The organism is Streptomyces varsoviensis (genome assembly GCF_000718635.1).
Classification (GTDB): Bacteria; Actinomycetota; Actinomycetes; order Streptomycetales; family Streptomycetaceae; genus Streptomyces; species Streptomyces varsoviensis.
On the sequence record NZ_JOBF01000006.1, the window covers coordinates 1 to 56489 of the forward strand.

Consider the following 56489-nt stretch of genomic DNA (forward strand, 5'->3'; position numbering starts at 1 on the left):
CTTCCGGCGTGGTCACTACGTTAGCGGATTTCCCTGGCGACTCATAATCGAGCCGGTGGTCCGAATTCCGGCATGCCGAAATTCATCCCGTTCAGGGGCGGTGCTTGTAGTGATGTGCCGCCGGTGCGGCCGAGGTGGTTGTCCCGCTGTCCTGGCGGACCGCGCGGCAACTCGGAGCACACTACACGAGGGGTCGCCGGGCATCAAAACCGGTGGCGGGCGGCCGCAAGGGCAGGTATGGGGCGGTGTCGTCAGCCCTGGCCGGAGGCGAGTTCGCGGCTGCGGTCGCGGGCGGCTTCGAGGGCGGCGATGAGGGCGGCGCGTACGCCGTGGTTCTCCAGTTCGCGGATGGCGCTGATCGTGGTGCCGGCCGGGGACATGACGGCCTCGCGGAGCTTGACCGGGTGTTCGCCGCTGTCGCGGAGCATGACGGCGGCGCCGATGGCGGCCTGGACGATCAGGTCGTGCGCCTTGTCGCGGGGCAGGCCGAGCAGGATGCCGGCGTCTGTCATCGCCTCGACGAGGTAGTAGAAGTACGCGGGGCCCGAGCCGGAGAGGGCGGTGGCCGCGTCCTGCTGGCTCTCGGCGACGCGGAGCGTCTTGCCGACCGGGTTGAAGAGCGCCTCGGTGCGCTGGAGGTGGGCCTCCGTGGCGTGGGTGCCGGGAGAGATGACGGACATGCCCTCGTCGACGAGGACGGGGGTGTTCGGCATGACGCGGACGACGGGCGTGCCGGCCGGGAGCCGTTCCTCGAAGAAGGTGGTGGGGAGGCCGGCCGCCGCGCTGATGACCAGGCGGTCCTCGGCGAGGTGCGGGGCGAGGTCGTCGAGGAGGGCGCCCATGTCCTGCGGTTTGACCGCGAGGACGAGGATGTCGGCGGTCTTGGCGGCTTCGGCGTTGGTCGCGGACTCGACGCCGTACTTGTCGCGCAGCTCCGCGGCGCGTTCCGGGCGGCGGGTGGTGACCAGGAGGTCCGCGGGGGACCAGCCGGCGCGGATCATGCCGGAGAGCAGGGCCTCGCCGATCTTCCCGGTGCCGAGTACTGCGACCTTCTGGGACATGGGTCTGTTCACCTCACCGATGCTCTGGACGTATCGCGGGCCATCCTCGCATTTCACTTCCGCGGCGAACCGTGGGTTTCGTCTGCTGGGATGGGCCCGACGGGAGGGCCGCCACGCCTCGTGGAAGGCCCGCGGGACAGCTCGCTGGACGGCTCGCTGGGCGGCTCGCGGGGCGGGAGAGGGGGCGTGGGGCGCGCGGGGAGGGCGCTTCCTGGGGGGCGTCCGCCGGCGTGAACGGAGCGGTCAATTCCGGTTCAGTGACCCTGAGTTCATTTTGCTGTTACATGACTAATCTCAACTCAACGCTGTTCTTTGGACACAATGAAGGTGAGTGTCCAACCACGCCGTAGGGGGGTCGATGGCCGTGGCATCCCAGCCGGCCGGCCGTTCGCTGCTGACCGTTCTGTCGATGCTGCTCGCCCTCCTCTTGGCCGTCGACGGCCTGACCACACAGGTCGCTCCGGTCTCCGCCGCCACTTCGCTGCCCACCGCCTCCTCCACCGCGCTCACCGAGCGGGCCGAGGAGGAGGCCGAGCGCCGCGAGACGCGTCGGGCCACCGGGTCCTCGGTCGCCGTGCCCGTACCGCCGCCGCTTGCCGGGCGCGGCCGCGTGACCGACCCCGGCCGTGCCGGGAGGGACACCCATGCCCGTACGCGGGAGTGCGGGCGCGACATCGGGCGGGCGGGCTCGCCGTTCGTGAGAGCCGGCGAGTTGCCCATCGCTCTTCAGGTCTTCCGCTGCTGACAGTTCTGTCAGCTTCCGGCTTGTCCCCCTCCTCGCCGGCCCCTTTCCCGCCGAGCATCCCCATTTCTCGGCGGCATTTCCGGCAGCTTCCTCGGCGGCTCTCTCGGCTGCCGCGGGCAGGTCGTACGCGCCCTTGACCGGCTCGGCCGACTCGGCCGACTCGGCCGGCTCGACTGGTTCCACCGGCTTGGCCCGGTTGGTCCGGTTGGCCGTTGGTCGGCTCGTACGGTCCGCGCTGCCCGCACGGGGGCCCGATCCGCTCAGTCATCACCCGCCAGGTAACGCAACTCATCGACGCGCGCCGCCGTGGCGCGCTGGAGGCGCTCCGCATGCAGAATTCTCCGCTCAACCGTGTCCGAAAAGTCCGTGCTCGACGGGGCCGACCGCACGGCCCCTCCCCCTGGGCGGCCGCTCAGTCGGCGAAGTCCGTGGGCTCTGACAGTTCCGCCGGTTCCGCCAGTTCCGCCGGTCCCGCCGGGGCCGCCGGGGCCGCCGGGCCGTCGGCGCGGTCCTTGGTCGCCCGGGTCGTGGGGTCGCCCTGGTTTCGGGCCGATGCCCGCGCCGATCTCACCGCCTCGCTCGTCGTCTTCCTCGTCGCCCTCCCCCTCTGCGTCGGCGTCGCCGTCGCCTCCGGGGTCCCGGCCGAGCTGGGGCTCGTCACCGGCATCGTCGGCGGTCTGCTGACGGGGCTGCTGCCCGGCAGCAGCCTCCAGGTCAGCGGCCCGGCGGCCGGGCTGACCGTGCTGGTCTACGAGGCCGTGCGGGAGTACGGGCTCGGGGCGCTCGGCGTCCTGGTGCTCATCGCCGGCCTGTTGCAGATGACGATGGGGGCGCTGGGCATAGGCCGGTGGTTCCGGGCCATATCCGTCGCCGTGGTGCACGGGATGCTCGCGGGCATCGGGCTCGTACTCATCGCGGGCCAGCTCTACGCGCTCGCCGACGCCAAGGCTCCGGCCGGGGGGCTGGAGAAGATCGGCTCGCTGCCGGGGCTCGTCGTGGACACGGCCGGGTCCTCCGCCGCGCTGACCGCTGTCGCGGTCGGGGCCGGGACGATCGCCGTACTCGTCCTGTGGCCGCGCTGGCCGCGCGGCGCGCGTGCGCTGCCCGCGCCCCTCGCGGCGGTGGCGCTGGCGACGGTCGTCGTGGCGGTCCTCGGGCTGCCGGTGGCGCGGGTCGAGGTCCAGGGCCTGCTCGCCTCGGTGCAGCCGCCGGGCGCGGCCGACTTCGCGCTCCTGGCGGACGTGGGGGTGCTGGGCACTGTCCTCGCGTTCACGCTGATCGCGTCCGCCGAGTCGCTGTTCAGCGCGGCGGCCGTGGACCGGCTGCACGACGGGCCGCGTACCGAGTACAACAAGGAACTCATCGCGCAGGGCGCGGGCAACGCGGTGTGCGGGGTGCTCGGCGCGCTGCCGATGACGGCCGTGATCGTACGGAGCTCGGCCAATGTACGGGCCGGGGCGCGGACGAAGATGTCGCGCGTGCTGCACGGGGCCTGGCTGCTGATCTTCGCGGTGCTCTTCCCCGCCGCCCTGGGCGTCATTCCGCTGGCCGCCCTCGCGGGCGTCCTGGTGCACGCCGGCTGGAAGCTCATTCCGCTGCGCGAGCTGGGACCGCTGTGGCGTCAGCATCGGGGGGAGGCCGTGGTGCTGATGGTGACTGCTGTGGCCATCGTGGCGACCAATATGTTCGAGGGCGTGATCATCGGGCTCCTCATGGCGGTCGCCAAGGCCGCGTGGGAGACGTCGCACGTACACGTACGAGTCGAGAACGCGCCAGTGAGCGGCGGGGGCGCCGCTTCGGCCGGTACGGCGGCGTCCGGTGAGCCGGCTGCGGCCGGGCCGGCTGCCGATGGGACGGCTGCCGCCGGGACGGTACGGGTCCGAGTGCTCGGCAGCGCGAACTTCCTGCGGTTGCCGAAGCTGCTCGACGAACTGGAGAAACTGACGCACTCGCTACCGCGCGAGCGGGGCGTGGAGCTGGACCTCAGCGGCCTGCGCCACGCCGACCACGCGTGCCGCGTGGCCCTGGAAACCTGGGCAGAACGCCACGCTCCGGCCGCGTCCGGGCCGGCAGCCACCCTGAAGGCGCTGCCTTCGGAGGCGTGACCGCCGCCACATGACCGCACGGGCCCGCCGTCGCCGGAGGGACGACGGCGGGCCCGCTCAGCCGGGCGGAGGCCCGGCGGCACGACCTGGGGTACCTCGCCAGGGGCGAGGCCCTGGTGCCTACGCGGACGGGTGACGTCAGGGCGCGCCTGAATCCGGCGCCGGCTCGGCCGGAACGCGTCGCATGCTCGGCGCGGACTCGCGGAGGGACGGCCACGGGCTGCTCGGCCGGGTGGGGGCCTCCGGCGGTGCGGCCTCGGGTACCTCACCGGGGGCGAGGCCTGGTGCCTACGCGGCCGAAGAACGCCCGGGGCAGCCCGGCGTTGGCTTGGCCGGAGCACGCGGCGTGCTCGGTGCGGACGCGCGGGGGTGCGGCCTGAGGGCACCTCGCCGGGGGCGAGGCTGCGTACGTACGCGACCGAAGGACGTCGGGGACGCTTCTGGACCCGGCGTCGGCTGGGCCGGAGCACGCCGGACGCTCGGCGCGGGCCCGCGGAGGGACGGCCACAGGCCTGCTCAGCCGGGTAGGCCCCGGCGGGGCGGCCTGGGGGCGAGGCCGAGGACGGCCGAAGGACGTGGGGGCGCGCCTGCGTCCGGCGCCGGCTCGGCCGGAGCGCGTCGCATGTTCGGCGCGGGCCCGCGGCGGCGGGGTGCGTCGTGGGCTTCGGGTGGGTGTATGGGCCGGGTGCTTCGGTCGGGGGGCGGAGGGCGACCCGGATGTGGGAGGGCGGGGAACTCCGGAGGCGGTCAGGGTCTTCCCCCATGGTGTTCGCGGCGGGGCGGCGGGACCGTGGCGGTATGAGTCGTTCATACCGTTCAGGTGAGGTATCCCGTGCCGAGGAGCGGCAGTTGGCCGTGGCCTCGGCCACTCTCGGTCCGTGGCGGACCGCGGCGGCGGTCGGCGCGCTCGGCGGCGGAGTGTCGCTCGGGTTCGACGCGGTCGTCGGGGACTTCGGCCTCGGCGCCGTGGCCGGTTCGCTGTCCCTCGCGCTGATGCTGTTCTTCTTGGTCGGCGGCGCGGGCGCGGCGCTCGGCAGCCGCGGCGGCAGCGCCGCCGACCACCGCATTCGCCGTTGGGCCCGCGCCCACCCCTGGCGGGTCGCCCTGGTGCCCGCCGCCGCGCTGCTGGTCAGCGACTTCCTGATGCGCCAGATCCTGACGAGCGAGGGCTTCTTCAGCAGCTTCTGGGACGGCCTCGGCCGCGCGGCCCTGGTCGCCGGCGCGGTCGGCCTGATCGGAGCGATGAGCGGCGCCCGCCGACGGGCTTGAGCCCGGAAAAGTCGGGGGGAGCCGGGTCCTGCCCGCCCCGGCCTCAGGGGGCGGCGGCCGCCCCCTGTCGCCCGAGCGGGGCTGATGGGCCTGTGGTTCCGCCTGAGCCGACGGCCAAGAGACTTGCCGCCCGGCTTGAGTCGATGGCTGGTGCCCACCCCGCCTCAGAGACGGGCCGGGGACGGCCAGCCGGCCCGGGCGCGTGGCCCGTGGTCTCAGCGCCTCGCCTGACCGAATAGCGAGGGGCGCCAGACCGCGTCAGCCGAGGCAACGGATGGGCGCGCGGCCGCCCTGGCCAAGGAGGCGGCCCAGCAGTCTCGCCTCGCCTACGCGGGGCGGGGTGTACGACCGTCGCGTCTCCGCGGGCAGATCGGGAGTACGGGAGTAACCGCCTGACCCGCACGGGGCCGGTGATCCTACGGCCCCACCCGCACCTGCGACCGGTAGGTCTACCGCCCGGCTTGAGACGAAGGCTGGTGCCCACCCCGCCTCAGAGACGGGCCGGGACGGCCAGCCGGCCCGGGCGCGTGGCTCGTGGTCTCGGCGCCTCGCCTGACCGGGTGGCTAGGGGCGCCAGAGGGCGTCGGACGGCCAGGGGCTCGTCCCTACTGTGCGGGGCGGGGCGCGTGACCGGTTCGGTTCAGTGGGGGCTCGGCGTACGAGCCGGGCTGGCGGTCGTTCTGGGTGTGTTGCCGGTGGGGCGGGGCTGGCGGCTCCTGCTAGGCACAGCGGGCGGAGCGTTTGGGCGTTCGGGTTACCGGGTTTTGCGTTTTTTGGGTTTGTTGGCCGGGTTGCCCGTGCGGGCGGTGCGGCGGCGCTCGTAGCGTTGGCGTTCTTGCTCGTACTCGGCGCGGCGGAGTTTTTCGCCGGGGGCTTCGATGAGGGTGCGGCAGAAGTAGGCGAGGAGGATGCCGACGAAGCCGATGACGCGGATGCTGCGCATCGACTTCTCGGCGGCGGCGTCGAGGGGGGCGTCCGGGCGGCGTACGAAGCCGGTCCAGGTGTGCCGGAAGGCGAGCGCGCTGCAGATGGCGAAGGCCACCACGAGCAGGACGTTGACCAGGCTGCCCGCCTTGGCGTCCGTTACGCCCTGGAAGGCGAAGCGGAGGACGAGGCAGCCGGCCGCGGCGGCGGCCAGGGCGCCGATCGCGGTCGCGGCGCGGCGCAGCGCGTAACCGCCGTCGTGGTTCAGCCAGGTCGTGCCGTAGAACCGGATCTCCGTGGGCTGAGGGCCCGCGTCCGGGGCCTGCCGCTCGTCGCTCATGCCCTCGATTATCGCCCGGCCGTGTCCCGTCGAAGTGGACGGGCCGCTCGTACCGTGCCGAACCGCACCCCCGCCCCGCCGCCCGGCCAGGGCGCCGTCAGCCCGAGCAGCGCACCGTGATGAAGCCGTCGCTGCCCGTCTTCACGTAGGCGTCGGAGACGTACTGGCCCGGGGCGATGCTGTCCCAGATGTCGGTTGTGCCGTAGGGGCCGGTCACGCGCTGGCCGCGGGTCTGGCAGCGGATCGGTACGCGCGAGCCGATGGCCAGTGTCTTGACGAGCTGGCTGGCGGCGCTGGGGCCGCGGCGGACGTTGAGCTGCACGCCGGGCGCCACCGGGTAGTAGACGGCGCTCGCGGCTCGCACCTCGCTCCGCACCTCGGCGCTCTCGTTCGTTTCTTCGGTCTCTTCCACCGCCATGTGGCCCTCCCCCATGGGTTTCTCGCGCCCCGCGCGGACGGCGGGGCCCCAACCGGTCGCGGCGGCCGGTGACATGCGCAGGCTAGCAACGCTTCCCGGGAACCGTACGCACCATCGACTAGGCTCCGGGCGTCGCGTGGACGCGGCCGAGATCACGGGGGTGGGGTATGCCGCCGCTGCGCAGTACCGGGACGGGCCCGGAAGCGGAGGATCCGGAGTACGCCGGGCAGTACCGGCTCGGAGCGCGGCTCGGCGCGGGCGGAATGGGCGTCGTGCACCTGGCCCGGTCGGCCTCCGGGCGGCGGCTCGCGGTGAAGGTCGTGCACGCGCGGTACGCGGCGGACCCCGAGTTCAGGGCGCGGTTCCGGCAGGAGGTGGCGGCGGCCCGGCGGGTCAGCGGCGCGTTCACGGCGCCGGTCGTGGACGCGGACCCGGACGGCGTACGGCCCTGGATGGCCACCCTCTACATCCCCGGCCCCACCCTCTCCGAACGCGTGAAGCGGAACGGGCCGCTGAACCCCGCCGAGGTGCGGCGGCTGGCCGCCGGGCTGGCCGAGGCGCTGCGCGACATCAACCGCGCGGGCGTCGTGCACCGGGACCTCAAGCCGAGCAACGTACTGCTGGCCGACGACGGGCCGAAGGTCATCGACTTCGGCATCTCCCGCCCGTACGACCGCCCCCACGACAGTGAACTGCGCACCGAGACCGGCCAGTTGATCGGCACCCCGCCGTTCATGGCGCCGGAGCAGTTCCAGCGCCCGCGCCACGTCGGTCCCGAGGCCGATGTCTTCGCGCTGGGGTCGCTGCTGGTGCACGCGGCGACCGGGCGCGGGCCGTTCGAGTCGGAGAGCCCGTACATCGTGGCCTACCAAGTCGTGCACGACGAACCGGACTTGACGGGCGTACCGGAAGAGCTGGTGCCGCTGGTGCGCGCCTGCCTGGCCAAGGAGCCGGCGGACCGGCCCACTCCGGACGCGCTGATGGCGGAGTTGCGTTCCGCCCCTGTAGGACCCGTAGGGCCGCCCGCCTCGCCCGTACGGCCGTCGGACGTGCCCGTACGGACCCCCGACGTGCCCGTACGGTCGTCTACCGCGTTCGCCTCGCCCCCCGACGCGCGGCCGTTCCCGCGTGTGCCGGTGCAGCGGAGCGCGGCGGAAGCGGGGGCCGGGGGCGGCGCCCCGGAGGAGCCGTCCACCCCTCGCCGCGTGATGCTCGCGCGGTCCTCCGGCTCCTTTCCTCCCGCCCACGCCAGCCCCGTTTCCCCCTCCCCCGCGCGGCGCGGCAGGCCGCGGGCGCGGCTGCTGGCGGCCGGGGCCGTGGCGCTGCTCCTCGTGGGGGCGGGCGCGGCGTGGGCGGTGCGGTCGGCGCGGCAGGCGGCGGATGGCGCGGAGCGCCCCGAGGCGCGTCCGACGCCGGTGGCGGCCGGCTGGCGGCCGTGGGAGTCGGGGGTCTACGAGGGCGAGGGGGCCTCTGCCGAGGGCGGCGAGGTGCGGGCGACGTTCTGCTCGTACGGGTACGGGGCGCTGTTCTGCTCCGGGCGCGGCGTACGGGCCGCCCGCATCGACCCCGCCGACGGCAGGGTGGTGTGGAAGAGCCCGGCGGAGAAGCCGGGGGCCGGACGGGCCGGGGACGCCGGGAACGCCGGGAACGCCGGGGACGCCGGGGACACAGCGAACGCGCCCGTCGCGCCCGTCCTCTCCGGCTCCCTCGTGCAGGTGGTCTCGCGGGACGGCGCGCGGCTCACGGCCCTCGATCCCCGTACGCGGCAGGTGCGGTGGACCCGGGACGTGTCCGCGTACGGCGGGCGGGTCTACCACGCTGGCGACACGGTGCTGCTGGTCGCGGCGGACGGCACGGTCACGGCCGTGGACAGCGCGACGAACGAGCGGCGCTGGAGCCACCGGGTGCCGGGCCAGACCCGGCCGCAGTTCTCGTCGTACGGCGACGGGCGCGTGGCCTACGCCGTCACCCCCTCCCCGGACGGCCGGCGGACCCGGATCGCCGCCGTCGACCCGGTGCGCGGCACGACGCTGTGGCAGCGGGAGAGCGAAGGGGCGCTGACGGCGGCCGGTACGGGGCCGGGCGGCGCGCTCTTCCTCACCGCGACCGCGCCGGACACCCGCACCTCGGCCGTCGTCCGCTACGACCCGGCGACGCGCGCCGAGCACCGGGTGCGGCTGTCCGCGCCGGTCGCCGCGGTGAGCGTCGCGACCCGCGGCTCCATGGTCTACCTGCTGGGCGCGGAGGGCGGGCTGGTGGCCGTGGACACCGCGCGCGGCGGTCACGGCTGGCGGCTGGAGACGTCCGTGGCCAACGCCTCGCAACTGGTCGCCGCCGAGGGCCGGCTCTACTTCTCCGCCGCCGACGGCCGCCTCCTGGCCGTGGACACGGCCCGCCACACCCTCATGGGCCAGACCCCGCCCCGCCTGGGCCGGGCCGGGCACGGCTACCTGGAACTGGTCCCCGCCCCGGTCGTGGCCGACGGCCGCGTCTACGCGGCGGCCCCGGACGGCAGCGTCTTCGCCGTGGACGGGCGGGAACCGGCCCGCTGGTAGGAGGGGCCGCAGGCAGGCAGAGGACGTGCGGGCGTGAGGGCGTACGGTACGGGCCGGGCACGCCGCGGCCGTACGCGCCGAGCGCTCCCCCCCGGCGCGGCCGGCACCCACCGGGGCGCAGGGGCGGGCCTCGGAGCGCGGAACCTTCCGTACGCCCGTACGCGCTCCAGCGCCCCCCTTGAACGGAGCTTAAAGGGAGTGCCCCTCCCGCACGGCCCGCCCCTTCTCTGAAGACGGGGCCGCCGCCGGGCCACTGGTCCCGGACGTGGCCTGGGCGAGGAGCGCCAGGGCCTCCTCGGAGGGCGAGCCGGGCTCGGGGGTGGCGAGGGTGAGGGTCTGGTCCTCGGCCTGGGGGAGGTGGAGGCTCTGGTGGGTGACGGTGAGGGTGCCCACGAGGGGGTGGTGCATTTCGTGGCGGGCGACGGTGCAGGGTTGCACCCGGTGGCCGGCCCACATGGCGGCGAACTCCTCGCTCCTGACGGTGAGTTCCCCGATGAGGGAGGTCAGGAGCGTGTCGTCGGGGTAGCGCCCGGCGAGCAGCCGCAGGTTCTCGACCGTCCCCTTGGCCTTCCCCTCCCAGTCCGCGTACAGCTCGCGGGTGTGGGCGTCGAGGAAGAGCATCCTGGCGAGGTTGGGCCGGTCGGCCGCCCGCCGCGGGCCGTCGAAGTCCATGTGCGCGGCGAACAGGGCGTGGCCGAGCCGGTTCCACGCGAGGATGTCCGCGCGGCGGCCGGTCACCATCGCCGGGACGGCCGCCAGGCTGTGCAGCATGTCGAGCGTCTCGGCCCCCACGTGTTCGGGCCGGGGCCGGCGGGCCGGGACGCGTCGGCGGCCGGCGTCGGCGAGGTCGTGCAGGTGCCGACGCTCCGCCTCATCGAGGCAGAGCGCGCGGGCGACGGCGTCCAGGATCTCGGGGGACGCGCCGGCGGCCTGCCCCTGTTCCAGCCGCGTGTAGTACGACGCGCTGACGCCCGCCAGCAGCGCGAGCTCCTCCCTGCGCAGGCCCGCCACGCGCCGCCGGTCGCCGTAGTCCTTCAGGCCGACGTCGGCGGGGCGCAACTGGGAGCGCCGGGCGTGCAGGAAGTCCCCCAGGCGGCCGCGTTCTCTCATGCCGGCCCCCTCATGCCGTCCCTCTCACCCTCGCGCCGTCACTGCTCGCGCCCTCGCTGCTCACGCCGTCGCTACTCACGCCGTCACTGCTCATGCCATCCAGTCTGCATCGGCCCGCGCGCTCCAGCCTGACCCTGCCAGGGGTAGGCACCGGCGGGGCTGGTCCGGTCCGCCCGGCCCGGTGACGGTGGTGCTCACGACCCCGTGTCTCGACGTCATGGAGCACCCGATGGAACACACCGACACCACTGTCACCACTGTCACCGCCGCCCCCGACCAGCCCACCGACCGCATCGAACTCGGCGGCGTCACCGTCACCCGCGTCAAGGAGTTCTACGGCCCCACCGGCATCACGCCCGAAACCTTCGTCCCCACCGTCCCCGAGGACGCCTGGCGCGCCAACGCCGACTGGCTCACGCCCCACTTCCTCGACCCGGCCGAGGGCGTCGTCAACTCGGCCGTACAGACCTGGGTGCTGCGCAGCGAGGGGAAGACCATCCTCGTCGACACGGGCGCGGGCGACGACAAGGAGCGCCCGTACTCGCCCCTCTGGAACCGGCTGCGGACCGGCTTCCTGGACCGCCTCGCCCGGGCCGGCGTCGCGCCCGAAGACGTCGACATCGTGATCAACACGCATCTGCACGTCGACCACGTGGGCTGGAACACCCGGCTGGACGGCAGGGAGTGGGTGCCGACCTTCCCCAACGCCACCTACCTGATCCACAAGGACGACTACGACTTCTGGAACCCCGAGAACGGGTACGAGCCGCTGCTCGGGCGCGGCAACCAGAACGTGTTCGAGGACAGCGTCACCCCCGTGCACCGGGCCGGACAGGTGCGGCTGTGGGAAGACAGCCACCGCGTCGACGGCAACCTGACCCTCGAACCGGCCCCCGGCCACACCCCGGGCTCCAGCGCCGTCCGTCTCTCCAGCGGCACGGATCACGCGCTGTTCGTCGGCGACCTCCTGCACAGCCCCATACAGATCATCGACCCCGACCACAACAGTTGCTTCTGCGAGGACCCCGCCGGGGCGCGCGCCACGCGCCGCCGGGTCCTGGGCTGGGCGGCGGACCACAACGCGCTGGTCTTCCCCGCGCACCTGGGGGGCCATGGCGCCGCCGAGGTCGAGCACGCGGGCTCCGGGTTCGCCATCAAGGAGTGGGCGCCCTTCACCCCGTACGAGCCTGTCGAGGACGCTGGGGACGCTGGGGACGCTGCGGGCGCCGAGGGCGCTGAAAACGTCGAGAACCGGAAGGCGTCCGCGTGAACACCCGGACCACCACCCGCACCGTACGCACCGCCCAAGGCGCGGTCCGCGGCGCCCGCCGCGACGGCTTCACGGTCTTCCACGGCATCCCGTACGCCGCGCCCCCGTCCCTCGCCGGGCGCTTCACCGCGCCGTCCCCGCACGCCCCGTGGCCCGGCGTCCGGGACGCGACCGAACCCGGCCCGACCGCCCCACAGGCGGAGCGGAACCTCGGCGCCATCGACATGTCGCCCTACTTCGGGCCGGGCTGGCTCCCCGGGGACGACTACCTCACCGTCGACGTGTGGGCGCCCGACGACGACGTACGGCCGTCCGACGACGGCGTACGAGCGTCCGACGACGTACGAGCGGCTGACGAGGGCGTACGAGCGTCCGATGGCGAAGTACCAGCGGGCGGCCCCCGGCCAGACCGCGCGCCCCGCCCCGTCATGGTCTTCGTGCACGGCGGCGGCTTCGTCGCCGGGTCGACGCGGGCGAGCCTGTACGACGGGACGGCCTTCGCCCGCGACGGCGTCGTCCTGGTGACGGTGAACTACCGCCTCGGCATCGCCGGTTTCCTCGACCTCCCCGGCGCGCCCCGCAACCGCGGCCTGCTGGACGTGCTCGCCGCGCTGCGCTGGGTGCGGGAGAACATCGCCGCGTTCGGCGGCGACCCGGACCGCGTCACGCTCTTCGGCCAGTCTGCCGGGGCCACCCTCACCGGGGCCGCGATCGCCGCGCCGCAGGCCACCGGCCTCGTGCGGCGCGCCATCGTGCAGAGCGGCAGCGGGCTGGGGGCCTTCACGCCCGAGCAGGCGGCGCGGGTGCGGGAGGCGGCGGCAGCGGCGCTGGGCATCGCCCCGGAGGCCGCGGACGCCGAGGCGTTCGACGCGCTTCCCGACGCGGCCCTCGTCGAGGCTGCGGGCCGGCTCGGCGGGATCGACCTGCGGACCGCGACCGCCTTCGACCCGCTGATCGGGCTCAGCCCCTTCAGCCTGGTCATGGAGGAGCAGCCCGCCGACGCCGTCGCCGCCGGGCGCGGGGCCGCCGCCGGCATCGATCTCCTCATCGGCGTCAACTCCGAGGAGGGCAATCTCTACCTCGTGCCCTCCGGCGCGCACGCCGCCTCGACCGCGGCGGACGTGCGTACGGCCGCGGAGGTCTCCCATCCCGATCCGGACCGGCTCCTCGCCGCGTACCGCGCGGAGCACCCCGAGGCCGCGTACGGGCAGGTGCGCTCCGCCGTGATGGGCGACGCCCTGTTCGGGGCGGGGAGCTGGGCGCTGGCCGGGGCGCACGCCGAGCGGTCGGCGGGCGCCACGTACGGCTATCTCTTCGACTGGCGCTCGCCCGCCCTCGGCGGGGAACTGGGGGCTACCCACACGGTGGAGCTGCCGTTCGTCTTCGGATTCGGCTCCGGGGGCGGCTCCGGGCTCGACGCGTCGCCGCTGCGCGGGGAACGCGCCCTGCTCGGCCCCGACGCCCCGCCGGCCGACCTGACCGACCTGACCGACCTGTCCGACCTGGCCGACCTGTCCGACCTGTCCGAGCGCATGCACGCCGCCTGGGTCCGCTTCGCCCGCACCGGGGACCCGGGCTGGGCCCCGTACGACACCGAACGCCGGGCCACCATGGTCATCGGCCGCGACTGGGAGGTGCGCGACGATCCGCGCGCGGCCGTCCGCCGGGCGTGGCAGCGGCGGTGAGCTGACAGACGTCCGCCCGGCCACGGAATCGACCGTGGCCGGGCGGAATGGCCCTAGAGGGTCCTGGTCAGCCGAGCAGGCTCACGTCCCGCACCGCGCCCTTGTCCGCGCTCGTCGCCATGGCCGCGTACGCGCGCAGCGCCGTGGAGACCTTCCGCTCGCGGTTCTTCGGCGCGTACGTGCCGCCGAGCGCCGCCCGGCGGGCCGCCAGCTCGTCGTCGCCGACGAGGAGTTCCATCGAGCGGTTCGGGATGTCGATGCGGATGCGGTCGCCGTCCTCGACGAGCGCGATGGTGCCGCCGGAGGCCGCCTCGGGCGAGGCGTGGCCGATGGAGAGGCCCGAGGTGCCGCCGGAGAAGCGGCCGTCGGTGACCAGCGCGCACGCCTTGCCGAGACCGCGGCCCTTGAGGAAGGAGGTCGGGTAGAGCATTTCCTGCATGCCGGGTCCGCCCTTGGGGCCCTCGTAGCGGATGACGACGACGTCGCCCTCCTTGATCCGCTTGGTGAGGATCGCGTCGACGGCGTCCTCCTGCGACTCGCAGACCACGGCCGGGCCCTCGAACGTCCAGATCGACTCGTCGACGCCCGCGGTCTTCACGACGCAGCCGTCCTCGGCGAGGTTGCCGTAGAGGATCGCGAGACCGCCCTCGGTGGAGTAGGCGTGCGCGATGTCGCGGATGCAGCCGCCCTCGGCGTCCGTGTCGAGGGTGTCCCAGCGCTCGGACTGGGAGAAGGCGGTGGCGGAGCGGACGCAGCCGGGGGCCGCGTGGAACAGCTCGACGGCCTCCTCGGACGGCGAGCCGCCGCGGATGTCCCACTGCTTGAGCCAGTCGGCCAGCGACGGCGAGTGGACGGTGTGGACGTCCTCGTTCAGCAGGCCCGCGCGGTACAGCTCGCCGAGGATGGCGGGGATGCCGCCGGCCCGGTGCACGTCCTCCATGTAGTAGACGCCGCCGGGCGCGACGTTCGGGGCGACCTTCGACAGGCAGGGCATACGGCGGGAGAGCCCGTCGATGACCTTCATGTCGAAGTCCAGGCCGGCCTCCTGGGCGGCGGCCAGCAGGTGCAGGATCGTGTTGGTGGAGCCGCCCATGGCGATGTCGAGCGCCATGGCGTTCTCGAAGGCGGCGCGGGTGCCGATGCTGCGCGGCAGGACGGTCGCGTCGTCCTGCTCGTAGTGGCGCTTGGTGATCTCGACGACCGTACGGCCGGCGTTCTCGTACAGCGCCCTGCGCGCGGTGTGCGTGGCGAGCACCGAGCCGTTGCCCGGCAGGGACAGGCCGATCGCCTCGGTCAGGCAGTTCATCGAGTTGGCGGTGAACATGCCGGAGCAGGAGCCGCAGGTCGGACAGGCGTTGTCCTCGATACGGGCGATGTCCTCGTCGGACACGCTGTCGTTGACGGCCTCGGAGATCGCGGTGATCAGGTCCAGCTTGCGGACCGTGCCGTCGACGAGGGTGGCGCGGCCGGACTCCATCGGGCCGCCGGAGACGAAGACGGTCGGGATGTTGAGGCGCATCGCGGCCATCAGCATGCCGGGGGTGATCTTGTCGCAGTTGGAGATGCAGATCAGCGCGTCCGCGCAGTGCGCCTCGACCATGTACTCGACGGAGTCGGCGATCAGGTCGCGGGACGGCAGGGAGTACAGCATCCCGCCGTGGCCCATGGCGATGCCGTCGTCGACCGCGATGGTGTTGAACTCGCGCGCGATGCCGCCCGCCGCGTGGATCGCCTCGCTGACGATGCGGCCGACCGGCGCCAGGTGGGTGTGGCCGGGCACGAACTCGGTGAAGCTGTTGGCCACCGCGATGATCGGCTTGCCGAAGTCCTCGCGCGCTACGCCCGAGGCCTGCATAAGGGCTCGGGCGCCCGCCATGTTGCGGCCGTGGGTGACAGTGCGGGACCTCAGATCGGGCACGGTGGACACTCCCTCGGGGTTGTTCGACGCCGTCGGTGCGGCTGTGGCCGAGCGTACGCCCTCCGCTCCATGATCTGGACAGCCCCTCCGGTATGTGAGATGAGCGACCGGAGTGCGGACGGGGTGCGGGGGCGGGGTACGGGCGCGGGGGCGAGGGCTTGGGGCCCGCGTACGGGCGTGGGGACGGGCGAGTGCTCGCGGGGTTCGAGGTCCGGGGGGCCGCGGGCTCAGCCGGCTAACCCTCGCCGGTCAGGTGGCGCTGCACCGCCGGGGCGATCACGCCGATGACCTTCTCGATGTCGGCCGAGGCCAGCGGCTCGGCCTTGATCACATACCGGAGCAGCACCGTCCCCACGATCTGCGCGGTCGCCAGCTCGGAGCGCAGCTCGGGGTCCGGCACGTCCAGCTCGCTCGCGATACGGACCATGAGCTTGCTGGTGACGAGGGTGCGCAGGACGGTCGCCGCGGTCTCGTTGGTGACGGCGGAGCGGACGATGGCGAGCAGCGGGTCGCGCGTGGCCGGGTTCTCGTACATGCCGAGGATGAAGCGGGCCAGCCGCTCCCCCACCCCGTCCCGGCCGCCGGCCAGCACGGTGTCGGACGCGGACACGGCGGGCGCGAAGGCGACCTCGACGGCGGCCGCGAAGACCTGTTCCTTCGTCCCGAAGTAGTGGTGCACGAGCGCCGGGTCCACGGAGGCGCCCTTGGCGATGGCCCGGATGGAGGCCCGGTCGTACCCGCGCTCCGCGAACTCGGCGCGGGCCGCCGTCAGGATGCGCTCCCGGGCCCCGGGACCCTGCCCCGCACTCGTACGAGCGGGCCGCCCGCGCTTCTTCGGGGCGGGGACGGCGGGGGCGGTCCCGGGGGAGCCGTTCTCGGCGGAGCCGTGGCCGTTCTCGGGGGACCGGTCCTCGGCGGAGCCGTGGCCGTTCTCGGCGGTGCCGTGCACGTTCTTCTCCGCTCGCCGGGCCGCAGGCCCTTCCGCCTCGTTCATGATCCCGGCACCCCGGTGGAGGAGGAGGCGAGGTAGAGCCTGGTGAAGGCGAGCGCCTCCGCCAGGTCGGCTTCGCGTTCGGCGGCCGACATCGACCGGCGGGTATTGACCTCGACGACGACGTGCCCGCCGAAGCCGGAGGTCGCGAGCCGTTCCAGCAGTTCGGCGCAGGGCTGCTTGCCGCGGCCGGGGACCAGGTGCTCGTCCTTGTTGGAGCCGTTGCCGTCGGCGAGGTGGACGTGGGCGAGCCGGTCGCCCATGCGGTCGACCATGCGCAGCGCGTCCGTACGGGCGGTGGCGGTGTGCGAGAGGTCCACCGTGAAGTGCCGGTAGTCGTCGTTGGTGACATCCCAGTCCGGCGCGTACGCGAGGACCTCGCGGTCCCGGTAGCGCCACGGGTACATGTTCTCCACGGCGAACCGTACGTCCGTCTCGTCCGCCATCCGCCAGATCCCGTTCACGAAATCCCGCGAGTAACCGCGCTGCCAGCGGAACGGCGGGTGCACCACGACCGTGGTCGCGCCCAGCTTCTCGGCCGCCGCGCGGGCCCGCTGGAGCTTGACCCACGGGTCCGTGGACCAGACGCGCTGGGTGATCAGCAGGCAGGGCGCGTGCACGGCGAGCACCGGCACCTGGTGGTAGTCGGAGAGCCGGCGCAGCGCCTCTATGTCCTGGCTGACGGGGTCGGTCCACACCATGACCTCGACGCCGTCGTAGCCCAGGCGCGCGGCGATCTCGAAGGCCGTCGCCGTCGACTCCGGATACACCGAGGCCGTGGACAGGGCGACCTTCGCATCCGGGATGCGCACCACTGGCTCCGTCACGAAGGACAGCGTACGACCGCCCGTCACCCGGCGGGCAGCCGGTCCAGCCGCCGCAGGATGACGCCCTCGCGCAGCGCCCACGGGCAGATCTCCAGCTCCGCCACCCCGAATAGATCCATCGCACCCTCCGCGACCAGCGCGCCGGCCAGCAGTTGGGGCGCCCGGTCGGCGGAGACTCCGGGCAGTTGGGCGCGGTCCGCGTGGGTCATCGCGGCGAGCCGGGGCACCCATTCCTCCAGCGCCGCGCGGGAGAGCGAGCGCTGCGCGTACACGCCCTCCGCGGACCGCGCCGCGCCCGCGATCCGCGCGAGCTGCTTGAAGGTCTTGGAGGTCCCGACGATGTGGTCGGGCGCGCTGTGCCGGGCGAAGTCGCCGACGATGCGGGCTATCTCGGCCCGTACGTGCCGGCGCAGCGCCCGTACGGCCGCGGGGTCCGGCGGGTCGCCGGGCAGCCAGCCGGCCGTGAGGCGGCCCGCGCCGAGCGGCAGGGAGGCGGCCACGTCCGGGGTCTCGTCCATGCCGTAGGCAATTTCGAGGGAGCCGCCGCCGATGTCGAGGAGCAGCAGCTTCCCGGCCGACCAGCCGAACCAGCGGCGGGCGGCGAGGAAGGTGAGCCGCGCCTCCTCGGGGCCGGACAGGACGGACAGGGCGACGCCGGTGGCCTGGTGGACGCGGGCCAGGACGGCGTCCGCGTTGGCGGCCTCGCGGACGGCGGAGGTGGCGAACGGGAGGACGTCCTCGCACCCCTTGTCCTCGGCGGCCTGGAGCGCGTCGCGGATGACGTCGATGAGGCGGTCGATGCCGGCTTCGCTGATCGCGCCGCCGGTGCCGACGCCGGTGCTGCCGCCGTTCTTGTCGGAGGCGAGGCCGGGGCCGTCGCCGTTCCCCCGCTCCCCGGCGTCCTTCTCCAGCAGCTCGGCGAGGCGAAGGTCCGCCTTGTGGGAGTGGGCGGGCAGCGGGCGCGCGCCGGGGTGCGCGTCCACCACCAGCAGATGGACGGTATTCGAACCCACATCGAGGACACCGAGTCTCATGGACGGAACGCTACTGCGGGCCCGCACGGCGCATAGGCTTGCGGGGTGGCAAAGACGAAAAAGGCGAAGCGGGACAAAGAAGTGAAGAAGACGGCGAAGGCAACGAAGACGGCTCAGCCGCAGCCGTCCGACGAGGTCGGCGGCCTGGACTTCGCCCGCGCCTGGGTCGAGTTCCCCGACCCGGCCGACGACGAACAGGTCTTCCGCTGCGACCTGACGTGGCTGACGTCACGCTGGACCTGCATCTTCGGGCAGGGCTGCCAGGGCATCCAGGCGGGCCGCGCGGACGACGGCTGCTGCACGCTGGGCGCGCACTTCTCCGACGAGGACGACGAGCAGCGCGTCGCGCTCCACGTGGACCGGCTGTCGCCGGACATCTGGCAGTTCCACGACGAGGGCAAGTCCTCGGGCTGGGTCCAGGTCGACGAGGACGGCGAACGGCAGACCCGCCGGTACGAGGGGTCGTGCATCTTCCAGAACCGTCCGGGCTTCCCGGGCGGCGCGGGCTGCTCGCTGCACATCCTCGCGCTGCGCGAGGGCCGCGAGCCGCTGGAGACCAAGCCGGACGTCTGCTGGCAGCTCCCGGTGCGGCGCACGTACGACTGGATCGACCGCCCGGACGAGACGCGGGTGCTCCAGGTCACGATCGGCGAGTACGACCGCCGCGGCTGGGGCCCCGGCGGCCACGACCTGCACTGGTGGTGCACCTCGGCGACGTCCGCGCACGGCGCGGGCAAGCCGGTGTACGTCTCGTACGCGCCCGAGCTGACGGAGCTGATGGGCGAGGCGGCATACGAGCGGCTGGTCGAACTGTGCGAGGCCCGGCTCGCGTCCCAGTTGCCGATGGTGGCCCCCCACCCGGCCGACTGACGAAGCCCGGCGGGCGACGCTTCAGCAGAACAGCCGCGGGAGGCGCGACGCGGCCAGGCCGCCGCGAACGAGCGCGCCGTGAGAGCGCCACCGCTGGGCACGCTCCGACCGGATCCCGTCCGGGCGTACGGACCGCGCCGCCGGACACACGCTGACGGAGGCGGAGAGATCACCGGCCGCATTCGACGGCCGTACGGGCGCCGCCGCCGGACGCATTCCGATGGACGCATTCCGATGGACGTACGGGCGCCACCGCCGGGCCAGCCCTGCCGGGCGTACGGCGTACCAGCGGGGCCTCGCGGCGCGCGACGGCCGTACGGACGTATGGACGTGCTGCCGGGCCCACTCCGAGGACTCACGGATGCCGCCGTCCGGCGAGCCCCGCCGGACGTACGGGCGTACCGCCGGCCTTCGCGGCAAGCAGCGCTCGACGGCCGTACGCACGCGTGAACGCGCCCCCGGGCCCACTCCGAGGACTCACGGGCACCGCCGTCCGGCAAGCCCCGCCGGGCCTACGGGCGTATCGCCGGCCTTCGCGGCAAGCAGCGCTCGACGGCCGTACGCACGCGTGAACGCGCCCCCGGGCCCACTCCGAGAACTCACGGGCGCCGCCGCCCGACAAGCCCCGCCGGGCCTGTGGGCGTATCGCCGGCCTGCGCGACATACGGGCTTCCCGTCGGCACCAGCCCTCCCGCCCCCAGCCCCCTCAGCCGCCCTGCGAAGGCGTCGCCGTCGGGGCCGTGGGCGAGGGGGTCGGGGTCGGTGGGGTGGGGGTCGGGGAGGGCGGGGTGGGCGTCGGGGACGGGGAGCGGCCCTGGCCTTCGAGGTTGATCACCGCGCCCGCCGGCGCCACCGCGATCTTGGCCCGCCAGGGCCGGTCGGGCTCCCGCTCGTGGTCCACGGAGACCGTGACCGTGACGGACTGCCCCGGCTCCAGCGAGCCGGACGACGCGCTGAGGCGCAGCCAGGGAGCGTCGGCCGAGGCCGACCACCGCACGGCGCGCCCGCCGCTGGCCGTGAGCGTCACGGCCGTAGCGTCCCCGCTCGGCTGCGCGTCGACCGTGAGCCGCCCGGGACCCGGTACGGGGCCGGGGCGGCCCGGTGCCGGGCCGTCGCCCGGGCGGCGGGCGCCGCTCTCGCCGTCCGCCGGCTCGCCCGTGCGCTCCCCGCCGCCGGCCCGGCTGCCCGGCACATGGCTCGCGTCGCCTGGCAGCGGCCTCCCGTCCGTGCCGGTCACCTCCACCGTCACGCTCGGCGACGGCCTGCCCGCCGGGTAGCGCGGCACGACGCGGTCGTTGCGTACGTTGCCCGTCTGCTCGTACGGGTGCCCGTCGAGCCCGTCCGACGAACGGGCCGTCACGGACGCCCCGCCGTCCTGCCCCTCCCCCGTCTCCGGCGCGCCGCGGTAGGCGGCCCACAGGGCGAGCACGGGCGCGGCCACCACCGTCGCGACGACCGTCGTCGTGACGGCGCGGTTGCGCAGTCGGCGGCGGCGGGCGGCGCGGTCCTTCGGCGCCATGGGGAAGCCGCTCCGGTCGAAGCGGGGCCCGGCCGACGTGGTGCCGCGCGCCGGGCGCGCCCGCAGCGCGAGCTGCATGGCGGCGTGCGCCGCCGGACGCGGCGCCTCCAGTACGGGCAGGGCGGCGGCGGGGGCGACCGTGCCGGGCCAGGGGCCGCCCGCGGTGGCCCGCTCGGCGGTGCGGCGGCAGTCCGCGCACTCGTCGACATGGCGCACCAGTTCGCCGCGGAGCGCCGTACCGAGGAGCATCTGGGTGTCCTCGGCGAGGCGGGCGACGACGCGGCAGTCGCCCAGCTCGACGACGGCGAGGGCGGTACGGGTCCGCTCCACCTCGCACGCGGCGGCGGAGAGCAGGGCCCGCGCCGCGCCCTGTTCCAAGCGCAGTACGGTCGCGACCTCGGCCGGGGAGAGCCGGTGGCGCACGGCGAGCTCCAGCGCCTCGCGCTGCTCGGAGGTGGTGCCGGCGGCCTCGGGCCAGGCGAGCCGGGCGAGTTCGCGCTGCCACTGTTCGGGGGCGGGGGCGGGGGCCGCGGGGCTCGTGGCGTTCGTGGCGCCCGCCGCACTCGGCTTGTGGCCGTCGTGGCCGGAGAGGTCGGAGGGGCCGGAGGCGCCGGGGTGTTCGCCGCCTCCGGCGTTGAGTTCGGCGAGCTTGCGCAGGCAGGTCCAGCGGACGAGCGCGTACAGCCAGGAGCGGCGCAGCCCTTCGCCGTCGGGGCAGCGGTCGGCGCGGCGCTCGGCGAGGGCGAGCACCTCGCCGAGCACGGCGGTCGCCGCGTCGTGCTCGCACAGTACGGACAGGCAGTAGGTGAACAGCCCGTCCAGGTAGGGCTCGTACCGCTCGGGCGGCGCCTTCACCGGCTGGGGCTGCTGTGACCGCTGGATCTCTTGCGACTGCCGGCCCTCTTGCGATTGCTGGATCTCTTGCGACTGCTGGATCTCTTGCGACTGCTGCGACTGTTGCGAGGACCGGGCCGGCCGGGACGACTCGGACGGCCGGGACGACTCGGACGGCCGGGGCGACTCGGACGGCTGGGGCGGCACCGACACCGACTGCGACGCCCACCGCGGCTGCGACAGCGTCGGCCACACCGACCGCGGCTGCGACAGTGGCCGCGATGGCGATGGCGACGGCGACTGCGACAGCGACGGCGGAAGCTCATGGGGCAGAGGGGCCTCAGTGGGCCGAGGGGGCTGCGACGGCTGGGGCTCTTGAGGCAATTGGGGTGCACGACGCCGCGCCCGGTGTGCGCCGGTGGAGTGCGTGGGGTGGTCGGGCCTGCTGCTCATCACCCGGAGACGGTAGAAGGATGATGCAGATCACCTCGCGCCTCTTGCGCCCTTTTAACCCTTACGGGTGACCATCTCCCTCAAAAGGGGACACGAGCCTGACGTTCCGTGATCGCCGGTCCGCCGCCGTTGTCAGTGGCTCGCGCTAGCGTTACCGGCATGGCAACCCGTAAAGCGTCCGCCAAGGACCGCCCCTCCTACCGCTGCACCGAGTGCGGCTGGACCACCGCCAAGTGGCTCGGCCGCTGCCCGGAGTGCCAGGCGTGGGGCACGGTCGACGAGTTCGGCGGCGCCCCCGCGGTCCGTACGACGGCGCCCGGCAGGGTCACCACCGCCGCCCTGCCGATCGGCCAAGTGGACGGGCGCACGGCCACCGCGCGCTCCACCGGCGTCGATGAGCTGGACCGGGTGCTGGGCGGCGGCCTCGTACCGGGCGCGGTCGTGCTGCTCGCGGGCGAGCCGGGCGTCGGCAAGTCGACGCTCCTGCTGGACGTGGCGGCGAAGGCGTCCTCCGACGACCACCGCACGCTCTATGTGACGGGCGAGGAGTCGGCCAGCCAGGTCCGGCTGCGCGCCGACCGCATCAACGCCCTCTCCGACCACCTCTATCTCGCGGCCGAGACCGATCTGTCGGCGGTCCTCGGCCACCTCGACACGGTCAAGCCCTCCCTCCTGGTCCTGGACTCCGTGCAGACCGTGGCGTCCTCCGAGATCGACGGGGCACCGGGCGGCATGGCGCAGGTCCGCGAGGTGGCGGGGGCCCTGATCCGCGCCTCCAAGGAGCGCGGCATGGCCACGCTCCTGGTCGGCCATGTCACCAAGGACGGCGCGATCGCCGGCCCCCGGCTGCTCGAACACCTCGTGGACGTCGTCCTCAGCTTCGAGGGCGACCGCCACGCCCGGCTGCGCCTGGTGCGCGGCGTCAAGAACCGCTACGGCGCGACGGACGAGGTCGGCTGCTTCGAGCTGCACGACGAGGGCATCACGGGGCTCGCCGACCCCTCCGGCCTCTTCCTGACCCGCCGCGCCGAGCCCGTGCCCGGCACCTGTCTGACCGTCACCCTGGAGGGCCGCCGCCCCCTGGTCGCCGAGGTTCAGGCGCTCACGGTCGACTCGCAGATCCCGTCCCCCCGCCGCACCACCTCCGGTCTGGAGACCTCCCGCGTCTCGATGATGCTCGCCGTGCTCGAACAGCGCGGCCGGATCAGCGCGCTCGGCAAGCGGGACATCTACAGCGCCACGGTCGGCGGCGTGAAGCTCTCCGAGCCGGCCGCCGACCTCGCCGTCGCGCTGGCCCTGGCCAGCGCGGCGAGCGACACCCCGCTGCCGCAGAACCTCGTGGCGGTCGGCGAGGTGGGGCTCGCGGGCGAGGTCAGGAGGGTCACGGGCGTGCAGCGGCGGCTCGCCGAGGCGGCGCGGCTCGGCTTCACCCACGCCCTGGTGCCGGGCGATCCGGGGAAGATTCCCAGCGGGATGCGGGTCCTGGAGGTCGCGGACATAGGGGACGCGCTCCGGGTGCTGCCGAGGCGCGTACGCCGGGAGGCCCCACAGGAGGCGGACGAGCGCCGGTAGACTTTGCCCTGGTCTCGCCCGTACGCCCGCGTGCACGCGCCGGAGGGGCGGCCTGCGGCACCGTTGACCTTGCGACCGGAGGAGTGCAGTGGCAGCCAACGACCGGGCATCGGGCCCCGGCAGGGCCGGGGGAAGCTCCGGTGCCGACGGTCTGATGCGCGCCTCGCTGAGCGCGGTCGCCCCCGGCACCGCCTTGCGCGACGGCCTGGAGCGCATCCTCCGCGGCAACACGGGCGGGCTCATCGTGCTGGGCATGGACAAGACCGTCGAGTCGATGTGCACGGGCGGCTTCGTCCTGGACGTCGAGTTCTCGGCGACCCGGCTGCGCGAGCTGTGCAAGCTCGACGGCGGGCTGGTCCTCGACAAGGACATCACCAAGATCGTGCGGGCCGGCGTGCAGCTCGTGCCGGACGCCTCCATCCCCACCGAGGAGACCGGCACCCGGCACCGCACCGCGCAGCGCGTCTCCATCCAGGCGGGCTTCCCGGTCGTCTCCGTCAGCCAGTCGATGCGGCTCATCGCGCTGTACGTGGACGGGGAGCGGCGCGTCCTGGAGGAGTCGGCGGCGATCCTCTCCCGCGCCAACCAGGCGCTCGCGACCCTGGAGCGCTACAAGCTCCGTCTCGACGAGGTCGCGGGCACGCTCTCGGCCCTGGAGATCGAGGACCTGGTGACGGTCCGCGATGTCACGGCCGTCGCCCAGCGACTGGAGATGGTGCGCCGCATCGCCACCGAAATCGCCGAGTACGTGGTGGAGTTGGGCACCGACGGGCGGCTCCTCTCGCTCCAGCTCGACGAGTTGATCGCGGGCGTCGAGCCGGAGCGCGAGCTGGTCGTGCGGGACTACGTTCCGCAGCCCACCGCCAAGCGGACCCGTACGGTCCCGGAGGCGCTGGCCGAACTCGACTCGCTCACCCACGCCGAGCTCCTCGAACTGCCCATCGTGGCCCGCGCGCTGGGCTACAGCGGCTCGCCCGAGACCCTCGACTCTGCTGTCTCCCCGCGCGGCTACCGCCTCCTCGCGAAGGTGCCCCGGCTGCCGAACGCCATCATCGAGCGGCTCGTGGACCACTTCGGCGGCCTCCAGAAGCTGCTCGCCGCGAGCGTCGACGATCTCCAGACCGTCGACGGCGTCGGCGAGGCGCGGGCCCGCTCGGTCCGGGAGGGCCTCTCGCGGCTGGCGGAGTCCTCGATCCTGGAGCGCTACGTGTAGCCGCGGACCGGCTGCGAAACGGCGGCGAAACGGCGGCGAAACGGAAAGGCGCCCGGGGAATCGAGGATTCCCCGGGCGCCTTGTGCATGCCGGTCCGGAACGCCAGCCGGTCAGCGGGGCGGCCTGCCGGCGAGCATGCCTGTCAACGGGCGCCCCTGCCGGCGGGCGTGTCTGCCAGCGGGTAGCCCGTCAACGGGTCAGCCCGTCAGCGGGTCAGAACAGCTCGGTGTCGTAGTGGTGTTGCACGATCGTGCCGAGGGACCCGAGCCCCTCGCCGAGGTTCGCGGCCATCTTCTCCGCCATCTGGGCGGTGACATGGGCGTAGAAATCCCTGTTCAGGGTGAGCGAGCCGGACAGGCCGCGGGGGTCGTCCTCCCACAGCCTGGCGCGGATCACGGCCTTTCCGCACTGGAAGAACGCCTCGCGCACCTTCACGATCGTCGCGAGGACGGCGGGCTTGCCCTCCGCCCCGAGCCGCTGGAGCAGGTCGGGGTCGTCGGTGACGAACGCGTCGCCGTTCACCCGGACCGTCTCCCGTACGCCGGGGACGAAGAAGACCATGCCCACGCCCGGGCTGCGGGTGATGTTCTCGAAGGTGTCGGCGGTGCGGTTGCCCGGCCGGTCGGGAACGGCGAGGGTCCACGGGTCCAGGATGCGCACCGAGCCGGGCGGGTCGCCCTTGGGGCTGGCGTCCACGGCCCCGGTCTCGTCGACGGTGGCCAGGCAGAAGAAGGTGCTGTGGGCGATGAAGCGGCGCATGAAGTCGCCGATGAACGGCTCCTTCTTCTCCGCGATGAAGGGCTGCGGTTCGCCGAGGATCTCCCGGACGCGTTCCATGCTGATGGGGGTGTAGTCGTCGGCGGCGGTGCGCTCGGGCGCGGGCCGGCGGTAGTCCCACATGGCCGGGGCGGTCTCGGTGGCGACGGTGGAGAACGGGTCGTACGTGTCTGTGTCGTCGAAGGCGTCCGGGGTGTCCGGGGTGCCGGGCGCGGCCGGGGGGTCGACGGTGGCGACGGGGTGCCGGGGGTCGGTGGCCAGGTCCATGGGGCGCTCCTTGGCGAATGGGCGGACTAGGCGGTTGAAGGGAGTTACGGGCCCGGGGCTACGGCCAGTGGCCGAGGCCGAGGCCGAAATCCGGCGACCTGTGGCCGGGCCTGGCCGGGTCAGATGTCCAGGACCAACTGCGGGGTACGGGCGCGGGAGACGCAGATGAACATCCGGTCGCCCTTCTCCCGCTCCTCCTCGGAGAGGATGTCGTCGCGGTGCTCGGGCTCGCCTTCGAGCACCCGCGTCTCGCAGGTGCCGCACACGCCCTCGCGGCACGAGCTGCGCACCGGGAGTCCGGCGTCGCCGAGCGCGTCGAGGACGCTGCGCTCCGCCGGCACCTCCACGGTCCGGCCGGACCGCTTGCAGACCACCTCCACCGGGGCGTTGGGCATGGGCGCCTTGGTGCGCGGCCGGAACCGCTCCATGCGCACGGTCCCGCGGGGCAGGTGCGCCCCGTTGTCCGTCACGGCGTCGAGCATCGGCTCGGGGCCGCAGGCGTAGACGACGGTGCCGGGCGCGGTCTCGTTCAGCAGGTCGGCCAGCGGAATGTGCCCGGCCCGGTCCGCGGGGTAGAGGCGGACGGAGTCCCGGTGGGGCGCCAGTTCGTCGCGGAAGGCCATGGAGACGGCGTTCTGCCCGCCGTAGTGGAGCTCCCACTTGGCCCCCGAGTCGATGGCGTGACGCACCATCGGCAGGATCGGGGTGATGCCGATGCCGCCCGCGAGGAACAGGTAGGACTCGGCCGGCTCGAAGCCGAAGTTGTCGCGGGGGCCGCGAATCCGCAGCGGCTGGCCGGGCCGGAGGAAGGAGTGCACGTACTCCGAGCCGCCGCGGCTCGCGGGCAGGTGACGCACCGCCACGCGATACGCCGAGAGGTCGTCGGGCGAGCCGCACAGCGAGTACTGCCGGACGATGCCCGTGGGCATCAGCAGCTCCACGTGGGCGCCGGGCCGCCAGGGCGGCAACGGGCTGCCGTCCGGCCGCGCCAGCAGCACGGAGACGACTCCGGCGGCCTCCCAGCGGAGCTGCCGCACCATCACCATGAGTTCCTGGGGTTCGGCCTCCGGAGCCTGTGGTTCAGCGGCGGCGGGCACGGTCTGGGTCGCCATTCCTCCTCCTTCCGACGGGCTCCTCGTGGACTGCTTGAGAGAACCAGTAGCGAGTAGCCAGTAACGTCGTTAACAACGACGAAATGACGGTAGTGATAACATCGTTAACATGTCAATTCGGGGAAGAAGAGACAGCGAACACACCGGCACGCGCAAGGGCCCGGTCCGGCCGGAGACGGTGGTCGACACCGCGCTGGCCCTGGTCAGCCGCGGCGGCCTGGAGTCCCTGACGATGCGTCGGCTCTCCGACGCGCTGGACACCCAGCCGCCCGCCCTGTACCGGCTGTTCCAGGACAAGGACGCCCTGGTCGACGCGATGGCCGAGGCGATACTGGCCACGGCGCTCGGCCCGCTCCCCGCGGCGAGCTGGGAGGACCGCGTCAGCGTGCTGGCCGGCCGGCTACGGGCGGCCATGCTCGGACAGCGCGACGGAGCCCGCATCGTGGGGGGCTCCTACTCCACCCGGCGCCCCAACCTCACGGTGGCCGACTCCCTGCTGGCCGCCATGGGAGACGCCGGCTTCACCGACGAGGAGGCGATCTGGGCTGTCACCACCGTCTTCTCGTACGTACTCGGCGAGGTCCTGGAGCAGCAGCAGGGCCACCTCAAGGTGGACCTCGACGAGGTCCGCGCCTCCCTCTCCCCCGAGGACTACCCCCACCTGGCCAACAGCGCCCTGCCCGCCATCCTCGACTTCGACGCCCGCTTCGCCTTCGGCCTCCGCCTGATCATCACAGGCCTCCGCGAAAGAACCCCGTTACCCCGATAACCCCCGCGAGCCCCCTCCGAGGGCGCGAGGAACCGCGCGCCCAACCACAACACACCCGCAGCAAGACGCCGACCGCCCCACCCACCCCCGGGGGCGCGAGGAACCGCGCGCCCAGCCACAACACACCTGCGGCCAAACCCCGACCGCCCCACCCTCAAGGGGCGCGGGGAACGGCGCGACAAGCCGAAACGCACCCGCAGCCAACTCCCGACCGCCACCACCCACCCCCAGGGGCGCGGGGAACTGCGCGACAAGCCACGACGCACGCGCGCCCAACAACCAACACCACGAGGCACCCCCCAAGGGGCGCGGGGAACTGCGCGATCAGCCGAAACGCACCCGCAGCCAACATCCGGCGCCGCAAGGCACCTCAGGGGCGCGAGGAACGGCGCGCCAAGCCGAGACGCACCCGCAGCCAACTCCCGACCGCCACCACCCACCCCCAGGGGCGCGGGGAACGGCGCGCCAAGCCACGACGAACCGGCAGCCGCCAGCCAACCTCACCCCACCCGCCCGGAGGGGGGCGCAGCGCCGTCCCCACCGAACCCCAGTGGAACGCCCTAGTCCTCGGAGAGGACGAAGGACCCCTCCGTCTTCCCCAGCCCCGAAACCTCCGCCTCGACCAGGTACGTACCGGCCTTGACGGAATCCGCCGCCGGCGTAGCGCAATTGGCGGCGCTCGGCTTGCGGTCCCATTCCACGGTGCGCTTGGTCTCGCTGTCGGCCGCGACCTCGATCGGGGCCGGGCTGTCGCCCTTGGGGCAGTCGCCGGAGGACCACACCGGCTTGTCGGGCTCCTTGGTCGGGGCGATCTTCAGGACGGCGGACTTCGAGCCGAAGTCGACCTTGCAGGCGTCGCTGCCCGTGTTCTTGGCGATGACCTCGAACTTCGGCTTCTCGTCCGGGGCGTAGGTGTTCTTCACGCTGCGCACCGTCAGGTGTACCGCCGAGGTGCTGCACTCCGGGAGGCTCGACCCGGCCGGTACGGCCTTCCCGTCACCGGCTCCGAGCACCCCGGCGCCCGCGGCGCCGCCCGAGCCCGTACCGCCGCCGCCACCGCCGCCGTTGCCGCCAGAACCGGAACCAGAACCACCGCTTCCGCCACCGTCACCGGACTCGTCGCGACCGCCCGGCCGTTGGCCGTAGTGCGTGCCGGACGGGGTCGGCCCCGGCGTGATGGTGTTGGTGGGCCCGGAGTCCTTGCCGCTCGACCCCTTGCCCTGGTCGTTCTTGCCGGCGCTGCCGCTGCCGCCGCCGCCCAGATTGACGGCCCACACCACCAGAAGCACCAGCAGCGCGATCAGGGCCAGCGCAACTGACCTCCGCCGCCAGTAGATGGAGGAGGGAAGCGGCCCGATCGGATTGCGCAGAGATCCCACGCGAAAGACTCTACGAGAGATCCGCCACGGCACCAGCCAATACCCGCCGTGGGGCCCCGTACTTTTCTCATCATCTGCCTGGAAGCCGCCTGGAAGGCGTGCATACAGACGACAGATGGGCCGTCCGGTCCGCGACACGCCGACCCCGTGGGTGGGCCGCCAGCCGTTACGCGCGGTGGGGGCGTACGGGTCCGGGCCGCCGTCAACGTGACGCGGACCACTCCAGCTTGTGCCCGAACCCCTGCGCGTTGTCGATCAACCTGAGCCAGTCGGGCCGCAGTTCCCACAGGTCCGTGGCGTCCATGGCCGCCCGCAGCCGGTCGGAGGCGACGGTGAAGGGGAAGCGTTCGGTGTACGTACGCCAGGCGTCCGCCCGTTCCGCACCCGCCAGCCGGCGGCAGCCGCCCCGGCCCTGCACGCCTGTCAGCTCCGTCCACTCCTGACCGTCGCGCTGCGCGGTGAAGGCGGCGCGGGCGCCGGGCGCGTCGAGGGCCCGGCCGTGCCGGGTGGCGGTCGAGGTGACGAAGTAGAGGACGGGCGCCTCGGCGTCGCCGCCGCGCGCGTACAGAACGGCGCAGGCCTGCGGCCCGTCCTCGTCCGCGTACGCGAGCGTCATCGTGGTGAGCCCGTCGAGCGTCCGCAGAATGGCATCGATGTCGGTCATCGTGACATTTGACCACCCGCCCACCCGCCCCCGCCGAAGCCCCAGGAGACGCCGTCGGCGGGGACGGGAACGGGGACGGAAACGGGACGACGTAGCGCTACGACCGGCGCGGAGCGCGCATGGCGTCACGCACCCTTCCGCCCGACCGTGCCAGGATCGATGGGCCATGACTACGACTCCCGCCACCCCCGCCACGCCCCGGACGCCGGCCGCCGCCCCCGCGTCCCCGCCCCCCGCGGCCCTGCACGCCGCCGTCATCGACTGGTTCGACAAGAACGCGCGCGACCTGCCCTGGCGCCGCCCCGACGCGGGCCCGTGGGCCGTGATGGTCAGCGAGTTCATGCTCCAGCAGACGCCCGTCAGCCGGGTGCTGCCGGTGTACGAGCAGTGGCTGGCGCGCTGGCCGCGCCCCGCCGACCTGGCCGCCGAGCCGCCCGGCGAGGCCGTACGCGCCTGGGGCCGGCTCGGCTACCCGCGCCGCGCGCTGCGGCTGCACGGCGCGGCGGCGGCGATAGCGGAACGGCACGGCGGGGACGTACCGGACGATCACGCCAAGCTGCTCGCGCTGCCCGGCGTCGGCGAGTACACGGCCTCCGCCGTGGCCTCCTTCGCGTACGGGCAGCGGCACCCGGTCCTCGACACCAATGTGCGCCGGGTCTTCGCGCGCGCCGTGACCGGGGTGCAGTACCCGCCGAACGCCACCACCGCCGCCGAGCGCAAGCTCGCCCGCGCCCTGCTGCCCGAGGACGAGGCGACCGCCGCCGGCTGGGCCGCCGCGACCATGGAGCTGGGCGCGCTGGTCTGCACGGCCCGCAGCCCCGCCTGCGGCCGCTGCCCGATCGCCGCGCGGTGCGCGTGGCTGGCGGCGGGGTCGCCGGCGCACGACGGCCCGGCGCGGCGCGGTCAGACGTACGCCGGTACGGACCGCCAGGTGCGGGGCAAGCTGCTGGCCGTCCTGCGCGAGGCGGTCGGGCCGGTGGAGCAGGCGGTGCTGGACGGGGTGTGGGACGAGCCCGTGCAGCGGGCGCGCGCGCTCGACGGGCTCGTCGCGGACGGGCTCGTGGAACCGCTCGCCGACGGCGCGTACCGGCTGCCGCTGACGTGACGGCGACCGGCAGACGTAACGGTCATGACGGCTGCCGTAACAACAAACGCCGCAACCGCCGCACAGCCTCCAACTGCCCCTGTTACAGGGGCCTTTCGCCCGCATAACCGCACCGGAAAGCCGTCACCGAGCCGTCACCGTCCGCCATCCGGACGGGCATAATGTCCGGTTCGTTCCCCCTGTTACACAACCTATGGACATCTGTGCACGCGTCGAAGGGCTATCGCACATCGCGTCGCAACAGCACCTCCGTAGCGTCCTCTACGTGCTGGACGACCACCAGCGTGACGCGGGGAACGCAAGCGGAATGGAGGCTGCTCGGATGGCTGGCAGCGGCAAGGTTCTGGATTTCGAGGAGTACGTCCGCAACCGGCAGGACGCGCTGTTGCGCAGCGCCCGCCGACTGGTTCCGGACCCGATCGACGCTCAGGACCTCCTCCAGACCGCGCTGGTGCGCACGTACGGCCGCTGGGACGGCATAGCCGACAAGTCGCTGGCCGACGCATATCTCCGCCGTGTCATGATCAACACTCGCACGGAGTGGTGGCGCGCCCGTAAGCTCGACGAGGTGCCGACCGAGCAGCTCCCCGACGCCCGCGTCGAGGACGGCACCGAGCAACACGCCGACCGCGCACTGCTGATGGACATCCTCGGGGTCCTCGCCCCCAAGCAGCGCAGCGTCGTCGTGCTGCGACACTGGGAGCAGATGAGCACTGAGGAGACGGCGGAGGCGCTCGGCATGTCGACCGGCACGGTCAAGAGCACGCTGCACCGGGCCCTGGCCCGTCTGCGTCAGGAACTGGAGAGCCGCGACCTGGACTTCCACGCTCTGGAACGAGGCGAGCGGGGGCAGGAACGGTGCGCGGCCTGAGAAAGCCGGCTCCTCCCAAGCCAGCACTGATGACGGGCGGCACGGTGGCCTCGATGGCCGCCGCCGCCTGCCTCGTGCTGTCCGGATGCAACGCGAGCGGCGAGGGCGTACGGAAAGAAGGACCCGCGCGGAGCGAGAGCGCGGCCAAAGCGAAGCGGACACCTTCGGCGTCGGCCTCTCCTTCCCAGGAGAAGGTCGACGCCGTCGCGTTGATCAAGGACGACCCGAAGGTCAGCCCGCAGGTCAAGTGGAACCTGAAGCCGTGCGCGAAGAACCAGTACCCGGTCGACGTCTCGTACGCGCAGCTCACCGACTCCGCCCGGACCGACATCGTGGTGAACGTCCTGACCTGCGGCGACTCCTTCGGCGTGGGTGCTTACGTGTACCAGCCCAAGGAGGACACCGCGAGTGCCGGCTCGGGTAAGGATTCCGGCTCGGAAACCGCCTCGGCCTCGGCCTCGCCCCTGGACTCGTACGAGAACGTGTTCTCGGCCGAGCAGTCGCCCGTCTACGCCGACGTGGACCGCCGTGACCTGCGGGTGACCCGGCAGATCTACGCTTCAGGGGACGCCATGTGCTGTCCGTCGGGCGAGGACGTGATCACGTACCACTGGAAGAAGGACAAGTTCCAGGAGACGGGGCGCACGCACACCGACTACAGCAAGGCCGTCAACGGCGATGACAAGGACGACCTCCCCAGCGCGGGAACGGAGGGCTAGAGCAGCGGTGGCCGATACACATGTGCTTTTCGTCGAGGATGACGACGTCATCCGCGAGGCCACCCAGCTCGCCCTGGAGCGCGACGGCTTCGAGGTGACCGCCGTGCCGGACGGGCTGACCGGGCTGGAGAAGTTCCGCGCCGACCAGCCGGACATCGCACTGCTCGACGTGATGGTGCCGGGGCTGGACGGCGTCAGCCTGTGCCGCCGCATCCGCGACGAGTCGACCGTCCCCGTGATCATGCTGTCGGCGCGCGCCGACTCCATCGACGTGGTGCTCGGCCTGGAGGCCGGCGCCGACGACTACGTCACCAAGCCCTTCGACGGCGCCGTGCTCGTCGCCCGCATCCGCGCCGTGCTGCGCCGCTTCGGCCACGCCAGCGGGCCGGGCGGCGGCGCGTCCGCCGCCGACGACGAGCCGCTGGAGGGCAGCGTGCTGACCTTCGGCGACCTGGAGGTCGACACCGAGGGGATGGAGGTGCGCAAAGGAGGCCGGTCCGTCGCGCTGACCCCGACCGAGATGCGGCTGCTGCTCGAATTCTCGGCCGCGCCCGGCACCGTGCTCTCCCGCGACCGGCTGCTGGAGCGGGTCTGGGACTACGGCTGGGGCGGCGACACCCGCGTCGTCGACGTCCATGTGCAGCGGCTGCGCGGCAAGATCGGCCAGGACCGCATCGAAACCGTCCGCGGCTTCGGCTACAAACTTCGGGGCTAGCCTCTCCTCATGGTGCCGCAGACCCCAGGGGAGCGCCCCCCAGCACCCTTCACCGCCCCCGCGCCCGCCCTCTCCCTCGGGCCCGTCATCTCCCCCGCGCCCGCCGTCTCCCTCGGGCCCGGCATCGACCTCGGGCCCGGCGCGACCGTCGCCTCCCCCGCGCGCCGGGGCCGCACGCGGGCCACGACACCGGCCCGGGGCACGACACCAGCCCGGGCCACGACCCCGGCCCGGGGCACGACACCGAGCAGGGCGGCACGGTGAAACTCTCCCTGCGCACCGGGCTGCGCTGGAAGGTCAGCCTCGCCATCGCCGGGGTGGGCGCGCTCGTCGCCGTCGCGCTGAGCCTCGTCGTGCACAACGCCGCGCGCGTCGCGATGCTCGACAACAGCCGCGACGTGATGGACCAGCGGGTCCAGGACGCCCAGCGCATCTACGACTCCACGCACCGGCTGCTGTTCCGCACCAAGATCGACGACCCGGCGCTGCCGCAGCAGCTCCGGGAGGCCGCCGCCCTCGGGCTGCGCGCCACCTACCTCCAGGACTCGGGCGGCGCACCGGAGGTCTGGGCCTCCGTGCCGCTGCGGGACGGCAAGATCCTCTCCGTCCACACCCGGTTCCAGGACCGTTTCGCGATCCTCGACGAGCTGGACAAGGCGCTGGTCATCGGGTCGATCTCGGTGGTGCTCGGCGGTTCCGCGCTCGGCATCCTCATCGGCGGCCAGCTCTCCCGGCGGCTGCGCAAGGCGGCCGTCGCCGCCCGCAACCTCGCCGAGGGCGAGTCGGACGTACGCGTCGGCGACTCCATCGGCGGCCGGGTGCGCGACGAGACGGACGACCTCGCCCGCGCCGTGGACGGCATGGCCGAGGCGCTCCAGGACCGGCTGGAGGCCGAGCGGCGCGTCACCGCCGACATCGCGCACGAGCTGCGCACCCCCGTCACCGGCCTGCTCACCGCCGCCGAACTGCTGCCGCCCGGCCGCCCCACCGAACTCGTACGGAACCGGGCGCAGGCGATGCGCACGCTCGTCGAGGACGTGCTGGAGGTGGCGCGGCTGGACGGCTTCGCGGAGCGGGCCGAGATGCAGGACGTCGAGCTCGGCGAGTTCGTGATGCGCCGGGTCCGGGTGGTCGCCCCGGACGCCCACTGCCGGGTCATCCGGGACGCCTACGTCTCCACCGACCCGCGCCGCCTCGAACGCATCCTCGGCAACCTCCTCGCCAACGCCGCCAAGCACGGCAAGGGGCCGTTCGAGGTCACGGTCGAGGGCCGGGTGCTGCGGGTCCGCGATCACGGACCGGGGTTCCCGGAGGAACTGCTCCGGGAGGGCCCGAGCCGCTTCCGTACGGGCAGCAAGGACCGCGCGGGCAAGGGCCACGGCCTGGGCCTGACCATCGCGGCCGGCCAGGCCAGGGTGCTCGGCGCACGGCTGACCTTCCGCAACGCGGACCCGGTCGCCGAGGGCGGCACCGGCGCCGTGGCCGTGCTGTGGCTGCCGGAGTCCGCCCCCACCAGCACGGGCAGCTTCCCGGTCATCCAGGTCCCGGACTGAGCCGGACCCCGGACCGAAGCGGGACCCGGGCCGGGACTTGGACCGAACCCTTGTCCGCCTACTCGGCGCACTCACCCCAGCCCTTGCTCATGTCCATCTTGTCGCTCTGCTGCGTGAGCGCGAACCAGTTGCCCGAGTCGTCGCGGAACAGCGCCTCGGTGCCGTACGGCCGCTCCTGCGGCTCCTGGATGAACTCGACGCCCCGCGCCTTGAGCGCTTCATAGTCACCCTGGACGTCGTCGGTGGTCAGCACGCCGGGGCCCAGGACGCCCTTGGCCACCAGCTTCTTGACCATCTCGGCGGATTCCTCGTCCAGCCCGGACTTGCCGGGCAGCGACAGCGACAGTTCGAGGTCCGGCTGGTTCTTGGAGCCGACCGTCAGCCAGCGCATGCCGTCGTCGCCGCCGATGGTCATGTCCATACGAACCTCGAAGCCGAGCTTCTCGGTGTAGAACTCCTTGGCCCGTTCCTGATCGAGCACCCAGACGGTGCCGATGGCGAGACCCTTGATCATGACGCGCTCCTAAGGATGAGGTCCGTCCCCCCACCGTAGGCAGGGACGGGTACAGCACGCTTCCTGAGAACCGCGTGGACGGTCGGCCGCCCGTCCACAGTCGGCTGTCGCTGCCTTGCCTGTCTTGCTGCCGTGCTGCCTTGCCTGTCTTGCTGCCCCAGATACTGGCAGGGGGGTCTGACAATCTGCTGTGAGCTGCGGAAACGCCCCTGAGAGGGTCCCGTTTCCCAGCTCGCTACGAGGGCCGGCGGCGGGAGCGGCCGGCGGCGCGAGGGGAAGGAACGGCGGCAGCCGCGCCCGCCCGGCGAACGGCGCCGACCGCGGCGAAGACCAGCGCGGCCAGCACCTCGAACCCGGCGGCCGTCACGAGCGCGCCCGGCAGGGACCGGGCGGCGAGCGGCCCGGCGAGCCCGGCGCCGACCGCGAACGCGGTGATCTTCAGGCTGGCGCCCGTGGTGAAGATCTGGCCGCGAAGCCCCTCGGGCGCCTCCCGGTGCCGTACCGCGAAGAGGGCGGTGAGCTGCGGCCCCTCGCCGATGCCCGCGAGCACCATGGCGGCGACGACGAACGGCGCGGTCCGGACCGTCGCCGCCAGCGACAGCGCGCCGGCGAGGACGAGCGGGCTGCACCACAGGACGGTGTCCGGGCTCAGCAGCCGGGGAAAACGGGAGAGCGTCGCGTTCGCCGCGAGGGCGGAGGCGGCGACGACGGAGAGCAGCAGCGCGCCCCGCCCGGCGCCGCCGAGCGCCTGCGCCCCGAGCAGCGGACAGCACGCCACGAGCATGCCCTCACCGACACAGGAGACCACGGAGGCCGAGGTCGCCCGGGCCAGGGGCCGCGTCCGTACGACGGCCCGGAAGCCCGCCGCGAGGCCCGCGAGCACCGAGGCCGCCGACGTGGCGGGCGCGGGACGGCGCACCGGCGGCAGGGTCCACGCCGAGGGCAGGGCGAGGACGATGAACGCGATGGCGGCCGCCGCCCCGGCGGGGGCCCCGGCCACCCCGGCGAGGAGGCCGGCCAGGGCAGGCCCGGCCAGGCTCGCGACGTTGAACGTCATCGCGTCGAAGGCCGTCACCCGCGGCAGCGCCTCGGGCGCCGCGACGCGCGGCAACTGCGAGGTCCAGCCGCCGGCCAGGGCCGGCCCCAGCAGCCCCGTGAGCACCGCCAGCGCCACGGAGCAGGCGAAGGGGGCGCGGCCGAGGCTGACGAGGACGGCGGCCAGCCCGGCGGCGTAGCCCGCGAGCGCTCCGGCCAGCAGCCGGCCGGGGCGCGCGGACCGGTCGAGGAGCACCCCGAAGAGCGGGCCGCCGACCGCGGCCGAGACCGTCAGGGCCGCCAGCAGAGCGGACCCGGAAGCCGCCGATCCGGTCACCGCGAGCCCGGCCAGCAGCAGGGCGGGCCCCGACATCTCGTCGCCGGTACGGGCGGTCGCCGCGCCGAGCACGTACGAGACGGTCGCGTAACGCTTTCTCATGCGCGGAACGTTACGTACGTAACGCAAATGTTGACCAGGAGCGTTACAACGAGCGTTTCAGCGATCGTCGCAGCGGTACATTCGCCTGATGCTGACGTCGAACAGCGCGTGGTCCGCCCGGCTCTCGGTCCAGAACACCGCCCGGCGGACCGCGGCCCTCATCAACGCCCTGTCCGCCCCCGAAGCCCAGGCCGGAGCCCGGACCGCCGAAGCCCCTGCCGCCACGGAAGCCACAGAGGCCGCGGAGGCCACGAGCAGCCCGTACGCCACGAGCACCACGGCAGGCGCCACAGCCGACGCACTCGCCGTGGCCGACGTACTGCGCGCGTACGGCGAGCCCGACCCCCTGGCGATCTCCGCCGAGGACATCGCGGAGATGCGGGAGGCGGCCGACGCGCTGCGGGAGGTGTTCGCCGCCGGGAGCGCGGGGGCCGCCGCGGCCGTACTGAACGCCCTCCTCCAGCGCACCACCGGCACCCTCCGCCTCACTTCGCACAGCGACGGCTCGCCCTGGCACCCCCACCTGGACAGCCACGACGACGCGCCCTGGGGCGAATGGCTCCTCGCCTCGTCCTGTCTGGCCCTGACCGTTCTCGTCTGGGACCGCCAGTGCCCGCCGGGCGGCGTCTGCGCGTCGCCGAGCTGCCGCGCCGTCTTCGTCACGCTCAACAGCGGCCCCGCCCGTCGCTACTGTTCGCGGCGGTGCGCGACCCGCGAACGCGTGGCGGCCCACCGCCGGGCGCGAGGCTGAGCCCCTCGGCACACACATAGCCGCACCCGTCCCCCGACCCAGGGGGCGGGCGGGGAACGGGTGCGGCGGTTTATGGGGGCGACCCGCGGCGCGGGTAGGGCCCGGCGGCGTCAGGCGCCGCTGACCGCGGCCTTCTCGGCCGAGGTGGCCTCGGCGGCCGAGCCGGTGTCCGGCGTCGAGCCCTCCGACTTCGGCTCCGAGCCGCGGAGCGGGATCTCCTTTATGAACCAGGCGCAGATGAAGCCGATGATGCTGATCCCCGCGCCCCACAGGAACACGTGGTGCGTGCCGCTGGAGACGGCGTGCATGTACGCGTCCTTGACCATGGCCGGCAGCTTGGCGAGGCTCTTCGGGTCCATCTGCGCCCCGCCGGAGACCACCGAGCCGCCCTTGTCGCCGAGGCGGGCGGTCATCGTGTCCGTCACCTGGTTGGTGAAGATCGCGCCGAAGATCGCGACGCCGAAGGAGCCGCCGATCGTACGGAAGAGGGTGGCCGAGGACGAGCCGACGCCCATGTCCTTCATCTCGACGCTGTTCTGCGCGATGAGCATGGTCATCTGCATCAGGAAGCCCATGCCGGCGCCGAGCACCGCCATGTAGACGCCCGAGGTGAAGCGCGAGGTGCCGGTGTCCATCTGGGCCAGCAGGAACAGGCCGACGGTGATGAGCGCGCCGCCCATGACGGGGAACATCTTGTACTTGCCGGTGTTCGTGGTGACGCGGCCCGCGATCAGCGAGACGGCCATCATCGCCAGCAGCATCGGCAGCAGCAGCAGGCCGGAGTTGGTGGCCGAGGCGCCCTGGACGGTCTGCTGGTAGAGCGGCAGGAAGGTGGTGGATCCGAACATCACGAAGCCGACCAGGAAGCCGATCACGGTGACGAGCGAGAAGTTGCGGTTGCGGAAGATGTGCAGCGGCAGTATCGGCGCGCTGACCTTGCGCTCCACGAAGACGAACGCGACGAGGGAGACGACGCCGAGCGCGCCCAGCCCGATGATGCGGCCGGAGCCCCACGCGTACTCCGTGCCGCCCCAGGTGGTGATCAGCACGAGTGAGACGATGCCGATGGTCAGCAGCGCCGCGCCCACGTAGTCGATACGGCCCTCGGCCCGCTTCTTCGGCAGGTGCAGTACGGCCGTGACCATGGCCAGGGCGATCGCGCCGAGCGGCAGGTTGATGTAGAAGGACCAGCGCCAGCCGAGGTGGTCGGTGAGGGTGCCGCCGACCAGCGGACCGCCGATCATGGCGACGGCCATCACGCCGGCCATCATGCCCTGGTACTTGCCGCGCTCACGGGGCGGGATCAGGTCGCCGATGATCGCCATCACGCCGACCATCAGACCGCCGGCGCCCAGGCCCTGGACGGCGCGGAAGGCGATGAGCTGGTCCATCGACTGCGACATGCCCGACAGCGCCGAGCCGATGAGGAATACCACGATCGAGGTGAGGAAGATGCCCTTGCGCCCGTACATGTCGCCGAGCTTTCCCCAGATCGGGGTGGACGCGGCGGTGGCGAGCGTATAGGCGGTGACCACCCAGGAGAGGTGGCTGAGGCCGCCGAGCTCTCCCACGATCGTGGGCATCGCGGTGCCCACGATCATGTTGTCCAGCATGGCCAGCAGCATGGCGATCATGAGGGCCATGAGGACGACGCGCACACTGCGCGGTTGCCGATTCTTTGCCTGACCGTCCGGCTGGTCCGCTGGTGGGGCCTCGTGTCGGGAACGGGCGCTTGACATACTTTTTGCTCCCCCTGGGGCGGCAAGAGAGCCGACCAGCAACTTACTTGCCGACCGGCTAGATGGGTACACTCAGTAAGGTAGACGTCCACTAGCCGGTCGTCAAGTAAGTTTCAATGGGCCCCACACCCAGACGAACGCAGGAGAGCACCCATGGGCACACCGCACACGCGCCGGGGCGACACGCGCCAGCGCATCCAGGACGTCGCTCTCGGACTCTTCGTCGAGCAGGGCTACGAGAAGACGTCACTCCGCGAGATCGCCGAAGCGCTGGACGTGACGAAGGCGGCGCTCTATTACCACTTCAAGACGAAGGAAGACATCCTCGTCTCCATCTTCGAAGACCTCGGACGGCCGCTGGACGAGCTGATCTCCTGGGCCGAGAGCCAACCCCACACCCTGGAGACCGCGACGGAGCTGCTGCGCCGCTACAGCACGTCCCTCACCGACGCCGCCCCCCTCTTCCGCTTCATGCAGGAGAACCAGGCGACGGTGCGCGAGCTGAGCATCGGCGAGCACTTCAAGAAGCGCATGCACTCCATGATCGAACTGCTCCAGGACCCCACGGCCCCACTCGTGGACCAGGCCCGCTGCGTGGTCGCGCTGTTCAGCGTGCACGCCGGAATGTTCGCCCTCAACAACATCGAAGGCGACCCCGAGGAAAAGCGCAAGGCTGTCCTGGAAGTCGCCATCGATCTCGTGACCCAAGCCCACGGATCTCACACGTGAAATCCGGGCCGGTGAGCGGACTCGGCTACGGAGCCCACTCGACCGGGGTCACGCGAAATACCCTGGGGTCATTCACTGTATGAACTTGGCGTATAAGCCTGAGCCTATAAGCCTGAGCGGCCGACCGTGATCGCCGTGTCGGCTGAATCCGCTCAGGGCCGGCTGAATCCGCTCAGAGCTTGTCGCCGTGGGCGCTCATGAAGTGGAGCGGCTCCACCGCGGTGCCGTAGTTCGGCGTGGTGCGGATCTCGAAGTGCAGGTGCGGGCCGGTCGAATTACCGGTGGAACCGGAGAGGCCGATCTCCTGGCCGGTCTTCACGGACTGGCCGACGTGCACGCCGATCTTCGAAAGGTGCGCGTACTGCGAGTACGTGTTGTCGTCGTGCTTGACGACAATGGCATTGCCGTACGCGGGACCGTCGCCGCCGCCGTTCGGGCCGGCCTTCACGACCGTACCGCCGTGCACGGACTTCACCGGCGTGCCGGTGTTGACCACGAGGTCCTGCCCGCTGTGGTTGTGCGACCAGTGGCTGCCGGCGATGCCGAACGGCTCGCCCATCTTGTAGGAGCCCACCGGCTTCACCCAGGAGGAAGCCTTCTTCGCGGCGTCCTTCTTGTGCTGCGCGGCGTCCTTCTTCTCCTGGTCGGCGGCCTTCTTCTGGTTGCTGGCCTGGGCCTTGATCGCGTGGTCGAGCGACGCCACCGAACCGAGCTCCAGCAGGCTGCCCTGCCCGGAGTCCGCGGCCAGCGCGACACCGGAACCGAGCGCGGCCGAGGCGCCGAGGCCGGCGGCCAGAACAGCGGCGCGGGTACGGAGGACGGACTTGTCGGTCTTCTTCGGACTACGGAACGGGGTGTGCTTCGGCATACGGAACAACCTCCAGGGGTGCCAGGAATGAATAAGCCCCGGCTGCGGACCGGAGCGCCATACCTTGGTAACCCGGCAAAGGCGTGCCGCCAAGGGGGGTATCTACTATCCTCGGCCGTACCGAACCAAAAGGAATTCCGCCTCTTCACGCCCCCGCGGCCAACCCCCCGAAAACCCCGCCCCGAACACCCCCGAAACCCCCGTGGGCCACGCGCCCGGCCTCCGCTGACCTGCCCGTAAGAACGCTCGCCCAAAAGCCCCCCGAACCTCCCCGGTAAAAGCCCCGCCCGCCCCGGGCCGAAAGTCCCGAACCCAGTCAAGGCACTCCCCCTAAACTGTTTAGTACCCGGGTGAAGCCCTGTGCCGCATGTCACCGGCACATAAGATCAAACCAATTCCCCCCGGGACTTCCGCCCGTCCGTTTCGGGACCTGTGGCCCGGGGGCAGCGGTACGCTGCCGGGCAGCAGACAGCGCCACACGGCCACCCGGGGGTACGGGCGAGTGGATCCCGCAAGCATCGGCGCACGGCTCGCGTCCAGCGCCGTCGCGCCGCTCATCAGGAAGCTGTTCGTGTGCGACGGCCCGGGCGCCGGCCTGGTCGCCAGGCCCGTCCGCGTCTCAGCGCTGGTCTCCTTCCGGGGCGAGAAACGGACGCTGGACCGCGATGACGTGCTCAAACTCGCGTCGCACCTGGTAGACCGGGCCGTACGAGCCGCCGGACCGCACGACGCGCTGCCGCCGGATGAGCACCAGGCAGTCGTCAGCGCTCTCGGCAGCGCCCTCTACTCACTGGGCTCCCTGGACATGGACGACGTCCAGGCCGTCCGCCTCGGCCACGCGGAACTGGCCCGGCGGCTCCGCGACCGGGCGGGCTCCCCGGCCCGGTACCTCTCCACAGACGCGCGCTACCTCTACGACGGCCTCCTGGAGGCCGCCTGCCTGCACATCCTGCACTTCTTCACCCAGCGCTCCACCTTCGTGGCCCGGACCCTGGTGGAGCAGAGCGGCCTGATAGCCGGGCTGATCGCCAAGACGGACGCCCTCATCGCCCGGACCCCGCGCCCGGGGGACGAGGACGCCGGCTTCGAGCGCCGGTACCTCGCCCATATCGCGCGGAAGCACGGCAAGCTCACGATCTACGGCATCGACCTCACCAATTCGCCGGACCGGTGGCCGCTGGACACGGCGTATCTGAGTTTGGAGGCGAGGGAGCCGGAGCGGGTGGCGCCCCTCAGCGCAGACGAGGACTGGCGGCCGGAAGAGACGGCCCGTCCGCTCACGCCACCCGCCACCCCGCTCCCGGCCGACCAGGCGCTGACCCACCACGACCGCGTATTGCTGCGCGGCGTGGCCGGTTCCGGCAAGACCACCCTGGTCCAGTGGCTGGCCGTCTCCGCCGCCGGCGGCGAGGACCTGGCCGAACGCATGGCGTACCTACAGGACCGCATCCCGTTCGTCCTTCCACTACGCACCCTCCCCACCCACGGCGAGCGCGCCCCCGCACCCGACCGCTTCCTCGCCGCGACCGGCTCCCCGCTCGCCGGGGCGCAGCCCCACGGCTGGGCCGACCGCGTGCTGCGCGCCGGGCGCGGGCTGCTGCTGATCGACGGCGTCGACGAGGTCCCGGACGCCGACCGGCGGCACACCCGCACCTGGCTCCGCGACCTCGTCGAGCTCTACCCCGGCAACCGCTGGCTGATCACCTCGCGCCCCTCCGCCGTACGGGACGACTGGCTGGCCTCCGACGGCTTCACCGAACTGACGCTCGCGCCCATGGGACGGGCCGAGGTCGCCGCCTTCGTCCGGCGCTGGCACACGGCGGCCCGCGTCGGGGTGAGCGCCGAGGAGAGCACGCGGCTCGATACGTACGAGACCCAGCTCCTCAACGCCATCGCGGCCAAACCGGACCTGGGCCGACTCGCCACCAACCCCCTCATGTGCGGCCTGATCAGCGCCCTGCACCGCGACCGGCGCGGCTTCCTGCCCAGCGGGCGCAAGGAGCTGTACGACGCGGCCCTGTCGATGCTGCTGACCCGCCGCGACCGCGAGCGCTCCATGAGCGGTCTCGCCGAGGTCGAGCTGCGCGAGGAGCCGCAGATCCAGATTCTCCAGAAACTCGCCTACTACCTCATCCGCAACGGCCGCACGGAGATGGCGCGCTCCCGCGCCGAGGCCATCATCGCGGACGCGCTGCCCGCCGTCCGCGAGGCCGCCGCCCAATGCGACGCGGCCACCCTCCTCAAGCACTTCGTCCAGCGCAGCGGGCTGCTCCGCGAGGCGTCGTCGGAGTCGGTGGACTTCATCCACCGGACCTTCCAGGACTACCTCGGCGCGCGGGCCTTCGTGGAAGAGGGGGACTTCGGGCTACTGGCCCGCAACGCGGAGGACGATCAGTGGGAGGACGTCATCCGCATGGCGGTGGCCCACGCCAGGCCGCGCGAGCGCGCGGAACTCCTCGGCGACTTGCTGGCCCAGGGCGACATGGCGAAGGACACTTTGGCCCAGGCCCGCAGCTACCTCCTGTCGGCGGCGTGCCTTGAGTACGCTGCCGAGCTCGACCCGGCCGTACGGGCGGAGGTCGAGCGGCGCACCGCCACCCTCATCCCGCCGAAGGACTACGACGAGGCCGTCGCCCTGGCCTCGGCGGGCCCGATCGTCCTCGACCTGCTGCCCGGCCCGAAGGGCCTCGACGAGGAGACGGCCGGCAATATCGTGTTCACCGCGCGCCATGTGGGCTCCGAACGCGCGATCCCCTTCCTGGCACGGTTCACCCGGCACGAGTCGGAAACGGTCCATGCGCAACTGATCGCCTCCTGGAACGCTTTCGAGACGGAGCGGTACGCCGAAGAGGTCATAGCCCACCTCCCGCCCGCCGGTCTGTACTTCACCGTACGGTCGGACGAACAGTTGCACGCGCTACGGAACCTCGGCACCCGCCCCATGCTGGGCGTCCACGGCGACGTCTCCCCCGAGGCGCTGACCGCGTACGCCCACGACGCCACCCTCACTCACATCAGAATCCGCGATAACACAGCCCTCACCGACCTCTCCTTCCTCGCCGGTCAGACGGAGCTGTGCTCGATCAGGATCGAGGGGTGCGCTGAGTTGTGCGACCTCTCGGGCCTCGGAGCGCTGCCGCTGACAGCCGTGAGGCTCATCAACCTGACGCGCGGCAGCCGCATCCGACGGCTCCCGCCGTCATCCCGCGTCCTCGACCTGACGCTCCCGGCGCAGACCGCCTGGCGACTGGAGGACCTGCCGGGCGAAGCGCCGCTGCGCTGCCTGCACCTCAGCCGCGCCACCCGGCCAACGGGCGGCCTGTGCGGCCTCGGCCGACGGTGGCCCGGCCTCACCGAACTCCAACTCGGCCCGGACAGCAGCCCGCAGACCACTTCCGACTGGACGGAACTAGGCGCGCTGCCACACTTGTCCGACCTCCGTATCGCCACGGAAGCCCTGGCCGTCCTCCCGCCCGGCCTCGCCTTACCCTCCGTCCGAACCCTCAGACTCGAACAGGGCCGAGTCCCACCGGGAGCCGCCGACCTGATCGCGGGCCTCTGCCCACAACTCACCGTCCTGTCCCTCCTCGGCCACGAACCCGCGCTGGGCCCCCTCAGCGGGCTGCCGCCGGGGGTCGAGGTGCAAGCCCCCGACACGGACCTCACCCCGCGGGGACGTTGAGCTGGAACCACACCCCCTTCCCCCTGCCGACGGCAGCGGCCGTCACCCCGCACAAGTCCGCCATCGCGTACACGAGAAACAGCCCCCGCCCATGCGTGTCCCCGCCCCCCACCCGCCGCGGCGCGGGCAACCGCGCGAGCCCCGGCCCGTCGTCGTGCACCTCGATCCGTACGTACGCGGGCTCGACGGCGGCCACGAGCATCACGTCCCCGACCGCGTGCTGATGCACATTGGTCACCAGCTCCGAGGTGCAGAGCACGGCCACGTCGGCGAGACGATCCAGCCCGGACGCGGCGAGCACACTGCGCACGAAGTCACGGCAGATCTTGGGAGCGGCGGGGGTGCTGGGGGTGAACACGCTGTGAGTGAGTGGTGGTTCGGTACATACGCCCATGAGACGCCTCCATGGCGCTTCGCAGTGGGGGTGCGGTGGCGCTGCGCTTCGCTTCCCGCGAGGGCATGTCGACTGAGACGCTTCCGACATCACTGTGTGAGCATCGCGATACGTAGAGTAGAGTTCGCCTCATCATGAGTGCAACTCACTCTCGGTCATTGGCCTCCTCTGTCGTCTGCCACACTGAGAGCACACCCAAGGGGGCCCTGACCTTGGCATTGCGAACCGTCATCACCGAACGTCAACGTCGACTCGGCCTGGAACTGCGCAGGTTGCGTGAGCAGGCCGAGCTGACGGTCAGCGAGGCAAGCTCGCTGATCGGCATGGGTGCCACGCACCTCAGCCACATCGAGGCCGCCCGCACCGCCATCCCGGAGGACAGGCTGCGCGCCCTCGCCGAGGCCTACCAGGTCAAGGATGAACCGTACATCGATGCGCTGGTAGAGATGTCCGAGAGCAGCGGGAAGGGCTGGTGGTCCGCGTACCGCAAGTTCTTCCCCCAGTTCACCCTGGACCTGGCCGAACTTGAGTCGCGTGCGACGGCCATACACAGCTACGAGACTCTGGTCATCCCTGGCTTGCTCCAAACCGAGTCGTACATGCGGACCCTTTTCCGCAAAGGCCGCCCCGGGGCCTCACGCGAGGAGATCGAAAGGCTGGTGAGGTTCCGTCGGGAACGGCAGGAGATCCTCGGCGCCTGCCCAACTGTCACGTTTCACGCGGTGATCCACGAAGCGGCCTTGCGCGTGGCGGTGGGCGGTGCTCAAGTGATGAAGGAACAAGTCGTCCACCTCGCCCGGGCCTCCAAGAAGCCCGGCGTGACAATCCAGTTCCTGCCGTTCGAGGCCGGAGTCAGCTCAGGTTGGTTCAGCGCGCCGTTCACCCTCCTCAGCCCAGGGGTGCCCGGCCTTGAGACAGTCGTCGCTGAACATCCCTCCGCAAACCTGCGGCTCAGCGGCGCTGAAACCATCGCCCAGTACCAAGCGACGCTCGCCAGGCTCAGCGAGAACTCACTGCCTCCGATGCAAGGGGACGAATCTCAGGAGATGCACGAGCGGCGGGACTCCCTGGGGCTGGTCCGGCACGTCCTTTACACCTACTAGAGAAGGCCGCCATGCCTGAACTCTCCTGGCAGAAGTCCACATTCAGCGAAGGACCCGGAGTCAACTGCGTCGAACTGGCGGCACAGGCCGCCAACATTCACCTCCGCGAAAGCGATGCCCCCGGCGTAGCTCTCACCACGAGCCGAGAATGCCTCCGCGCGCTCCTGCGATACATCCGAACCGGCGAGCCCGAGCAAATGAGCTGAGCTTCGCCACTGACCCCACCAGGGGGCACCATGCCAGAACTGTCCTGGCAGAAGTCATCGTTCAGCACCGATCAGGCCAACTGCGTAGAACTCGCCACGTCCCCGGCGGGGATCCATCTCCGTGAAAGCGACGCCCCCGAGGCGATCGTCACTGCAAAGCGCCCGGCGCTTCGGGCCTTCGTTCGGGCCGTTCGGACGGACACCGTCAAGGACCGCCGCTGAGCGGCGAACGCCGGGCGGCGACGCGAAGCCCCCGCCGGGAGGGCCGTGGCGGGGGCTGTGGGCGCGTATTGGCTGAGCGGCAGGCTCAGTTGGCGAGGCCGACGGGGTGGAGCTGGATCTTCTCGTCGTAGGGGCCGGCGAGCTTCAGCGCATTGGCCGGCCACTTCAGGGAGACGCTGTGGGTCCCGTTCGGCGGGGTGACCAGGATGTTGGTCGGCTGGGCGAGGCTGTCGCCGCTGTGGTCGACGTCGTAGGAGATGTTGAAGGTGGCGGTGTCGCCGGGCTGCAGGTTGGTGATGCGGGGCTGGTTGTCGGCGCGCCGGACGGGGGCGGAGGTGCCGTCGGCGTCCTTGATGTCGGCGCCCGCGAAGCCGGTGGCGGAGCAGGTGGCGCCGCTCTTGTTGGTCATCTGGACCGTGACGTCGCCGGTGTTGTCGTCGGGCGAGGAGTCCACGGCCTCCATCGTCAGGTCGTCCGTGCTGCAGGACTTGAACGTCCCCCCGCCGTTGCCGGTACCGGCGGAGGCTCCCTCGTCGGAGCCCGACTTCGTGTTGCCCGCCTGCGCGCCGGCCCCCTCAAGGGCTGAGCGGCCCGAGGCGGACTTGGACGAGTCCGAGCTGTTGGAGCCGGCGACGGCGGCGTTCGCGCCGGTGTTGCCCGCGGCCTTGGAACCGCCGGTGTCGGAGCCGGAGCAGGCGGTCAGGGAGAGGCCGGCGGCGGCGACGAGGGCCGCGGCGGCGACGCGCAGGGTACGGCGGCGGGCGGTGGTGCGGGCGGCGGCGGTGGCGCTCATTTCGGGTTTCCCCCTGGGGAGTTGGTGACGTTGTCTCCTCGGTACGTCAACAACTCTGACCGGGCCCGCTACCGCCGGACTGCCGGACCGCTAACGCTCGGCTAACCAGGGGAGAGCGTGCGTGCCACGCCCCGGGTGATGCGGCTCGCGGCAGGCCGGCGTACGCGCACTCGGGCGCGGATGCCTCGCCCGTACGCTCGCGCCGCTCATACGCGCGTACCGCCCGTTCCCGCTCGTACGTCCGTACTGCCCATACCGCTCCTGCCGCCCGTACCGGCCGCCCCGGACGTACCCCGGCCACACCAAGGCTCAAGGCCGGTATACGCATGCCCCCAAGGGCGCGTGCTTCTTCCAGCCCAGCGACTCGTACAGGGCGCGCCCGGCGTCCGTCGCCGCGAGGATGCCCAGAGCGGCCCCGGCGCCCGCGGCCCGGTCGGCGAGTGTGCGCATCACGAACTGGCCGAGGCCGCGGCGGCGGTGCGCTTCCCAGGTCTCGATCTGGTCCGCGATCGCGGCTTCTCCCGCGAGGGCGATCTGCCCTCTGGCCGCCGGCTCACCCGCCGCGTCCAGGACCCGTACGCGGATGACGGAGTCACGGTTCTCCACCTCGGCCGTGTACCCGTCGGGCACCACCGGGTACGTGGTCGCGAGGTCGGTCGCCATCAGGTGGCCGGTCTCCTCGTAGGCCACCACCCAGCCCGTGGGGGCCCAGGGCGCTATCTCCTCCGGCTCGGCCGGCGTCTTGATCCAGGTCCTCGGGGTGGTCACGGATTCGGCCGCGCCGCGGATCAGCGCGGCGTCGGCCTCGGGGAGGACGTGCCGCCCGAATTCCCGGGGGTTGCCGGGCTCCTCGACGTACAGTCCCCAGGGCTTCTCCACCGGCGTCGGCGTCGCCCGTGAGACCGCCCAGCCGGCCACCCACGTCCGGACTATTCCCGCGACCGTCTCGGCCGTCTCCTCGGCCCTCTCCTCGACTGCTCCTGCGACCGTTTCCGTGGCCATCGAGCCCACCCCCGTCATCTTCCACATCGGCTACGTGTAATGGCTACCTGCCCGCAGCGCATATTACGTAGCCGAGGCTCGCCCCGCCATCCGGTTCAGCTCTTACCAGGGCACGGGGGTCCCGTCCCAAGAGAAGAACTCGCCGTTCGGCCCGTCCTCCGGCAGCAGCGCCAGCCGCACGGCCCCCTCGGCGGCCTCCGCCGGGTCCCCGCCCGCTGCCGCGCGCGAGTTGAGTTCGGTGGCCCGGAGGCCCGGGGCGAGCGCGTTGACCTTGAAGCCCTCCTCGTCCAGCGTCTGGGCGTACAGGACGGTGATGGCGTTCAGCGCGGCCTTGGACGAGCGGTACGCTCCCCCGCCGCCGTTCCCGAACGCGAACTGTGGGTTCGGGCCCGTACTCCAGGTCAGCGACCCGGTACCGCTGGAGATGTTCACGATCCGGGGGCGCGGGGAGCGGCGCAAGGCGGGCAGGAAGGCGTTGGTCACCGTGACGACCCCGAAGACATTGGTCTCGTACGTACGGCGGAACTCATCGGCGTCGCTCTCCGTCGGCGGCGCGAGGGAGGGCGAGACACCGGCGTTGTTGACCAGGACGTCCAGGTGGCCGGGGCCGGCCGGGCGGCCCCGGCCGTCCGCGCCGGCCGGCCGCTCCACTTCGGCCACGGCCGCGGCCACGCTGTCCGGGTCCGTCACATCGAGGACGAGGAGCCGCGCGGCGCCGCCGATCTCCTCGACGGCCCGCCGCCCGCGTTCGGCGTCCCGGGAGCCCACGTACACGACGAACCCCTCGGCGGCCAGCAACCGGGCGATCTGCTTGCCGATGCCTTTGTTGGCACCGGTCACGAGTGCTGTGCGATCGTTCATGACAGCCATGGTTCCCCGGCTGCGGTTCCCCTGCCAGGGACGACCTGTACCAGGCAGGCGGGAAGGCAGGCACCCGGACGTACTGGCCGGCGGACCTGCGGACGGGCGAACCGGCAGGCAGAGCAGCTAGCCGGCAGACCGGCGAGCAGTGGGCAGTGAGTGGGACAAACTGCGCGGAAGGAGAGGTCATGGCGCGACAGGAACTGGCCCGCTTCCTCCGGGAGCGCCGCGCGGCTCTGCGCCCGTACGAGCTCGGGCTGCCCGCCGACGCGCCGCGCCGGACCCCTGGCCTGCGCCGCGAGGAGGTGGCGGAACTGGCCCATATGTCCGTCGACTACTACGTACGGCTTGAGCAGGCACGCGGGCCGCGCCCGTCGGCCCGCATCCTGGAGGCACTGGCCCAGGCGCTGCGCCTCTCCCCGCCGGAACGCAGCCACCTCTTCCGCCTCGCCGGTACGAGCGCGCCGCCGCCCGCCGCCGAAGCCGTACGGAGCGTGCGGCCGCACGTGGCCCAGATGCTGCGGCGGCTGCCGGAGACCGGCGCGATCGTCACGGACGCCGCGTACGGCGTCGTCGCCTGGAACCCGCTGGCCCAGGCACTGCTGGGCGGCGACCTCGGGAGGGGGACGGCGAATCTGGCCCGCCGCCGGTTCCTGGGCGAGGGGCGCTGGTACGAGCGCCCCAGCGGGCCCAGTCGTACGAGCGGTACGAGCCGTACGAGCCGTACGGGTCGTACGGGCCGTACGGGCAGGCCCAGCGGCGCCAGCAGCGCCGACGACCCCAGTAGCACCGGCGGCCCCAGCAGCACCAGCTTCGAGGAGTTCGGGACCATCGTGGTGGCGCGGCTGCGCCGGGCCGCCGACCGCTATCCGTACGATCCGCGGCTCGCCGCCCTGCTCGACGACCTGCACGCGCACAGCGAAGAGTTCCACCAGCTCTGGGAGACCCGCCCGGTCCACGCCCCAGGGCACCGCACCAAGACCCTCGACCACCCGACCGCGGGCAGGCTCCGGCTGAACTGCGACGTTCTGCTCGTCCCCGAGGACGATCAGGAGATCGTCCTGATCACGGCCGATCCGGGGTCGCCGTCGGCGCGGTCGCTGCGCAGGCTGGCCGCGACGACGGGGTAGGCGGGGGCTGCACGAGGGCGAGGCCGGTGCGGCGGGGCTTGAACCGGCGCGGGGCCTGGCCCCCAGGCCCTGACATGGACGGCGGCCCTCAGCCCTGTGCCCGGCCGCGTCCCGCCCGCGTCCGCGTCCCGCCCGCGTCAGACGGCGCGCGGGCCGGAGTAATCAGTCGCACCCGCGTCAGTCGCGCTCGCGTCAGTCGCACTCGCGAAGGTACGCCTCCAGCCCGGCCGCCCCCGACAGCATCGCCCGCGCGCGGGCGGTCAGCCGGGCGTGCCAGTCGCTCAGGGCGCCCTCCAACGGCTCCAGCCCGCCGGCCGTCCGTACCTGGGCGATCAGTGGGGCGATCTGCTCCAGCAGGTAGCCGCCGCGCCGGAGTTGGTGGGCGAGCCGGGCGTCCCGTACGTCGGCCTCGTCGTAGACGCGGTAGCCGGTCGCCCGGTCGCGGCGCGGGCGCACCAGCCCGGCGCGCTCCCATTTGCGCAGCGTGGCGGGCCGGATTCCGAGGTGCCCGGCGAGCGGCCCGATGAACATGCCGCCGGGGCCGGGGACTTCGGCCGCCCCGGCGTGCCCCGCGCCGCGTTCCAGATCTCGGAGGGCGCTCTCCACGGCCTCCAGAGTCCGCCGGTCGTCGAGGAGTTGGGCGTGGCTTTCGTCGATGAGACGGAACGCCGTGTCGGTCGCGCCCTGGTTGACCGCCTGCATGATCGACGTCGCCGCCTGGTGGCCGTGGCCGGGCAGCAGGGCGAGAAAGGCGCGCAGCGCAGCCGCGTGCAGCGGGGTGTAGGCGCGGTAGCCGCTGGGTGTGCGGTCGGCGGCCGGGAGGATGCCCGCCTCCTCGTAGTTTCTGATCGCCTGCGTGGAGAGACCGTGCTCGCGTGCCAGGTCAACGGGCCTGAGCCGTACGCCCCTTTGAAGGTTTCGCCACATATACCGACCATAGCGCGGGAAACCTTCCACCGAGGGTTCAACGATACAGTTCAAGGCATGGCCACTGGGACGAAACACACCGCCGCCATCAGCACCAAAGCCTCCGAAACTCTCCAAGCGCTTGAAGCACCCGAAGCCCTCGAAGTCGAAGCCGCCGCCCTCATCAGCCTGCTCCCCACCCCGCCCCGAATCCTCGCCCTGGGCGAGCCCACCCACGGCGAGGACGCTCTGCTCGAACTGCGCGACAAGCTGTTCCAGCAGCTCATCCAGGAGGAGGGCTACCGGACGGTCGCGATCGAGAGCGACTGCATAGCGGGCCTGCTCGTGGACGAGTACGTGACGACGGGCACCGGCACGCTCGACGAGGCCATGGAGCACGGGTTCAGCCACGGTTTCGGCGCGTCCGCGGCCAACCGCGAACTCGTGCGCTGGATACGGGCCTACAACGACGGTCGGCCCGCGGCCGACCAGGTCCACTTCGCCGGGTTCGACGGCCCGTTGGAGATCACCGGCGCCGCGAGCCCCCGGCAGCCCCTCACCGCGCTGCACGACTACCTCGCGGACCGGGTGGACGCGGCCCTGCTGCCCTGCACCGCGGACACCCTCGACCACCTGCTCGGCGCGGACGACCGGTGGACCGATCAGGCCGCGATGATGGATCCGGCCAAGTCCGTGGGCCAGTCGGCCGAGGCCCGCGAACTGCGCCTCCTGGCGGACGACTTGGTGTCGCTCCTCGACACGCAGATGCCCCACCTGATCACCACGGACTCGCGGGCCGACCTGGACCGGGCGCGCTTGTACGGGCGTACCGCCACCGGCCTGCTGCGCTACCACCACTGGATGGCGGACCCGGCACCGTCCCGCATGTCACGCCTGTGCGCACTCCGCGACGCGATGATGGCCGCCAACCTCCACGCGCTCGCCGACCGGGGCCCGACGCTCGTCCACGCCCACAACTCCCATCTCCAGCGGCGCAAAAGCTCCATGCGGATGTGGCAGGGGCCGGTGGAGTGGTGGAGCGCCGGCGCGCTGGTGAGCGCCGACCTGGGCGAGGAGTACGCCTTCGTGGCCACGGCCCTCGGCACCATCCGCCACCAAGGGGTCGACACCCCGCCCCCGAACACCCTCGAAGGCCGCCTCTACGCCCTCCCGGCCCCCCACTCCCTCCTCAGCGCCCCCCGCCTGGCCACCACCCTCCCCTCGCCATCCCCCACCCCCCGAGAGTCCCCTTGGTTCGGCTACGCCCCCCTCGACCCAACCCACCTCCCGACCACCAACGCCCTCATCTACATCAAGGACGTCCCACAGCGATAGCGCCCGCGGGCCCTGGCCCCAGAGGCGGCGCCCACCAGGCTCCGGAGCCAGACCTCGGCCCCAGGGCCCCAGAGGCGGTGCCCCAGAAAATGGAGGGACCCCTCCGACAAACCCCGCTAGCCTGTTCCCATGCATATGCGTTTCTTCTTCGTCTGATTCGCCTTCGGGAGCCGTGGCGCTTCCCGGGCGGCGGTGGGTGGCGGCTTTGTGCCGGGCCCGTGGTGATCGGATTACTTGGCGGCTGCTCGGCGGTGCGGTAGGCACGGGCCGGTGAATTGGCGCGCCGTGATCGGACCGTATCGGGTCCGTGTCGAGTCCGTTTCGGATAGGTGGTCCGTCGGGTCCACTGGGCGCGTTTGGCCGTATCCGGTGGGTCGTATCCGGCGGTGCGTATCCGACAGGGCCGTATCCGGCCGCATCCGGCCGTCTTCGATCGGTCCTGATCGCGTTTGACCGCGTCCGTTCACGCCCGTGCGCAGGCAATTGGCTCCCTCTCGGTGACCCCGCATTACTCATGGTTACTTCGCTGCCGAGAAGGTGGATCCGCATATGCAGAACTCATATCGCTCACGCCCCGCTCCGACCGTCGAGAGCGCTCAGATTTTCCAGATCACCCTGACCGATGTCGTTCGGGCGCCCGCGCCCGGGCGGCCGGCCGTGCTGGACGGGGTGGGGGTGTCCGTCGCTCTGGGTGAGCGGATCGGGGTGATCGGGGAGAACGGGTCGGGGAAGTCGACGCTGCTGCGCATGATCGCCGGGGTCGACGCGCCCGATGCCGGGCAGGTGCTCGTACAGGCCCCCGGCGGCCTCGGCTATCTGCCGCAGACGCCGGACATCCCGCTCGACGGCACCGTACAGAGCGCCGTCGACCACGCCCTTGCCGACCTGCGGCGGCTCGAAGCGCGGATGCGCGCCGTCGAGGACCGGCTCGGGCGCGGTCCCGACGATCTCGATGCCGTGCTCCAGGAGTACGGCGCGCTCGTCGAGGCGTTCGAGGCCCGCGACGGGTACGCCGCCGACGCCCGGGTGGAGGCGGCCCTGCACGGGCTCGGGCTCGGCGACATCGGCCGGGAGCGGGTGCTCGGCAGCCTCTCCGGCGGCGAGCTGTCCCGGCTGGGGCTCGCCTGCCTGCTCGCCGCGTCCCCGCAGGTCCTGCTGTTGGACGAGCCCACGAACCATCTCGACCGGGCGGGGCTGGAGTGGCTGGAGGAACGGCTGCGCCAGCACCGCGGCAGCGTGCTGGTCGTCTCCCACGACCGGGTCTTCCTGGAACGCGTCGCCACCGCCCTGTGGGAGGTCGACGCCGAACGGCGCACCGTTACCCGGCACGGCAGCGGCTACGCCGGGTTCCTGCGCGAGAAGGCGGCCGCCCGGCACCGCTGGGAGCAGGAGCACCAGGACTGGCTCGCCGAAGTGGACCGGCAGCGCGCCCTGGCCCGTACCGCCGCCGACGTCCTGGCGTCCGGGCCGCGCCGGGACGCGGAACGGTCCTCCCAGCGCCACCAGCGCAACGTGGAGAAGCAGATATCCGCCCGGGTGCGCAACGCCAAGGAGCGGCTGCGGCGACTGACGGAATCCCCCGTTCCGCCGCCCCCGGCGCCGATGCGCTTCACCGCGCGCCCCGCGGGCGGGACCGCCACCAGCGGCCGCGGCCCCCTGGCCGACCTGGCCCACGTCCGCGTCGGCGACCGGCTCGACATCGAATCCTTCGAGGTCAGGCCGGGCGAACGGATACTCGTCAGCGGGCCGAATGGAGCCGGCAAGAGCACCCTGCTCCGCGTCCTCGCAGGCGCCGAGGAACCCGACCACGGCCACGTCACCCGCGCCCGCAGAACCGGCTGGCTCCCGCAGGAAAGCGCCGGCGAGATCACCGACCCGCGCGCCACCCTGCTCGCCGCCTACGCCGAGCCCCTGCCCGACGCACCCGGCGCGCCCCTGCCCGGCACGTCCCTCCCCGGCGCGCCCGAGGAGCACCGCGAGGCGCTGCTCGGACTCGGCCTCTTCCGCCCGCACGACCTGCTCACGCCGGTGGGCGCCCTCTCCGTCGGCCAACTGCGCCGGCTGTCCCTGGCCCGCCTGCTACGCCGCCCGGTCGACCTCCTGCTTCTCGACGAGCCGACCAACCATCTCTCCCCCGCCCTGGTCGAGGACCTGGAGGAGGCCCTGACCCACTACCGGGGCGCGCTGGTCACCGTCTCCCACGACCGCATGCTCACCCGGCGCTTCGAGGGCCGACGCGTCGAGCTGGCCGCCGGGCGCCTGCGCCCCCAGAGCTAGCCCGTACGGCCAGGAGGGACCCGGCCGCCCCCACGCCCTCAAGGGGCGGTCAGGCCCCTCAGTCGCCCAGCGCCAGCTTCACGCCGAATCCCACGATCACCGTGCCCGTCACCCGGTCCAGTACCCGCCGCGCCACCGGCTTCCGCAGCCAGCCGCGCAGCGCCCGCGCGAAGGCGACGAGCACCGTCGACCAGAGCAGGCCCAGCACCACGTGGACGCTGGTGAGCAGCAGCCCCGTGGCGAGGTGCGGCGCGGTCGCCGGGATGAACTGCGGCAGGACGGCGACGTAGAACACGCCGACCTTGGGGTTCAGCGCGTTCGTCAGCAGTCCGCGCCGCCAGCCGCCGAGCAGGCTGTCGGACGGGCCGCCGCCGAGCGCCGCCGGCCCCGCCCCGGCCTCCTGCCGCTCAGTGCCGCCCTCGCCGCCGCCGTCGCCGCGCCAGGTGTGCCAGAGCATCCGGCCGCCCATCCACAGCAGGTACGCCGCCCCCGCCCAGCGCAGCGTCTGGTACGCGACCTGGGAGGCGGCCAGCAGCGCCGTGACGCCCAGGGACGTCAGGGCGCCCCACAGGAGCGTGCCGCTCTGGATGCCCAGCACGACGCCCCAGGCCCGGCGCCGCTCGCCCAGGGCGGCCGTCCGCAGCACGAGGGCGGTGTCGAGCCCGGGGGTGAGCGTGAGCAGCCCGACGACCAGGGCGAAGGACCAGAGCGCGGTGGTGATGGCCATGCGGCCGACCCTACGCACCCGCTCCCCCGGCGGCGCGATCACCCCCGAACCGCTCCGGACGACGTTGCGGCCGCGACCCGGCGCCCAGGGGATCGACCGAGCAGCGCCCCCACCGCCCGGCCCCGCACGCGTGGGGCCGACCCCGGTCCGTAAACGAAAATGGGTGAACGGAAGAAGGCATCCCCGGTCCGTCAACGAAAAAGCCGGCCCCGGACCGTCACATACGGTCCGGGGCCGACCCCTCGCACATCGCCGTCAGGCGTTGCGCATCACGCGTCCTTGCTCAGGTTCGGACCGGCGCCGCCGGCCGCCTGCTCGATCGGCGGGGTGTCCGGCAGGGCCGCCTTCTCCTCGCCGCGGAAGGTGAACTTCTGCTGGTCGCCCTCGCCCTCGACGCCGACGACCACGATGTGACCGGGGCGCAGCTCACCGAAGAGGATCTTCTCGGAGAGGACGTCCTCGATCTCCCGCTGGATCGTCCGGCGCAGCGGCCGGGCGCCCAGCACCGGGTCGTAGCCCCGCTTGGCGAGCAGCGACTTGGCGTCCGCGCTGAGCTCGATGCCCATGTCGCGGTCCTTGAGCCGCTCATCCACCTTGGTGAGCATGAGGTCGACGATCTGGATGATGTCTTCCTCGGTGAGCTGGTGGAAGACGACCGTGTCATCGACGCGGTTGAGGAACTCGGGGCGGAAGTGCTGCTTGAGCTCTTCGTTGACCTTGTTCTTCATGCGCTCGTAGTTCGTCTTCACATCGGCCGTGCCCGCGAAGCCGAGGTTGAAGCCCTTCGAGATGTCCCGGGTGCCCAGGTTGGTCGTCATGATGATGACCGTGTTCTTGAAGTCGACGACCCGGCCCTGGGAGTCGGTCAGCCGGCCGTCCTCCAGGATCTGGAGCAGCGAGTTGAAGATGTCCGGGTGGGCCTTCTCGACCTCGTCGAAGAGGACGACGGAGAACGGCTTGCGGCGCACCTTCTCGGTGAGCTGGCCGCCCTCCTCGTACCCGACGTAGCCGGGGGGAGAGCCGAAGAGCCGGGAGACCGTGTGCTTCTCGCTGAACTCCGACATGTCGAGGGAGATCAGCGCGTCCTCGTCGCCGAAGAGGAACTCGGCGAGCGTCTTGGACAGCTCGGTCT

Annotated in this window: 49 protein-coding genes (1 of these 49 running past the window's edge); 25 read left to right on the forward strand and 24 right to left on the reverse strand. The window is 72.6% G+C overall.

Annotation, left to right across the window (positions count from 1 at the left end; translation table 11 throughout):
- Positions 1-251 precede the first annotated feature (251 nt).
- Positions 252-1061: a pyrroline-5-carboxylate reductase gene (gene proC / locus IF55_RS11220; RefSeq protein WP_030893082.1), complete on the reverse strand. Its 810-nt coding sequence runs from the start codon at positions 1059-1061 to the stop codon at positions 252-254.
- 358 nt (positions 1062-1419) lie between these two features.
- Here proC and IF55_RS11225 point away from each other — a divergent pair, with 358 nt between their 5' ends.
- The 3 genes from IF55_RS11225 to IF55_RS11235 all read left to right on the forward strand — a co-directional run bounded on the left by IF55_RS11225 (position 1420) and on the right by IF55_RS11235 (position 5180).
- Positions 1420-1806, forward strand: coding sequence for a hypothetical protein (locus tag IF55_RS11225; RefSeq protein ID WP_030893083.1), 387 nt, complete (start codon positions 1420-1422; stop codon positions 1804-1806).
- Positions 1807-2333: 527 nt separating this feature from the next.
- Complete coding sequence (locus IF55_RS11230) at positions 2334-3911, forward strand: SulP family inorganic anion transporter (RefSeq protein WP_030893085.1); 1578 nt, start codon at positions 2334-2336, stop codon at positions 3909-3911.
- 798 nt (positions 3912-4709) lie between these two features.
- Entirely contained in the window at positions 4710-5180 is a 471-nt protein-coding gene (locus IF55_RS11235; protein WP_063763960.1) for a hypothetical protein, read from the forward strand.
- A 754-nt stretch (positions 5181-5934) separates the two neighbouring features.
- On the opposite strand, the gene IF55_RS11240 is transcribed toward IF55_RS11235, so the two are convergent.
- Complete coding sequence (locus tag IF55_RS11240) at positions 5935-6444, reverse strand: hypothetical protein (RefSeq protein WP_030893090.1); 510 nt, start codon at positions 6442-6444, stop codon at positions 5935-5937.
- A gap of 97 nt (positions 6445-6541) precedes the next feature.
- Complete coding sequence (locus tag IF55_RS11245; protein ID WP_030893091.1) at positions 6542-6862, reverse strand: hypothetical protein; 321 nt, start codon at positions 6860-6862, stop codon at positions 6542-6544.
- 167 nt (positions 6863-7029) lie between these two features.
- Here IF55_RS11245 and IF55_RS11250 point away from each other — a divergent pair, with 167 nt between their 5' ends.
- Entirely contained in the window at positions 7030-9417 is a 2388-nt protein-coding gene (locus IF55_RS11250) for a serine/threonine-protein kinase (RefSeq protein ID WP_030893093.1), read from the forward strand.
- A gap of 189 nt (positions 9418-9606) precedes the next feature.
- Here the strand turns inward: IF55_RS11250 and IF55_RS11255 are convergent, their stop codons facing one another.
- The gene (locus tag IF55_RS11255; RefSeq protein WP_048831868.1) at positions 9607-10527 is read right to left on the reverse strand and encodes a helix-turn-helix transcriptional regulator; all 921 of its coding nucleotides are present in this window, start codon (positions 10525-10527) and stop codon (positions 9607-9609) included.
- 229 nt (positions 10528-10756) lie between these two features.
- Between IF55_RS11255 and IF55_RS11260 the strand changes: the two genes are divergently transcribed.
- Positions 10757-11797, forward strand: coding sequence for an MBL fold metallo-hydrolase (locus IF55_RS11260; RefSeq protein WP_078644153.1), 1041 nt, complete (start codon positions 10757-10759; stop codon positions 11795-11797).
- Entirely contained in the window at positions 11794-13482 is a 1689-nt protein-coding gene (locus IF55_RS11265) for a carboxylesterase/lipase family protein (RefSeq protein ID WP_030893099.1), read from the forward strand. The genes IF55_RS11260 and IF55_RS11265 overlap by 4 nt, the downstream gene beginning before the upstream one ends.
- Before the next feature lie 67 nt (positions 13483-13549).
- On the opposite strand, the gene ilvD is transcribed toward IF55_RS11265, so the two are convergent.
- From ilvD to IF55_RS11285, 4 genes are all read right to left on the reverse strand, one after another.
- Positions 13550-15400: a dihydroxy-acid dehydratase gene (ilvD, locus tag IF55_RS11270; RefSeq protein WP_030893101.1), complete on the reverse strand. Its 1851-nt coding sequence runs from the start codon at positions 15398-15400 to the stop codon at positions 13550-13552.
- Positions 15401-15635: 235 nt separating this feature from the next.
- Complete coding sequence (locus tag IF55_RS11275; protein WP_078644155.1) at positions 15636-16394, reverse strand: TetR/AcrR family transcriptional regulator; 759 nt, start codon at positions 16392-16394, stop codon at positions 15636-15638.
- Positions 16391-17218, reverse strand: coding sequence for a sugar phosphate isomerase/epimerase family protein (locus IF55_RS11280; RefSeq protein ID WP_245661154.1), 828 nt, complete (start codon positions 17216-17218; stop codon positions 16391-16393). Before IF55_RS11280 ends, IF55_RS11275 begins: the two co-directional genes overlap by 4 nt.
- A 23-nt stretch (positions 17219-17241) precedes the next feature.
- The gene (locus tag IF55_RS11285) at positions 17242-18252 is read right to left on the reverse strand and encodes a Ppx/GppA family phosphatase (RefSeq protein ID WP_030893108.1); all 1011 of its coding nucleotides are present in this window, start codon (positions 18250-18252) and stop codon (positions 17242-17244) included.
- 45 nt (positions 18253-18297) lie between these two features.
- Here IF55_RS11285 and IF55_RS11290 point away from each other — a divergent pair, with 45 nt between their 5' ends.
- On the forward strand, positions 18298-19122 hold the full coding sequence (locus IF55_RS11290) for a DUF3109 family protein (protein WP_030893110.1): 825 nt from the start codon (positions 18298-18300) through the stop codon (positions 19120-19122).
- 706 nt (positions 19123-19828) lie between these two features.
- Here the strand turns inward: IF55_RS11290 and IF55_RS11295 are convergent.
- Entirely contained in the window at positions 19829-21496 is a 1668-nt protein-coding gene (locus IF55_RS11295; RefSeq protein ID WP_245661155.1) for a BACON domain-containing protein, read from the reverse strand.
- Positions 21497-22087: 591 nt separating this feature from the next.
- Here IF55_RS11295 and radA point away from each other — a divergent pair.
- Positions 22088-23500, forward strand: a complete 1413-nt coding sequence (gene radA / locus IF55_RS11300; RefSeq protein ID WP_030880363.1) for a DNA repair protein RadA — start codon at positions 22088-22090, stop codon at positions 23498-23500.
- Between the two features lie 88 nt (positions 23501-23588).
- The gene (disA, locus tag IF55_RS11305) at positions 23589-24713 is read left to right on the forward strand and encodes a DNA integrity scanning diadenylate cyclase DisA (protein ID WP_030880365.1); all 1125 of its coding nucleotides are present in this window, start codon (positions 23589-23591) and stop codon (positions 24711-24713) included.
- Positions 24714-24926: 213 nt separating this feature from the next.
- Here disA and IF55_RS11310 read toward each other — a convergent pair whose 3' ends face one another.
- A complete protein-coding gene (locus IF55_RS11310) occupies positions 24927-25757 on the reverse strand; it encodes an MSMEG_1061 family FMN-dependent PPOX-type flavoprotein (RefSeq protein ID WP_245661156.1) in 831 nt (276 codons plus the stop codon).
- Between the two features lie 119 nt (positions 25758-25876).
- Positions 25877-26869: a PDR/VanB family oxidoreductase gene (locus IF55_RS11315; RefSeq protein ID WP_078644158.1), complete on the reverse strand. Its 993-nt coding sequence runs from the start codon at positions 26867-26869 to the stop codon at positions 25877-25879.
- Positions 26870-26978: 109 nt separating this feature from the next.
- Between IF55_RS11315 and IF55_RS11320 the strand changes: the two genes are divergently transcribed.
- The gene (locus IF55_RS11320) at positions 26979-27638 is read left to right on the forward strand and encodes a TetR/AcrR family transcriptional regulator C-terminal domain-containing protein (protein ID WP_030880374.1); all 660 of its coding nucleotides are present in this window, start codon (positions 26979-26981) and stop codon (positions 27636-27638) included.
- Between the two features lie 560 nt (positions 27639-28198).
- On the opposite strand, the gene IF55_RS39295 is transcribed toward IF55_RS11320, so the two are convergent.
- Together IF55_RS39295 and IF55_RS11330 are read right to left on the reverse strand one after the other, a co-directional pair.
- Positions 28199-29017: a hypothetical protein gene (locus tag IF55_RS39295; RefSeq protein WP_030880377.1), complete on the reverse strand. Its 819-nt coding sequence runs from the start codon at positions 29015-29017 to the stop codon at positions 28199-28201.
- 202 nt (positions 29018-29219) lie between these two features.
- Positions 29220-29681, reverse strand: a complete 462-nt coding sequence (locus IF55_RS11330) for a pyridoxamine 5'-phosphate oxidase family protein (protein WP_030880379.1) — start codon at positions 29679-29681, stop codon at positions 29220-29222.
- A gap of 166 nt (positions 29682-29847) precedes the next feature.
- Between IF55_RS11330 and IF55_RS11335 the strand changes: the two genes are divergently transcribed.
- From IF55_RS11335 to cseC, 6 genes are all read left to right on the forward strand, one after another.
- A complete protein-coding gene (locus IF55_RS11335; protein ID WP_030880382.1) occupies positions 29848-30786 on the forward strand; it encodes an HhH-GPD family protein in 939 nt (312 codons plus the stop codon).
- A gap of 322 nt (positions 30787-31108) precedes the next feature.
- Positions 31109-31657, forward strand: a complete 549-nt coding sequence (locus IF55_RS11340; RefSeq protein ID WP_030880386.1) for a SigE family RNA polymerase sigma factor — start codon at positions 31109-31111, stop codon at positions 31655-31657.
- Between the two features lie 29 nt (positions 31658-31686).
- Positions 31687-32376, forward strand: a complete 690-nt coding sequence (locus tag IF55_RS11345) for a hypothetical protein (RefSeq protein ID WP_037964058.1) — start codon at positions 31687-31689, stop codon at positions 32374-32376.
- A gap of 7 nt (positions 32377-32383) precedes the next feature.
- Positions 32384-33091, forward strand: coding sequence for a two-component system response regulator CseB (cseB, locus tag IF55_RS11350; RefSeq protein WP_030880392.1), 708 nt, complete (start codon positions 32384-32386; stop codon positions 33089-33091).
- Positions 33092-33100: 9 nt separating this feature from the next.
- Positions 33101-33355, forward strand: coding sequence for a hypothetical protein (locus tag IF55_RS39300; RefSeq protein WP_157854321.1), 255 nt, complete (start codon positions 33101-33103; stop codon positions 33353-33355).
- Positions 33352-34644 carry a two-component system sensor histidine kinase CseC gene (gene cseC, locus IF55_RS11360; RefSeq protein ID WP_030880397.1) on the forward strand — a complete coding sequence of 431 codons (1293 nt, stop codon included), beginning with the start codon at positions 33352-33354 and terminating at the stop codon, positions 34642-34644. Before IF55_RS39300 ends, cseC begins: the two co-directional genes overlap by 4 nt.
- Positions 34645-34702: 58 nt before the next feature.
- Here cseC and IF55_RS11365 read toward each other — a convergent pair whose 3' ends face one another.
- Both IF55_RS11365 and IF55_RS11370 read right to left on the reverse strand, forming a co-directional pair.
- Complete coding sequence (locus IF55_RS11365; protein WP_030880400.1) at positions 34703-35158, reverse strand: VOC family protein; 456 nt, start codon at positions 35156-35158, stop codon at positions 34703-34705.
- A gap of 235 nt (positions 35159-35393) precedes the next feature.
- Positions 35394-36632, reverse strand: coding sequence for an MFS transporter (locus IF55_RS11370; protein ID WP_048831870.1), 1239 nt, complete (start codon positions 36630-36632; stop codon positions 35394-35396).
- A gap of 88 nt (positions 36633-36720) precedes the next feature.
- Here IF55_RS11370 and IF55_RS11375 point away from each other — a divergent pair, with 88 nt between their 5' ends.
- Positions 36721-37383, forward strand: coding sequence for a CGNR zinc finger domain-containing protein (locus tag IF55_RS11375; protein WP_030880405.1), 663 nt, complete (start codon positions 36721-36723; stop codon positions 37381-37383).
- A gap of 110 nt (positions 37384-37493) precedes the next feature.
- Here IF55_RS11375 and IF55_RS11380 read toward each other — a convergent pair whose 3' ends face one another.
- Positions 37494-39026 carry an MDR family MFS transporter gene (locus IF55_RS11380; protein WP_398243664.1) on the reverse strand — a complete coding sequence of 511 codons (1533 nt, stop codon included), beginning with the start codon at positions 39024-39026 and terminating at the stop codon, positions 37494-37496.
- Positions 39027-39275: 249 nt separating this feature from the next.
- Between IF55_RS11380 and IF55_RS11385 the strand changes: the two genes are divergently transcribed.
- Complete coding sequence (locus tag IF55_RS11385; protein WP_030880410.1) at positions 39276-39851, forward strand: TetR/AcrR family transcriptional regulator; 576 nt, start codon at positions 39276-39278, stop codon at positions 39849-39851.
- Positions 39852-40023: 172 nt separating this feature from the next.
- On the opposite strand, the gene IF55_RS11390 is transcribed toward IF55_RS11385, so the two are convergent.
- Positions 40024-40719, reverse strand: a complete 696-nt coding sequence (locus IF55_RS11390) for a M23 family metallopeptidase (protein ID WP_030880411.1) — start codon at positions 40717-40719, stop codon at positions 40024-40026.
- 502 nt (positions 40720-41221) lie between these two features.
- On the opposite strand from IF55_RS11390, the gene IF55_RS11395 reads away from it, so the two are divergent.
- A complete protein-coding gene (locus IF55_RS11395; protein WP_051776145.1) occupies positions 41222-44401 on the forward strand; it encodes an NACHT domain-containing protein in 3180 nt (1059 codons plus the stop codon).
- On the opposite strand, the gene IF55_RS11400 is transcribed toward IF55_RS11395, so the two are convergent.
- Positions 44382-44759, reverse strand: a complete 378-nt coding sequence (locus IF55_RS11400) for an ATP-binding protein (protein WP_245661157.1) — start codon at positions 44757-44759, stop codon at positions 44382-44384. The two genes, IF55_RS11395 and IF55_RS11400, sit on opposite strands and share 20 nt — an antisense overlap.
- A 248-nt stretch (positions 44760-45007) precedes the next feature.
- Between IF55_RS11400 and IF55_RS11405 the strand changes: the two genes are divergently transcribed.
- The 3 genes from IF55_RS11405 to IF55_RS37035 are packed head-to-tail and all read left to right on the forward strand — an operon-like array spanning position 45008 to position 46326.
- Complete coding sequence (locus IF55_RS11405) at positions 45008-45898, forward strand: helix-turn-helix domain-containing protein (protein WP_030880420.1); 891 nt, start codon at positions 45008-45010, stop codon at positions 45896-45898.
- An 11-nt stretch (positions 45899-45909) separates the two neighbouring features.
- Positions 45910-46104 (forward strand): DUF397 domain-containing protein, encoded by a 195-nt coding sequence (locus tag IF55_RS37030; RefSeq protein WP_078644163.1) that lies wholly within the window; start codon positions 45910-45912, stop codon positions 46102-46104.
- A 30-nt stretch (positions 46105-46134) separates the two neighbouring features.
- Positions 46135-46326: a DUF397 domain-containing protein gene (locus IF55_RS37035; RefSeq protein WP_078644166.1), complete on the forward strand. Its 192-nt coding sequence runs from the start codon at positions 46135-46137 to the stop codon at positions 46324-46326.
- An 85-nt stretch (positions 46327-46411) separates the two neighbouring features.
- On the opposite strand, the gene IF55_RS11410 is transcribed toward IF55_RS37035, so the two are convergent.
- The 3 genes from IF55_RS11410 to IF55_RS11420 all read right to left on the reverse strand — a co-directional run bounded on the left by IF55_RS11410 (position 46412) and on the right by IF55_RS11420 (position 48982).
- Positions 46412-47119 (reverse strand): DUF4232 domain-containing protein, encoded by a 708-nt coding sequence (locus IF55_RS11410; RefSeq protein WP_030880422.1) that lies wholly within the window; start codon positions 47117-47119, stop codon positions 46412-46414.
- A 309-nt stretch (positions 47120-47428) separates the two neighbouring features.
- On the reverse strand, positions 47429-48148 hold the full coding sequence (locus tag IF55_RS38415; RefSeq protein ID WP_245661158.1) for a GNAT family N-acetyltransferase: 720 nt from the start codon (positions 48146-48148) through the stop codon (positions 47429-47431).
- 75 nt (positions 48149-48223) lie between these two features.
- A complete protein-coding gene (locus IF55_RS11420; RefSeq protein WP_030880427.1) occupies positions 48224-48982 on the reverse strand; it encodes an SDR family oxidoreductase in 759 nt (252 codons plus the stop codon).
- Positions 48983-49170: 188 nt separating this feature from the next.
- On the opposite strand from IF55_RS11420, the gene IF55_RS40505 reads away from it, so the two are divergent.
- Positions 49171-50112 carry a helix-turn-helix transcriptional regulator gene (locus IF55_RS40505; protein WP_037964065.1) on the forward strand — a complete coding sequence of 314 codons (942 nt, stop codon included), beginning with the start codon at positions 49171-49173 and terminating at the stop codon, positions 50110-50112.
- A gap of 192 nt (positions 50113-50304) precedes the next feature.
- On the opposite strand, the gene IF55_RS11430 is transcribed toward IF55_RS40505, so the two are convergent.
- Positions 50305-51039 (reverse strand): TioE family transcriptional regulator, encoded by a 735-nt coding sequence (locus tag IF55_RS11430; protein WP_030880430.1) that lies wholly within the window; start codon positions 51037-51039, stop codon positions 50305-50307.
- A gap of 57 nt (positions 51040-51096) precedes the next feature.
- Between IF55_RS11430 and IF55_RS11435 the strand changes: the two genes are divergently transcribed.
- Together IF55_RS11435 and IF55_RS11440 are read left to right on the forward strand one after the other, a co-directional pair.
- Positions 51097-52353 (forward strand): erythromycin esterase family protein, encoded by a 1257-nt coding sequence (locus IF55_RS11435; protein ID WP_078644174.1) that lies wholly within the window; start codon positions 51097-51099, stop codon positions 52351-52353.
- Between the two features lie 549 nt (positions 52354-52902).
- Positions 52903-54630 (forward strand): ABC-F family ATP-binding cassette domain-containing protein, encoded by a 1728-nt coding sequence (locus IF55_RS11440; protein ID WP_048831871.1) that lies wholly within the window; start codon positions 52903-52905, stop codon positions 54628-54630.
- 58 nt (positions 54631-54688) lie between these two features.
- Here the strand turns inward: IF55_RS11440 and IF55_RS11445 are convergent, their stop codons facing one another.
- Positions 54689-55357, reverse strand: coding sequence for a LysE family translocator (locus IF55_RS11445; RefSeq protein ID WP_030880439.1), 669 nt, complete (start codon positions 55355-55357; stop codon positions 54689-54691).
- 269 nt (positions 55358-55626) lie between these two features.
- Positions 55627-56489 carry the end of an ATP-dependent Clp protease ATP-binding subunit gene (locus IF55_RS11450; RefSeq protein WP_030880440.1) on the reverse strand. It continues 1663 nt past the right edge of the window, so the window shows 863 of its 2526 coding nt (coding positions 1664-2526); the start codon falls outside the window, past its right edge; it ends in the stop codon at positions 55627-55629.

What these genes read in the sequence shown, in the direction of transcription:
- proC (WP_030893082.1), bottom strand. Translation starts at nt 1,061, where the DNA reads ATGTCCCAGAAGGTCGCAGTACTCGGCACCGGGAAGATCGGCGAGGCC.
- IF55_RS11225 (WP_030893083.1), top strand. Translation starts at nt 1,420, where the DNA reads ATGGCCGTGGCATCCCAGCCGGCCGGCCGTTCGCTGCTGACCGTTCTG.
- IF55_RS11235 (WP_063763960.1), top strand. Translation starts at nt 4,710, where the DNA reads ATGAGTCGTTCATACCGTTCAGGTGAGGTATCCCGTGCCGAGGAGCGG.
- IF55_RS11240 (WP_030893090.1), bottom strand. Translation starts at nt 6,444, where the DNA reads ATGAGCGACGAGCGGCAGGCCCCGGACGCGGGCCCTCAGCCCACGGAG.
- IF55_RS11245 (WP_030893091.1), bottom strand. Translation starts at nt 6,862, where the DNA reads ATGGCGGTGGAAGAGACCGAAGAAACGAACGAGAGCGCCGAGGTGCGG.
- IF55_RS11250 (WP_030893093.1), top strand. Translation starts at nt 7,030, where the DNA reads ATGCCGCCGCTGCGCAGTACCGGGACGGGCCCGGAAGCGGAGGATCCG.
- IF55_RS11255 (WP_048831868.1), bottom strand. Translation starts at nt 10,527, where the DNA reads ATGAGAGAACGCGGCCGCCTGGGGGACTTCCTGCACGCCCGGCGCTCC.
- IF55_RS11260 (WP_078644153.1), top strand. Translation starts at nt 10,757, where the DNA reads ATGGAACACACCGACACCACTGTCACCACTGTCACCGCCGCCCCCGAC.
- IF55_RS11275 (WP_078644155.1), bottom strand. Translation starts at nt 16,394, where the DNA reads ATGAACGAGGCGGAAGGGCCTGCGGCCCGGCGAGCGGAGAAGAACGTG.
- IF55_RS11285 (WP_030893108.1), bottom strand. Translation starts at nt 18,252, where the DNA reads ATGAGACTCGGTGTCCTCGATGTGGGTTCGAATACCGTCCATCTGCTG.
- radA (WP_030880363.1), top strand. Translation starts at nt 22,088, where the DNA reads ATGGCAACCCGTAAAGCGTCCGCCAAGGACCGCCCCTCCTACCGCTGC.
- IF55_RS11310 (WP_245661156.1), bottom strand. Translation starts at nt 25,757, where the DNA reads ATGGACCTGGCCACCGACCCCCGGCACCCCGTCGCCACCGTCGACCCC.
- IF55_RS11315 (WP_078644158.1), bottom strand. Translation starts at nt 26,869, where the DNA reads ATGGCGACCCAGACCGTGCCCGCCGCCGCTGAACCACAGGCTCCGGAG.
- IF55_RS11320 (WP_030880374.1), top strand. Translation starts at nt 26,979, where the DNA reads ATGTCAATTCGGGGAAGAAGAGACAGCGAACACACCGGCACGCGCAAG.
- IF55_RS11330 (WP_030880379.1), bottom strand. Translation starts at nt 29,681, where the DNA reads ATGACCGACATCGATGCCATTCTGCGGACGCTCGACGGGCTCACCACG.
- IF55_RS11335 (WP_030880382.1), top strand. Translation starts at nt 29,848, where the DNA reads ATGACTACGACTCCCGCCACCCCCGCCACGCCCCGGACGCCGGCCGCC.
- IF55_RS11340 (WP_030880386.1), top strand. Translation starts at nt 31,109, where the DNA reads ATGGCTGGCAGCGGCAAGGTTCTGGATTTCGAGGAGTACGTCCGCAAC.
- IF55_RS11345 (WP_037964058.1), top strand. Translation starts at nt 31,687, where the DNA reads ATGACGGGCGGCACGGTGGCCTCGATGGCCGCCGCCGCCTGCCTCGTG.
- IF55_RS39300 (WP_157854321.1), top strand. Translation starts at nt 33,101, where the DNA reads ATGGTGCCGCAGACCCCAGGGGAGCGCCCCCCAGCACCCTTCACCGCC.
- IF55_RS11365 (WP_030880400.1), bottom strand. Translation starts at nt 35,158, where the DNA reads ATGATCAAGGGTCTCGCCATCGGCACCGTCTGGGTGCTCGATCAGGAA.
- IF55_RS11370 (WP_048831870.1), bottom strand. Translation starts at nt 36,632, where the DNA reads ATGAGAAAGCGTTACGCGACCGTCTCGTACGTGCTCGGCGCGGCGACC.
- IF55_RS11375 (WP_030880405.1), top strand. Translation starts at nt 36,721, where the DNA reads ATGCTGACGTCGAACAGCGCGTGGTCCGCCCGGCTCTCGGTCCAGAAC.
- IF55_RS11380 (WP_398243664.1), bottom strand. Translation starts at nt 39,026, where the DNA reads ATGGCCCTCATGATCGCCATGCTGCTGGCCATGCTGGACAACATGATC.
- IF55_RS11385 (WP_030880410.1), top strand. Translation starts at nt 39,276, where the DNA reads ATGGGCACACCGCACACGCGCCGGGGCGACACGCGCCAGCGCATCCAG.
- IF55_RS11390 (WP_030880411.1), bottom strand. Translation starts at nt 40,719, where the DNA reads ATGCCGAAGCACACCCCGTTCCGTAGTCCGAAGAAGACCGACAAGTCC.
- IF55_RS37030 (WP_078644163.1), top strand. Translation starts at nt 45,910, where the DNA reads ATGCCTGAACTCTCCTGGCAGAAGTCCACATTCAGCGAAGGACCCGGA.
- IF55_RS37035 (WP_078644166.1), top strand. Translation starts at nt 46,135, where the DNA reads ATGCCAGAACTGTCCTGGCAGAAGTCATCGTTCAGCACCGATCAGGCC.
- IF55_RS11410 (WP_030880422.1), bottom strand. Translation starts at nt 47,119, where the DNA reads ATGAGCGCCACCGCCGCCGCCCGCACCACCGCCCGCCGCCGTACCCTG.
- IF55_RS38415 (WP_245661158.1), bottom strand. Translation starts at nt 48,148, where the DNA reads ATGTGGAAGATGACGGGGGTGGGCTCGATGGCCACGGAAACGGTCGCA.
- IF55_RS11420 (WP_030880427.1), bottom strand. Translation starts at nt 48,982, where the DNA reads ATGAACGATCGCACAGCACTCGTGACCGGTGCCAACAAAGGCATCGGC.
- IF55_RS40505 (WP_037964065.1), top strand. Translation starts at nt 49,171, where the DNA reads ATGGCGCGACAGGAACTGGCCCGCTTCCTCCGGGAGCGCCGCGCGGCT.
- IF55_RS11430 (WP_030880430.1), bottom strand. Translation starts at nt 51,039, where the DNA reads ATGTGGCGAAACCTTCAAAGGGGCGTACGGCTCAGGCCCGTTGACCTG.
- IF55_RS11435 (WP_078644174.1), top strand. Translation starts at nt 51,097, where the DNA reads ATGGCCACTGGGACGAAACACACCGCCGCCATCAGCACCAAAGCCTCC.
- IF55_RS11440 (WP_048831871.1), top strand. Translation starts at nt 52,903, where the DNA reads ATGCAGAACTCATATCGCTCACGCCCCGCTCCGACCGTCGAGAGCGCT.
- IF55_RS11445 (WP_030880439.1), bottom strand. Translation starts at nt 55,357, where the DNA reads ATGGCCATCACCACCGCGCTCTGGTCCTTCGCCCTGGTCGTCGGGCTG.